Origin of the sequence: Ochrobactrum sp. A-1 (assembly GCF_022488005.1) — a bacterium.
Taxonomy (GTDB): Bacteria; Pseudomonadota; Alphaproteobacteria; order Rhizobiales; family Rhizobiaceae; genus Brucella.
In genome coordinates, this window is sequence record NZ_JAKVQC010000004.1 from 442,169 (window position 1) to 499,839 (window position 57,671).

The following is a 57,671-nucleotide window of genomic DNA, read 5'->3' on the forward strand; positions in this document are numbered from 1 at the left end:
GCTTGATTATGTCGGCGTGCTCGGACTTGAGTTCTTCGTCCTGAAGGACGGCACGCTTCTGGCAAACGAATTCGCCCCGCGCGTCCATAATTCGGGCCACTGGACGGAAGCGGCCTGCGCCATCTCGCAGTTCGAACAACATATCCGAGCCATAGCCGGATTACCCTTGGGCAACACGGATCGCCATTCCGATTGCATGATGGAAAACCTGATCGGCCACGATGTCGAGAAGGTGCCAGCGATTCTCTCCGAAAAGAATGCCGTGTTGCATCTTTACGGTAAAAAGGAAGCTCGTCCAGGCCGCAAGATGGGCCATGTGACGCGCATCCACCCCCGCGGGAAATAATGTTCATCGGGAATCCCGTCGATTCCCGATGAATCTTTTGCCGCCTGCCAAGAATTTCAGCTCCAGTGCCCTGAATCTGCGGCTCAGGAGTTGACATTTGCCCGAAACCTTGTGTATTTCGGCCAACCCTTCGGGCATCTAACAGTGCCTGTAATCGATTGGCGCCTTGAGCGCCTGTTTTTATGAAGCCCCGCGGCATCTGCACGTCAACGGGCCAACAAGACCGGTGATTGACATGAAGATCAAGAACTCGCTTAAAGCGCTCAAGGGCCGTCATCGCGACTGCCAGCTGGTCCGCCGCAAGGGCCGCGTTTACATCATCAATAAGACTGCCCCGCGCTACAAGGCTCGTCAGGGCTAATCTTATTTCTGATTTTGCATTTGACGTTTCGCTGCGCATGGTAAAATCTATGCGCATGCGGAACGTTTTTGCATATCTGATTTCTTTTTCTGTACTCGCGTCGCTTGGTACGACGGTGCCATTGGCGTATGCCGAAGTGGCGCCCGGCAAAGTACCGCTTACTGCACCTCTGACGCCCGTTCAGACTGGCCCCGACAGCGAGCAGAAACCTTCCCCGGAAAAGCCTGCATCGGATGCAGTCCAGACGCCTGAAGAGCGTCTCGACAAGCTCTTTGCCGATCTTCGCCGCACGACGGACGAAGCCAAGGCGCGGCGCATTGCTTCACAGATCAATACGCTGTGGTCGCAGTCAGGCAGCGCAACAGTCGACCTCCTGATGCAGTGGGCCAATGCGGCGATGCTCGAGCGACGCTATCCTTCGGCAATCGACTTCCTGAATGAGGCAATAGCACTCGACCCGGAATATGCGGAGGCCTGGAACCGCCGCGCTACGGTCTATTTCCTGCAAAAAGACTATGCCCATGCCATGTACGACATCAATCGTACGCTGGAGCTGGAACCGCGTCACTATGGCGCTCTGACCGGTATGGCGGCCATCTTGCGCCTGCGCGGCCTCAAGGAACAGGCGCTGAAAGCCTATGAGCAGGCTCTCATCGTCTACCCGATGATGCGCGACGCACAGAAGAACTTCAGCGATCTTGCGGACGAACTGACGGATACGCGGACTTAGAACCTGTTCCAGCAAACGTGGAGCCGCTGAAGCCGCTTCGTATCTGCGGCGTCCCTAGTTCATCACCATTCACGACAAAAAACGCGCTCCTTCGGAGCGCGTTTTTTGGATACCGTCTGCCATGACTGGATGAGATTCCGGGTGTGGCGTGTCGAAAATGGTGGGGGTTGAGAACCGGCGGAATGTACTTCCGTGCATAGTCTCGAAAAGTTGCAGACTTTTCGGATTAGACTATGCACCAAACAAAGATACATGAGCCGCAGCAAGCGCAAACAACGCCATTTGCAGGCCCGTCGCACCCGGAATATCGCCAGATAACCTGATCTGATTTACTCGGATCAGGTTATGTCTTTTCTTACGCATTATCCGACGCAAAACCGCTTCGCACTTTTGCTGGAAATGCTTTAAATGCCCGACTTTCCGTCCGGACCTATATAGGCGATGCGCAGCATGTTGGTCGCGCCGGGCGTGCCAAATGGAACACCAGCGGTAATGATGACGCGGTCGCCTGCCTTACCAAACTCTTCGTGGAAAACGATTTCGCAGGCATGATTGACCATGTCTTCAAGATCGTGCGCATCGGCAGTCACCACGCAATGCAGGCCCCAGACGAGCGACAGCTTGCGTGCGGTATCGACGACCGGCGACAGAGCAATGATCGGCGTACGCGGACGCTCACGGGCGGCGCGCAGGCCGGTCGTGCCGGAAGCGGTATAAGTGACGATGGCCGAAAGCTTCAGCGTTTCTGCGATCTGGCGTGCAGCAAGTGAAATCGCGTCGGCACCCGTTGGTTCTGGTGCAGCACGCTGTGCATCGATGATAGTCGAATAGGTCGGTTCCTTTTCCACCTGCTCGGCGATGCGGTTCATGGTGGCGACAGCTTCAACCGGATACTGGCCCGAAGCAGATTCCGCTGAAAGCATGATCGCGTCGGCGCCTTCGAACACTGCAGTTGCAACGTCGGATACTTCAGCGCGGGTCGGAACCGGAGCTGTAATCATCGATTCCAGCATCTGCGTCGCGACAACGACCGGTTTGCCGGCACGGCGCGCCTTGCGGGTAATCTGCTTCTGAATGCCCGGAACATTTTCAAGCGGCACTTCAACGCCAAGATCGCCACGCGCGACCATCAATGCGTCGGAAAGCTCGATGATTTCATCGAGACGCGTCACAGCCTGCGGCTTCTCGATCTTCGACATCAGGCCGACCTTGCCGCGCGAAACCTTGCGTACTTCGGCCAAATCTTCCGGACGCTGGATGAAGGAAAGCGCAACCCAGTCGATTTCTTCCTTCAGGACGGCGTCGAGATCCTTGCGGTCCTTTTCCGTCAGCGCACCGACACCGAGCGTCGTATCCGGCAGGCTGACGCCCTTGCGATCTGAAATACGCGTTCCGGAAACCACTTTGCAGCGGATCGACTTGCCGTCGCTTGCTTCGGCAACCAGATGCAGCTTGCCGTCATCGATCAACAGACGATGACCCGGTTCAACAGCTTCAAGAATTTCTGGATGCGGAAGATAGACGCGATGCTCATCGCCGGGCGCTTCGTTGTTGTCGAGGGTGAAGGTTTGGCCGGGAACGAGATCGACCTTACCGTCCTTGAACTTGCCAACGCGCAGCTTCGGGCCCTGAAGATCGGCCAGAATGCCGATCGGACGGCCCAGTTCCTTTTCCACATTGCGGATGCGCTTGACGAGGGTGCGCATCAGGTCATGGTCGGCATGACTCATATTGATGCGGAACACATCCGCGCCTGCCTCAAACAGCTTGCGGATGACGGCTTCCTCACCCGACGCCGGACCTAGCGTGGCGAGAATCTTGACCTTGCGGTTGCGCTTCATTGACTATTCGTTCCTGTAACAGTGGGGTTTTCTGTCGGCGTTTCATCGGTGAGCTGAACCATCCAGCTCGATTGTTCCCCGGTGTCGTATTCCTGGAAGCCATTGCGCTGGAAACCCCGCGCAAAGCAATCCTGGACGCCAGTAATACGGAATTCTTTCTCGGCCACGCACATATTGACCTTGCCCTCCCAGCGTCCGCCGCCCTGAGCGTCTTCGGCGTAGAGGTAATAATAGCGCGAGGTCAGCGGCCCCTCGATGAGGGTCTTGCAGCTTGATCCGTCGATGTGCCACCAGCCTTCGGTCACCCAACCAGTCTTGGCTCTGTAGCCGATGGACACGCCAACAAGATTCTGGGTTGCATTGCATACGCGGAAATCCGCACGAGCCTCTATGGATGTCATGCCCAGCGCGGTCATCAGCACACCGGCAAACAAAACTAGAGATAGTGGAAGTCGCATACGCAGAACCCCTTCAGCCCGCTGTCGGTTTTATCGAACAATTTGTATTGCACAGGGAAATCCCATCTCGGGCAAATCCCATTTCGGGTCGCTCTCTTTTCGGCAGTTTCGCCTTTGATGTCAACGCAATCCCATTGAGAACAGGTCGTCTTCATTAAAGAATGATCGTTGCAATCCGGGCTTTCTCATGACAGACCTGAAACAGCTTCCCGCACAACACAGAAATAATCCCCTTATTTAGCCTCGGATTTCGCTCCATGCCGCTTCAATCCGGATCAACCGCTTCGTCGCCATTCTCGCCAGCGCATAGTGTCGACGGCGATTTCAGTCTCGGCTTGCTCCTGACCGCCGACCACGCACGGCGCGATGTTCCAGCCGAATATGGCACACTTGGTTTGCAGACAAGTGAATTCGACCGGCACATCGCCTATGATATCGGCGTCGAGAATCTGACCCGCAAACTTGCAAGCCGTCTGAACGCGCCTGCGGTCCTCGGCGGGTTTTCGCGGCTGCTGATCGATCCCAATCGCGGCGAAGACGACCCTACGCTCATCATGCAATTGTCCGATGGTGCGGTCATTTCCGGCAATTACCCAATGTCGGCAGGCGAACGCGAAGAACGGCTTGAACGCTTCTATCGCCCCTATCACAACACGGTAGCACGTGCGAGCGAGCGCACGGCGGCTGAAAGCAGGGCAGCGCCTTTCATTGTTTCGATTCATTCCTTCACGCCGCTCTGGAAGGAAAAGGCCCGCCCCTGGCAGATCGGTCTTCTCTGGGACAAGGACGACCGCGCCGTAAAGCCGCTTTTGTCGCTGCTGCGCGAAAACGCCGATCTAACGGTTGGCGATAACGAACCTTATGACGGCGCACTCAAGAACGATGCCATGTATCGCCATGCGACGGCAAAAGGCTTCGCCCATGTCCTGATCGAGGTGCGACAGGACCTGATTGCCGATGACAAGGGTGCAGATGAATGGGCCGACAGGCTGGCGCCGATGATCGCGCACATCAACACCTTGCCCGGCATTCATGTGGTCCAGCATTTCGGCTCGCGTGCTGATCGCGGTGAGTAACAGGCCTGTCAGGAGAGGCTTTACCCGCTATCCACAGGGCTTGACCCGCCAAATCGGGTCGTGCATCGAAAAAGGCTCTTAATTTTACCTGCGACTCGCGGGAAAAACGGTCCAGACTTTCGATAAGCGGTTTTCGCGCAATGCGTGTCCGCACCATCATAGACTTTGAATTGGAGAACTCCTCGTGAGCGACGACATTACCAGCGAAGCCCAAACCATTGCTGTCGGCCAGTTGCGCGCTTTCATCGAGCGCATCGAGCGCCTGGAAGAAGAAAAAAAGACCATCGCCGACGATATCAAGGAAGTTTACGCGGAATTGAAGGGTTCTGGGTTTGACAGCAAGGTCGTGAGGACCATTATTCGTCTGCGTAAAAAAGAAGACCATGAACGTCAGGAAGAAGAAGCCATGCTGCAGCTTTACATGGATGCACTTGGCATGGGCTGATTTCGGCTCTTCCCGAAGCCCTTCTTCTTCCCGAAATCGAAACCCGACGGATCGCCCGCGATTCGTATTCAGAGGAAGGGGATAGGGTCTATGGAGTTCAGGAAGCTCGGACGTACCGAACTCAATGTTTCGCCGCTTTGCTTCGGCGGCAATGTATTTGGATGGACGGTCGATGAAGCGACATCATTCTCGCTTCTCGACCGTTTCGTCGATGCTGGATTCAATTTCATCGACACGGCGGACGCCTATTCCGCCTGGGCGCCCGGAAATGTGGGCGGCGAATCCGAAACCATTATCGGCAATTGGCTGAAATCCCGTGGCCTGCGCGATAAAGTCGTTATTGCCACCAAGGTCGGCTCCGAGATGGGGCCCGACGAGAAAGGCCTTTCGCCGGCCTATATCCGCAAAGCGGTCGACGCCTCCCTCAAACGGCTGCAGACGGATTATATCGACCTCTATCAATCGCACTGGGACGATCCCGAAACACCGTTCGAAGATGTGCTCGGCACCTATAAGGAGCTCATCGATGCAGGCAAGGTGCGCGCCATCGGTGCGTCCAATCTCACACCTGAGCGGCTGACAGAGGCGCTTGACGTCGCCCGGACCAATAATCTGCCGCGCTATGAAAGCCTGCAACCGCTCTATAATCTTTATGATCGCGCTGATTTCGAAAATGGGCTGGAGAAAATCTGCCGTGAAAACGAACTCGGCGTTATTTCCTATTATTCGCTGGCAGCAGGGTTCTTGACCGGCAAGTATCGTTCCGCTGACGATCTTGGACAAAGCGCACGCGGCAAATCGGTCGAAAAATATCTGACGGATCGTGGTTCGCGGATCATTGCTGCACTCGATGACGTTGCACGCAATCTCGATGTCACGCCTGCGCAGGTTGCAATTGCATGGCTCATCGCACAGCCGTCGATCACAGCCCCGATCGCCAGCGCCACACGCTCGGCCCAGCTCGGCGACCTGATCGCCGCAGCCGAACTGAAACTCAGCGACGATGAAATCGCCTTGCTGAACAAGGCGAGCAGTTAAGTTCGAAGATTATGTCGAAGGGTAGCCTTACCCTTCGATTTCCTCTCGCAGCATTTCCAGCTCAAGCCATTCCTCTTCCATGGCCGCATTTTCGGAGCGTTTCTTCTCAAGAAGATCGGCCGTCTTGGCAAACAATGTCGGGTCCTTGGCATAAAGCTGCGGGTCGGCAAGCTTGCCTTCCAGCACTGCGATTTCCTTCGAGAGGGCATCCATCTTGCCCGGCAGGGTTTCGAGCGCAAATTTCTGCTTGTAGGAAAGCTTGCGCTTTTCCTCACGCTTCGGCTGCGAAGTGTCCTCTTCCGACTTCTCATCACTTCGGCTGCCTGACACCTTGACCGAGCGCCGGCTCAAAGCCTGCTCCTTGCGCTGCGCCATCATGTCGGCATAGCCGCCCGCATATTCGAGCCAGCGCCCGTCACCTTCCGGTGCAATCACCGATGTAACCGTGCGATCCAGAAAATCACGGTCGTGGCTGACCAGAATGACTGTGCCGGGAAAACCTGCGACAAGCTCCTGCAGCAGATCGAGCGTTTCCATATCGAGATCGTTGGTTGGTTCGTCGAGGATAAGCAGGTTTGCGGGCCGCGCCAGAACGCGGGCCAGCATTAAACGGGCACGTTCGCCACCGGAAAGTTCGCGAATGGGCGTGCGCGCCTGCTCAGGCTGGAACAGAAAGTCCTTCATATAAGACACGACATGCCGTTGCTCGCCGTTGACCACGAGGCTTTCGCCGCGCCCGTCCGTCAGGTAATGCGCCAGTGTCTCATCCAGATTGAGGCTTTCGCGCTTCTGGTCGAGTTCGGCCATTTCGAGATTGACGCCAAGCCGCAAGGTTCCAGAATCCGGCGCAAGCTTGCCAGTCAAAAGCGACAGAAGCGTCGTCTTTCCGGCACCGTTGGGTCCAACGAGACCGATACGGTCACCGCGCTGCACCCGGATCGAAAAATCCTTGACCAGCACGCGCTCGCCATAGGCCTTGCTCAGCCCCTTGGCTTCAATCACCAGCTTGCCGGATTCCTTTGCATCGCTTGCCGCCAGAACCGCCGTCCCTTGTGCCTTGCGATGATTGCGAAAATCGGCGCGCATGGAATGTAGTTCGCCGAGGCGGCGCATATTGCGCTTGCGCCGGGCGGTAACACCGTAGCGCAGCCAATGCTCCTCGCGCGCGATCTGGCGCCCAAGCTTGTGATGGTCGCGCTCTTCATCCTCCAGCACCTTGTCGCGCCATTCCTCGAAATGACCAAAACCCTGCTCCAGACGACGCGTGATGCCACGATCCAGCCAAACCGTCGCCCGGCTGACATTCTCCAGAAAGCGGCGGTCATGCGAGATCAAAACAATGGCGGAGCGAATCTGGCGCAGTTCACTTTCCAGCCATTCGATGGTGGTCAGATCCAGATGGTTGGTCGGCTCGTCCAGCAGCAAAACGTCGGGCTGTGGTGCAATCACCCGCGCCAGAGCGGCACGCCGCGCCTCGCCGCCGGACAGATGATCCGGCTTTTCTTCTCCCGTCAGGCCGAGATGTTCGAGAAGATAGGTCACACGATGCGGGTCGTCGGCAGGCCCCAGCCCCGCTTCCACATAGGCACGCACATTGGCAAAGCCGTCCATATCCGGCACCTGTGGCAGATAGCGGATAGTTGCTCCCGGATGTTTGAAAACCTCGCCCGATGTCGCCTCCACCATGCCGGCTGCAATCTTGAGCAGGGTGGATTTACCCGAACCATTGCGTCCTACGAGCGCGATGCGGTCGCCTTCGCTCACCGAGAGGCCGGCACCCTCCAGAAGCGGCGTGCCTCCAAAGGTGAGCTTGATCTGGTCGAGGCGAAGGAGTGGTGGTGCCATGGTTCTTTTCGATAAACAGGGTTTAAAATTCCGCCCTGCTTGTCCGCGACAAAAGCCGTTCTGTCAAATGGTACGGCACGAAAAGACCCATGAAAAACAAACAGGCCGGGTTTCCCCGACCTGTCAGCAAACTTATTTATCCAGCTATTGCTGGCCTAGTCATTACTGGCCCAATGCTTACTGGCAAGGCGCTTCGTAGACGCGGCCATACGGATCGCGGTAGCGGCAGTACTGCGTGCCATTGCGCGTCTGGGCTGCACCAAGGAGCGTACCGGCAACGCCGCCGATAGCAGCGCCAGCAAGAGCGCCACGGCCATTGCCGCCGATTGCGCCACCGGCGAGAGCGCCGAGTGCTGCGCCACCGACACCGTAACCGGCCGTGCGCTGTTCATTCGTCGTGCATGCAGCCGTCGAGAACGCGAGCACGCCAGCAACAGCAATCATCGTAAGACGTGATTTCATTGAAACATCTCCTACAAGAGTTGAACTAATCACCGACTTTGCGTCCCCAATTTCGGCGTAAAGCAGATGACACCCGCTTGGCCCATTTACAATACGTTTCGCTCGCCAGCGTCAAGCTCTTTCGATTAATAAGGTTAGCGGCCTCAGCGCGGTGTTTCCTCCATCGCCAAGTTGGCGATAAGTATCGCCAATCCAGAATGCGCAGTAACACGAAGTGTTCCACGAACTACATTAGACACTGTCCATGAAGAGCCGAAGGGCAGTGTCACATTATCTAACGGCCACTCCGCATTTGTGATCGAAAGGCCTTCGACAGTGTTGAAATTAATCACACTGAACGGTGTTCCATCGGGAAAGTCATAGACATAATCTCCCGGCGGCAGGGGCCAGGCCTCCTCGGAGCCACTGGATAAAAGCACGTTCCGCCCTTTTGCCGCCTGCGCTGTCGCCATGGTCAGGTGCAGCAGCGTATGGTCGGTGCGCTGCCCGCCGAAAGCTCCACAGAGGATCACCCGATCCGCACCCCGCATATAGGCTTCCTCGAAGGCCAGTTCTCCATCCGTCATGTCCTTGGCGGCAGGGAACGTCTTTTGCGGCACGTGTCCATATTGCACTCGAAGCTCTGCGGAGGTCGAATCGAAATCGCCGAGCCACAGTTCCGGTTCGACACCAAGCGCCGCAGCATGCCTGATCCCGCTATCGGCAGCGAGAATACGCGCATCTGCAATTTGGCGCTTCAGGCGATCGGTCACGACCAGATCGCCGCCGAGGAGAATGACGAATGTGCTCATAAGCCGCTCATAACACGGGCTAATCCGCGCCGGAAGCCCGCATTCGCTGCCGGTGCGATACCCCGAAACATTATTGCCCTTCCCGTTGCGAAAGATTATTGTCGCAACCGCTCTAACGGGGTGCCGTCCGCTTCCGCGGATGGCTGAGAGGCCCAAAAGCATTTCCAGCAAAAGTGTAAAACGGTTTTGCGTCCAGAAATGCGGAAAAAAGGCCAACCCGCTGAACCTGATCCGGTTTGCACCGGCGGAGGGATTAGACGCTCCATAAACGGCGCTCAATCCTCTTGTAGTAAAAGAAAGGAAGTGCCGTGATGCGGCTTTTATCTTTGCTAGCTATTTCATTTTCCGCAGCTATGGCTTTCACGCCTTCAGCGCAGGCGAAAGACAAGCTCACCGTCTATACCTATGACAGTTTCGTTTCCGAATGGGGTCCGGGGCCAAAGGTCAAGGAAAACTTCGAGAAGGAATGCGGCTGCGAAGTTGACTGGATCGCCTCCGCCGATGGCGTTGCCCTGCTGAACCGTCTCAAGCTCGAAGGCAGCAATACCAAAGCCGATATCGTCCTCGGTCTCGATACCAATCTGACGACCGAAGCGCGCGCTACCGGCTTTTTTGCACCAAGCGGCATCGACCAGAGCAATGTGAGCGTTCCGGGCGGCTTTAAGGACGATATCTTCGTTCCCTACGACTACGGCTATTTCGCCGTGGTCTACGATTCGGAAAAGCTGCCCAATCCTCCAAAGAGCCTGAAAGAACTGGTCGAAGGCGATCCTTCGCAGAAGATCGTGCTGCAAGACCCGCGCACGTCAACGCCGGGGCTGGGCATGCTGCTCTGGATGAAATCCGTCTACGGCAATGAGGCGGAAGCGGCCTGGCAGAAACTGCAGAAGCGCATTCTCACCGTCACACCCGGCTGGTCGGAGGCTTATGGACTCTTCACCAAGGGCGAAGCCCCGATGGTACTGTCCTATACGACGTCTCCCGCCTATCACATGATCGCGGAAAAGACGGAGCGCTATAAGGCTCTGGCCTATCCGGAGGGTAATTATCTCCAGATCGAGTTAGCCGCTCAAACCACGACCGGCGCAAAAAATCCTCTGGCGCAAAAATTTCTGGCTTTCATGACCGGCCCCGGTTTCCAGGATGTCATTCCTGAAACCAACTGGATGTATCCAGCCGGCAAGACTTCCGCCCCACTTCCAGCCGCTTTCGACGCACTGCCGAAGCCCGAAAAGACGCTTCTCCTCCCTTCCGACGAAGTCGCCAAGAACAGGAAGTCATGGGTCGATGAATGGCTGGCCGCGACCAGTAAATGACGACATTTCCGGCACAGCACCGCACGAAGAACATATCCGCCGCGAAGCCCGCTGCGGGTGCACTGGCGCTTGTCTTTCTGGTCATGCTTGCCGGCGGCGCGCTTATCGCATTGGCATTTGAAGCGGGCAGCGGCGGCTTCGATGCCGCTGCCAATTTTGACACCTATCTATGGCGGGTTGCTCGTTTCACGATCCTGCAGGCAATCGCTTCAAGCCTGCTTTCCGTGCTGTTTGCGGTTCCTGTCGCCCGCGCACTCTATGCCGAAGCAAATTTTCCGGGGCGCGGGCTTATTCTGCGCCTGTTTGCCCTGCCGCTTGCCCTGCCTGCACTCGTCGCAGTGCTCGGCGTCACCAGCATCTATGGCCGCAACGGATTCATTGCGCATCTGTCCGAAGCGGCAGGCCACTCATTCCAACCGGATATTTACGGCATTACGGGCATCCTGATCGCCCATATCTTCTTCAATATGCCGCTTGCAGTCCGTCTCATTCTGGCAGGATACGAATCCATACCGACCGATTACTGGAAGCTTGCCGCGCAGCTCGGCATGGGTAATGGAGCGCGCTTCCGGCTCATCGAATGGCCCGTGATCCGGCGCAATCTGCCGGGCATGATTGGCCTCATTTTCATGCTCTGCGTGACCAGTTTCACGACCGTGCTGACGCTCGGCGGCGGGCCTCGTGCCACCACCCTGGAAGTTGCAATCTACCAGAGCCTGCATTTCGATTTTGATCCGGGCCGGGCGGTCGCCCTCACCTTCACGCAGCTTGTATTGACATTGCTTGTCCTTCTGGCCCTGCGCCTCACCGGAAGGCCATCGGAAGAAGCCTTCACCCATTCCGCGACACCACGACGCTATGGCAAGGTATCCACGGCTGAGCACATTTCAAACATCGTCGTTATCGGGACAGGCTTTCTCTATGTCGCGCTGCCGATTGCAGGTGTGGTCATCTCCGGTCTCGCTGCCGATCTTGTACGACTATTGACGGAGAGAACGGTCTGGCGCGCGATCGGCACCAGTCTGGTACTCGGTTTTTCCGCAGCACTCCTCTCGGTCTTTCTGTCGCTTGCGCTTGTGTCAGCACGTGAAGCAGTGAAAGAACTTAAGCTCGCCAACATCTTCGATACAGGTGCCAGCCTGATCCTTGTCATGCCGCCAATTGTGATCGGCGCCGGCTGGTTCATCCTGCTTCGCCACTTCACCGATCCGTTTGCGATGGCACCATTCATGGTCGTCACCGTCAATGCGGCGATGGCCATGCCCTTTGCCGTGCGTCTTCTGCGGCCCGCATGGGACACGGCGGCCAGCCGCCACAACCGGCTTTGCGCACAACTGGGCATTCGCGGCTTCAACCGTTTCCAGCTCATCGACTGGCCGTCGATCCGCAAACCTTTCGGCATGGCCTTTGCCTTTGCCATGGCGCTTTCTCTTGGCGACCTCGGCACGATTGCCCTGTTCGGCAGTGACGCGCTTTTGACGCTGCCCTATCTCCTCTTGCAGCGCATGGGTAGCTATCGCACATTCGACGCGGCGGGTCTGGCGCTTATTCTCGGGCTGCTTTGCCTCGTGTTGATGATGATCGCGGATCGCGCATCCCGAAAGGAAACGCCTTCTCTATGAATGCCACGATAAACGCCCTTGCCGAAATTCGCCTCGATGACCTTCGTTTCAGCTATGGCGAAACCGCCATGCATTTCGATGCGACGATAAAGGCCGGTGTCATTGCTGCGGTTGTCGGGCCAAGTGGTTCGGGCAAGTCGACACTTCTCAACCTGATTGCCGGTTTCGAACTCCCGCAATCCGGTCATATCTTCATTGGCGATAAAGACGTCAGTGAACTTTCGCCAGCCGACCGGCCTGTTTCGATGGTGTTTCAGGAAAACAACCTGTTTGCCCACCTGACCGTCGAACAGAATGTCGGTCTCGGACGCTCGCCGAACCTGAAGCTGACCGCAGAAGATCGCATCGATATCGCAGAAGCCCTGTTGCGTGTCGGTCTCGCAGGCAAAGAACAGCGCAAGCCTGAAGCGCTTTCCGGCGGCGAACGCCAGCGCGTAGCGATTGCCCGCGCCCTCATACGCCAGCGCCCGATTCTGCTCCTTGACGAAGCCTTCGCCTCACTTGGCCCGGCGCTACGACACCAGATGCTGGATCTGGTCAGGGAGCTTCAACTTGAAACCGGCATGACGGTGCTGATGGTAACGCACACGCCTGAAGATGCGCTCTATCTCGATGCAGTGTTGCTTTTTCTCGACAGTGGCCGGATTTCCGCGATGGGCCCCTCTGCCGAACTGCTTTCACCGACTGGACCGGAAGCATTGCGGCACTATATCGGCGAAAAGCGGAGTTCAGGTCTAAGCCTCAAATAGAGTTACAGTTGCGGACATATTTTGTTCGCAATCTGCCGGAAGAACCGGCTACAGCTTTCGTGTGCGCTTGTACGCTTTCTGGTCTGTGGCTAGATTTGGCCTCGGATCATGCAATCTGATTCAGAAGCGAGGATAAAATACTGTTCCGTCAATCGACCCGTTCCCGGGCCTTCCTGTGTCTACCCATCTCCCTGCCAGAATGGACGCAGCAAAATTGGCGGAAACCAGCCATCGGTCTTGGCTTGCTTGCGATCGCCCTGATTTCAGGTTGTCAGTCGATTAATTCCAGCAAGGATCTGGGACTGCAGCCTTCCGACAATCCGGTGACTGTCGACAATGTAACACGCAATGACCGGCTGGCACAGCTTGGTGCCCAGCAGCATCCGCGTATCCTCGCGACCTATGGCGGCGAGTACAAGGACCAGAAGCTTGAACGCATGGTGGCGAAGATCGTCGGCAAGCTGACGACCGTTACTGACAAACCGGACCAGACCTATCGCATCACCATTCTCGATAGTCCCAATATCAATGCCTTCGCATTGCCGGGCGGCTATCTCTACGTAACGCGCGGCCTGCTCGCGCTCGCCAACGACTCTTCGGAAGTCGCGGCTGTCATCGCCCATGAAATGGGCCATGTCATTGCCAATCATGGCATTTTGCGGCAGGAGAAGGAAGCTGAGACAGCCATAGCCGGGCGCGTTGCCAGCGAAGTGCTGCATAATGAATCTGCCAGCCGCGAAGAAGCGCTGCGCGGCAAGTTGCGGCTTGCCCAGTTCTCGCGTAATCAGGAATTGCAGGCGGATGCCATCGGCATCAAGATGATCGGCGAAGCTGGTTATGATCCGTTCGCTTCGGCCCGTTTCCTGCAATCGATGGAAGCCTATACGGGTTTCCGCTCGGTTTCGGGCGCGACAGACGCCAGCCTCGACTTCCTGGCAAGCCACCCGGCAACTCCGCAGCGTATCCAGCTTGCGCTCGGACATGCACGCCGCATCGGCGCACCAGGAGTCGGCACGACTGATCGCGATTCCTTCCTCAACGGTATTGACGGCCTTCTTTACGGCGACTCACCCAATGAAGGTTATGTCCGCGAACAGACCTTCATCCATCCGAAGCTCGGCGTCACCTTCCGGGCACCAGATGGCTTCACCATCGACAATTCAGCCAATGCGGTCATGGCAAGCGGCCCCGGCGAAGTTGCCATTCGTTTCGATGGCGCATCTCTTCCGGCCGGATCGAATCTTGCCGACTATATCCGGTCCGGCTGGGTGACCGGTCTCGACGACAGTTCGATCCAGACCACCACCATCAATAGATTGCCCGCTGCGACTGCGCGCGCCAGTGCCGACCGATGGCAATTCGACATTGTGGTTATTGGTGCAAACAACAAGGTCTATCGCTTCCTGACGGCGGCACCGAAAGGCAGTAGCGCACTTCTGCCTGCTTCACAGACGGTCACCCAGTCCTTCCGCCTGCTGTCGCCAGCCGAACAAAACGCCATCAAGCCGCTTCGCATCCGCGTCGTGACGGTGAAGCCGGGCGACACGCTGGCCAGCCTGTCGGCACGCATGCAGGGCACCACCCGCAAGCTGGAACTGTTCCGCCTTCTCAATGCCATGTCGGCGGGAGCGACGGTTTCGGTCGGCGACCGCGTGAAGCTGATCAGCGAGTAACTATGATAACGGAAACACTTATCCACTCTGTCCTTGCTGGAAAAGTCGCTCCTCTCGGGGCTCGCGGCGTTCCAAGCGGCATCGACAAGCAGCCGGTTTCCGGCAAGGCCCGCGTGACTTTCGAAGGGCTGGACTGCGACGCGCAGGGCGATCGGAAAGTGCATGGCGGCCCGGAAAAGGCGCTTCATCATTACCCGCACGATCATTATGCGGTCTGGCGCGAAGAGATTGGCGAAAACCCGCGTCTGAATCTGCGCGGTGCTTTCGGCGAAAACATCTCCACGTCGGGTCTCGATGAACACAATGTTGCCGTGGGCGACAGGTTCCGGCTCGGCAGTGCACTTGTCGAGGTTTCACAGGGCCGCCAGCCTTGCTGGAAACTGAACGAACGCTTTGCAACCGCCGACATGGCCGTGCGCGTCCAGAAGACGGGACGGACAGGCTGGTATTATCGTGTTCTGGAAGAAGGTCACGTGGAAACCGGCGATTCGATGACACTCTTCGACCGCCTTTCACCGGACTGGACATTGCATCGTGTCTGGCACCTACTTTATGTCGACACGCTAAACTATGACGAACTGTCCGCGATGGCAGAGCTTTCCCATCTCGCCGACAGCTGGAAGCGCTATGCAGTGCGCCGCCTCGAAAATCGTAAGGTCGAGGACTGGTCGTCACGCCTTGAAGGCAAGACTGCGGAACCGCAAAAGTAAGGAGCCGTTCGGCCCCTCTACTTGTGTTGCCCTGTTTGTAACAGCTTACGCTTGATAGGCCGCCAGTTCGTGCTGGCTCAAGAGGGCAATCTTCAGCTTCTCCATAGCACGACTTTCAATCTGCCGTACCCTCTCCTTGGAGATGCCAAGCTTTTCACCCAGCGCTTCGAGCGTCACGCCGTCATCATCGAGACGACGCTCACGGATGATGTGCAATTCGCGCTCGTTCAGCGTGTCCAGAGCCACGTTAAGCCACTGATTACGGCGTTCCATATCGATGGAACTTTCGGCGATCTCGTCCTGCAACGGATGATCGTCAACCAGAAAATCCATACGACGGGACGCGCCAGACTCGTCATTGTTCACAGGTGCCGATAGAGAACTGTCTGGTCCCGAAAGGCGGCTGTCCATGATCTCGACATCGTTTGTCGAAACACCCAACTGATCGGAAATTTCCCGATACATCTCGGCCTTGGTCATATTGTCATCGGACTGAGCCAGTTTCGAACGAAGCCGCCGCAGATTGAAAAACAGCGCCTTTTGCGCCGAACTCGTGCCACCGCGCACGATGGACCAGTTGCGCAGGATATAATCCTGCATAGACGCGCGAATCCACCACGACGCATAGGTCGAAAAACGCACTTCCCGTTCGGGATCGAAACGTGCGGCGGCTTCAAGAAGACCGACGTAACCTTCCTGAATGAGATCGTTCATCGGCAATTTGAACTTGCGGAAGCGCCCGGCCATGGAGATGACCAGTCTCATATGTGCGGATGTGATGCGATGTAGTGCTTCCTGATCTTTCAGTTCCTTCCAGCGAATGGCGAGGGCTCGCTCCTCTTCGCGCTCCAGATAGGGAGCCGACATTGCGCTGCGGATCATGGATTGAGAAGAGGCTGCTGTCGCTGGGAGGCTACGCGCAACCATAGGCATGCGATTGGCTGGAACTGCGGAAGAACTGCACATGGATGACTGCTTCATCTGGTTCTCCTGTTCTGAACTCACGCCCGACGGGCGTTCAGTGGAAGGATATGCCAGTCCCACAAAGACTCCTTGGACGAACGTGCGAATTCGCCCAAAACTCCCCGCCAGGCCTATTCTTTGGCCAATATGATTACGCCGCAAAACAAACCCGTTTACGAACTGGTGTCTGGGAGAACGCATCAGCTGCGATCAGGTTCCCTCTCTCCAAGAGATAATTCTCTGGCAACGCAGGAAGATGACCAGGGAGGTTAATGATTGATTGCGAAATTCAATAGAATTTTAACCAAACCATATTGCCCTCTATTTGCATGGAGGGCTGCGGACCCAATTCCTGCTGGTCAAGTAGCAAACAAAAAAAGCCCGGCTTTGGCCGGGCTTTTTTGAAAGAAAGCGAAGTAAAGCTTATGCGGCTTCGACTTCATCGTCCTCAATATCCGCTTCAGCGTCGGCTTTGCCACGCTTCGGTCCCTTGGCGAGATTTGCTTCGATCAGACGAACTGCTTCGGTTTCCGAAAGCTTGTTCACGGCAGCGATTTCGCGCGCCATGCGATCAAGGGCAGCTTCATAAAGCTGGCGTTCCGAATAAGACTGTTCCGGCTGGTTCTCAGCGCGGAAAAGATCGCGAACGACTTCCGAGATCGAGATCAGATCGCCGGAATTGATCTTCGCATCATATTCCTGGGCGCGGCGCGACCACATGGTACGCTTCACACGTGCGCGACCCTGTACGACCTTCAGTGCACGTTCAACATAGTCGGTCTCCGACAGCTTGCGCATACCGATGGAAGCGGCTTTGGCTACTGGCACCTTCAGGCGCATCTTGTCTTTTTCGAAATCGATCACGAAAAGCTCGAGCTTGTGGCCTGCCACTTCCTGCTCTTCGATGGTGACGATCTGGCCGACGCCATGAGCCGGATACACGATCGCCTCACCGGCCTTGAAACCGCCACGCGCTACTGGAGACTTTTTCTGCTGGGATGACATACGCTTCATTACTCCCTGTTGTGCCCGGCGCAACCCGCCGGTTGACACATGATTTTCGACCGCGCTCCGGAGATAATGAAGCACGGAAGTTGTTTGTCGGTTTGGAACTGAAAACGTATCTGACGGCAAATCTAGCCGACCGGGTGTACGGTGAGGGGGACGACGCCAAATCGCAATCATCTTCCCCGGTGCCATTCAGCCCGGTACTAAAGATCAGCCCTTTCAGAGATTAACGCATAGAGCCACGAATTGACGTCCAGTCACCGAAATTATTGGAGCAACCTAACACAATTTCGCGAAAGAATCAACAAATTGCCAAATATGTCGTATTTGGCAATGCAACACGCCTAAAAGATGGGCGTTTTCCCGTGATTTCATTCGTCTTTTGCCGATGCCTTGCAGAAAAAGCAAGTGATAATTGCTGTATTCGAGCATTGTCAGACAACCTGGCAGTCTTGACAGGCTGAACGTACGTATCTCGGAAGCGCAAGGTCTTCCGAAACAAAGACATACTTATGCAATACCGTCGTGCTTGCAGCAGCATGCAAGCAGCGCTTGCAACACCGGGCCGGTATTAGTCACCACTACCCGGCTCGGCAGAGAAATACTTCTCCAGCTTGCCAGCCACCCCGTCCATTTCCTTGGCTTCCGGCAGGGCATCCTTTTTCGCGGTAATATTGGGCCATTTTGCCGCATATTCCGTATTCAGCTCCAACCACTTGTCGAGGCCCGGCTCGGTGTCGGGGCTTATCGCCTCGGCAGGGCATTCCGGTTCACATACGCCACAGTCGATGCACTCGTCGGGATTGATGACGAGCATGTTTTCGCCTTCGTAGAAGCAATCGACCGGACAGACCTCGACGCAGTCCGTATATTTGCAGCGAATGCAATTATCGGTCACGACATACGTCATCGTCGAACTCCTGTTGCCGCCCGAATTCCAGAAGAGGCAGCTTATCTATCCTACAGCTTTGCGCCGATACTCCGGCAAGCCTACAATCGGCTCGGGGCTTTGGAATATCTCGCCACGAAGTCACTGTGCACGGAAATGGTTGCTAGTGGATTGAATTTGACGTTTGATACCTGCCCGACATCAATCTCATTTCAAACGTCAAATTCGAAAAATCCACTAGATCCATGGGTTTATTAGTGGTCTTTTAGATTCCGACATTTGCTCGAAGTCTGTATCAGACCACTAGCCTCAGCCCATGCCCTTTTATGACAATGCGTGAGGTAACGATTTTATCCTGCCATGACAAGGGTACAAACGCCGCAATGTCACGAAGTCACGCACATCTGAAACAGCATTTCGTTTGAGGGCTTTTGCGTGGAAAAGGCTTTCGCCGGGACGGTTCAACACGCAATTTCCATCACCGCCAAAAGATGCCTGCGGCAACGCGTCCGTCTCAGCTTCCGCGCAAACGATCCGTTTCACGGCGTTCTTTCTTGGTCGGGCGCCCTGCTCCGCTCTCACGTTGTGGCACTACCGCCTCCGCTGCCATCGCAGTAGCAGATGCCGGTGGCGGCGAAAGATCTTCATAAAGAAGCTGGGCTTCGGGCGCTGGACCGCGGCGCTCACCTGGAGCAACTATCTTGTAAATGAGGATACGACGATCAAGTGTGATGGTCAGCACATCGCCAACCTTCACCTGATGAGCGGCCTGCTCAATCTTGTCACGGTTGACCCGGACCTTGCCGCCGACGGCGAGTTTCGCCGCCAGCGATCTTGATTTGACCACGCGCGCAAAGAACAGCCACTTGTCGATTCGCTGTCTTGCGCCCGTTTCTGCAGTCATCTTACTTCTTCATCTGCTCTTTCAGAGCAAGAAGCTTGGCAAAAGGCGAATCGGGATCGATACGCGCAGGACGTTCCTGCTCCACCCGTTTGCCGCCCTGATGGCCATGATCGCGCTTCTGCTGACGCTGATTGCCACCACGGAAGTCACCCTTGGAACCTTCGCGCTTGCCTTCGCCGTCGTGACGCTTTTGCTTGTCGAAGCGCTTGCCGCCACGATCATTGCGTGCCTGCTGCTCTGCTCCGCCTTCCGACTTGCGTGCTTCGCCGCCCTGATCGCGGTTCTGATGACTACGATTCTGGTTGCCGCGATTTTGACGCTGACGGTTCTGATCCTGGTTGCGGTTGCGGCCTTCGAAACGACCCTGACGCCACAGAAGAACAGGCTTTGGCTCTTCAGCCACCGTTTCTGCGGTTTCACCGGCCGATGCGGCTTCTGCCGCTACAGGTGCAGCTTCTTCCGCTTTGGCTTCGGTTTCCGTTTCAGCGACAACAACAGGTGCGGGCACAGGTTCAGCCGCTGGCACAGCAGGCTTCTCAGCCTCTGCGACCGGCGAAACGCCAGTTTCCTTGGCTGCAGCTTCGGCCGCGAAAGCATCCAGCTCAGCAAGCTTCGCCGTGACGGCAGCAGCTTCCATGGCCTCGTGACGATAGCCGAGGCTCTTCAGGATTTCTTCCATATCGTCGGTCGTCGCACCGAGAATGGACATCATGGCAGGCGTGACGATGAAACGTCCGCCGTCATAAGCGCCATCCGGACGCGCACCGGAACCCGGACGCCAGGCAAGCGCCGGGCGAATGAGATCGGCAAGACGTTCGAGAATATCGATGCGCACGGCACGGCGGCCCAACACGCGATAGCCTGCCAGACGGTAGAACATCGGATCGAAGGCGGGATCGACCACGACCGACGTGCGGCCAGCGGCCAGCACATTCACGACATCGCCATAACCGGCCCGTTCGCGGCCATCGTTTTTCAGCGCCCAGAGCAGTGTAATGAGACCGGCAGGAGCAGGCTTCAGCAACATGGGCATGAAGACATGATAGGCACCGAAACGCACGCCGAGACGGCGAAGCGCCGCGCGCGAATCCTGATCGAGCCCACGCACTTCCTCTGCCACATCGCGGCGCGGAAGACTGCCAAGGTTCTCGACGATCTGGAAAGCAAGGCCGCGTGTCATGCCAGTCAGGGCATCAGCGGCAGCCAGATCGGTGAGCGGCTTCAGAACGGTTTCGATATGATGGGCGACGAACCGTTCGATACGCGCGGCAACCTTGTCGCGAGCCGCTCCGGTAAGCTGTTCGTCGGCCAGGATCACCGCACGCGGCTTCAACAGGTCATCACCTGCAACCAGCGTTGCGACCGTTGCGCCAACCCAGCGCATAACGCCATCCGAGCCGAGCGCGAAATCGCCGTTCGGCGCAGCAGCAAAGCGCTCAGCGCGACGTTCGAACTCGGCGGCCAGCGCCTTTTGTGCAGCCGACTTCACCGCCTTGGCGTCCGGCCCATCGGCCTGAACGTCAGCGGTAAAACGGAATCCTTCCAGTTGCCCGACATTGTGGCCTTCGACAATCACGTCTCCGGCAGGGCTGATTTCTGCTTCAAGCATGGCATTCTCTCTCAGGCGCCTCATAAGCACGCTTGTCCTGCGGTCTACAAAGCGTTTCGTCAACCTTTCATGCAGCGCGTCGGACAATCTGTCCTCAATTTCGCGCGTCTTTTCCTGCCAGTGTGTCGGATCGGCAAGCCATCCCGGCCTGTGCGACACAAAAGTCCAGGTTCGAATTTGCGCCACACGATGCGACAGGGTGTCGATTTCCCCCTCTGTGCTATCGGCGCGGCGCACCTGTTCGCTCATATAATCTTCATCGACGCTCCCTCGGCGGACAAGATCCTGATAGATGGTTGCAATGATATCGGCATGCTGCGCCGGCGCGATCTTGCGATAATCGGGCAGCGCGCAGGCGTCCCACAAAAGCTCGATGCGTGCCGGTGTCTTGGCGAGCCGCACAATCTCTTCGTCTTTCGACAAATTTTCAAGCGCTTGTTGATCGACGGCTGGCAAGGCCTTGGCCAATCCTTCGATCGGTGCGGGTGTTTCCAGAGAAAATCGCAGGGAATCGAGCGATGAAAAGTCGAACCGCGCCGTGCGCCACTGCAGAACTTTCACCGGATCGAAATTATGCGCTTCCACCCGCTCGACCAGTTCTTCGTCGAACGGATGCACCTGCCCTGTCACGCCGAAGGTGCCGTCACGCAGGTGTCGGCCCGCGCGCCCGGCGATCTGTCCTACTTCGGCAGGCGTCAGATCGCGGAATTGATAGCCGTCGAATTTGCGGTTCTGCGCAAAGGCGACATGATCGACATCAAGATTAAGACCCATGCCGATAGCATCGGTCGCTACCAGAAAATCGACATCGCCCGACTGGTAAAGTTCAACCTGTGCATTGCGTGTGCGCGGGCTGAGCGCGCCCATCACCACCGCAGCGCCTCCTCGCTGGCGACGGATCAGCTCGGCAATCGCGTAAACTTCATCCGCGGAAAAGGCAACAATGGCGGAACGGTTCGGCAGGCGCGTAATCTTCTTGGAACCGGCATAGGCCAGATGTGACAGGCGCGGACGCGTCACCACATTGATGCCACGCAGAAGCTTTTCCAGAATGCCGCGCATGGTCCCTGCACCAAGCAGGAGCGTCTCCTGCCGTCCGCGCAGATGCAGGATGCGGTCGGTGAATATATGGCCCCGCTCCAGATCACCGGCGAGCTGCACTTCATCGATGGCCACGAAAGCCACGTCGGTACGGCGCGGCATGGCCTCGACCGTGCAGACGGAATAGCGCGCGCCGGGCGGCACGATCTTTTCCTCACCCGTGACCAGCGCGACATTAGCCGCACCGACCCGTTCCACAACGCGGTTATAGACCTCACGCGCCAGAAGGCGCAGCGGCAGGCCGATCATCCCGCTTCCATGCGACAGCATGCGTTCGATGGCCAGATGGGTTTTGCCGGTATTGGTCGGCCCAAGCACCGCAGTCACATCGCGGCCACTCAGGGTCAGCGGCAAATCATGGGCAGGGAGTTGGTTCATGCCAATAATCGGATTCCCGGTACAAATGCCCGTCATGGGCTGGATGCTGGTTCTTGCGATAGCACTATACGACCCGCACCGAAAGCGCTCCTGTTAAGTTTCAGTATGGACGAGTTGCCAACCTTTCGGCGACCGATGTGCTGCCGGTCAATAACTTGTCGATTAACGATTGGAACGACTCTGGAACGAATCGGCGACGAATCGCTGACTCGGATAGCTTCGCCTTTTGTTCACGGCAATATATAGTAAGTCTAACACAAAACCCCACAATATGCTGAATCGGATGTTCCGCTTTTCTGGGTTCTCCTGACGCGAAACGACACCGCCGTTAACTTTTGGCAAAACCTGTCAACAGGCTGTTCCGGTAGCAATGCGATTCTTCAGAAAGTCTTAATGATTACTGATATTTCGTTAATGCCTGAAGAGTTGCAAACTCGATCTCCGTTAACCTTCAGGCCAAAGCCGGAACGAATCGGCGACGAATCGCTGATCTGTAAATATTCTTCATTTGTTCTCACCACATCTGGTGTTCAAAGTGCCCGATGCACCATAGAAAACCGAAACCGGACGAACCTTGATGAGCATTTCTTCGATTTCGCGTTAACTTTTCCGGCAATTCTGTCACGCCGACGCTGCGGATTTCAAACGTCTCGTTGCGGAAACAAAAAGGCGGACGGAGCTATTTCTCCACCCGCCTCTGTTCCAATGAAGGAGAAGGTCAGTCGCGCTCGACGCACAAGGCAACGCCCATACCGCCGCCGATGCAAAGCGTCGCCAGACCGCGCTTGGCATCACGGCGCTGCATTTCGTAAAGCAGCGTTGTCAGAACGCGCGCGCCGGAGGCACCGATCGGATGACCGATCGCGATTGCTCCGCCATTGACGTTGACGATATCCGGATTGAGCCCAAGATCACGCACAACAGCGCAGGACTGCGCTGCAAAGGCTTCATTGGCTTCGACCAGATCGAGATCGCCGACGCTCCAGCCTGCCCTTTCCAGAGCCTTTTTGGTCGCCGGAATAGGACCCGTTCCCATGATCGACGGGTCCACGCCAGCCGTTGCCCAGGAAACGATGCGCGCCAGCGGCTTCACACCACGTTTGACTGCTTCATCCGCATCCATCAGCACAACAGCCGCAGCGCCATCGTTAATCCCGGATGCATTGCCCGCAGTGACTGTTCCTTCCTTGTCGAAGGCCGGTTTCAGCTTGGTCAAAGCCTCCATCGTTGTACCGGGGCGGATATATTCGTCCGCCGAAACAACGATATCCCCCTTGCGACCCTTTACGGTAAAGGGAACGATTTCATCCTCGAACCTGCCGGTAGTCTGTGCCGCCTCAGCCTTCTGCTGGGAGGCCAGCGCAAACTCATCCTGATCACTACGGGTCAATTGCCACTGGCGGGCAATGTTTTCCGCCGTAATCCCCATGTGATAGCCATTAAAGGCATCGATCAGGCCGTCTTTCAGCATGGTGTCGGTCATCTTGAAGTCGCCCATCTTCACGCCTGACCGCAAATGCGCGCAATGCGGCGCCATCGACATGGATTCCTGACCACCCGCCACGATGATCTTGGCATCACCGGAAAGAATCTGTTGCATGCCGAGCGCGACCGCCCGCAAACCGGAACCACATAGCTGGTTGATCGAGAAGGCCGTTGTCTCCTTCGGGCAACCGGCGTCCATTGCCGCCTGCCGCGCCGGGTTCTGCCCTTCACCTGCCGTCAGCACCTGCCCGAGAATAACCTCGTCCACATCCGTCGCCGCCACACCGGCGCGTTCCAACGCGCCTTTGATGACCGTCGCACCCAGTTCATGCGCCGGGACATTGGCAAATGCACCGTTGAAAGCGCCGACTGCGGTGCGGGCCGCGCTGGCAATGACGATGGCTTTCTGGTCGGACATTCTTTCCTCCTTGCAATGTTGCGCAACACAAAGACCAAAATTCCGGCCTTGGCAAGCTTTGCCGTGCGCCAGCAACCGTCTTCATGAAAATCGATAAAGTGTTTTTCCTGTGACAAGAAGCATTCGAGTGTGCATCGCAAGCCATCATCGCTAAATTACACTGAGCTTTATATAGGAGATATCCATGCCTTCACTGACGTGAGCGCGACGAACATCCCACCTTTTCTTTTGTGAATGATGCCGCGAGATAAGCTCCTTCATTGATAGGAGCGGACCGGGATGATTGGAGATCGCGCTGATGCCATGCTTGAAGACATGGATGAAGCCAGGCATGAGGGAAAGTATCGTCGGATCGAGGTGATTACCGGCCGGCGGCAGCGGCGGAATTGGACTGACGAGGAGAAGGCGCGGATCCTTGCGGAAAGCGCGGAACCTGATGTTAACATCTCGGCCGTTGCCCGGCGCTGGGGCGTCAATCGCGGCTTGCTGAACGTCTGGCGCCGGGACGCTGGGCTGACCTCTCAACGATCTGCGAGGTCCAGTGCGCAGCAGGCGATGTTCGTGCCGGTGACGGTAGTTGGCGATCGAACGCCGGCTCCAGGCTCGCCGTCAGATGTCGCCCACTTTGCCGCGGGTCGAATTGAGATCGAGATTGCTGGCGCGCGCATGACGGTTATCGGCCCGGTAGCACCTGAACTGGCGCAAGCGATGGTGGCGGCCTTGCGAGGTCGCCGGTGATCGGAGTTTCGCCGAGTGGCGTGAAGATCATGGTGGCTACGCAACCGGTCGACTTCCGGCGCGGCATGAATGGCCTTGTGGCTTTGGTGGCGTCAGCGCTCGCGGCCGATCCCTATTGTGGCGACGTGTTCGTTTTCCGCGCCAAGCGTCTGGATCGACTTCGCTGCATTTACTGGGATGGGTCAGGCATGATCCTGGCGACAAAGTGGTTGGAGAGCGGAAAGTTTGTTTGGCCCCCGATCCGCGATGGTGCGATGCAGATGAGTGCCCAGGAGTTCTCGCTTTTGCTAGCTGGCATTGACTGGACGCGGGTCAAGCGAAACGCGGTGAGACGACCCTCAAAAGTAGGCTGATCCTATTGGTTTTGCTTGAAGATTCAGGCTAATATGATAGGGTCGGTCATGCTGCTTCGACCCGATCCCTTGCCCCAGGATGCTGCGCAATTGACCCGGATCATTCTCTTACTCGACGAAGAGAATGCCGATCTCAAAGCGCGTATTGCCTTCCTTGAGCGCCAGCTCTTCGGGACGAAATCGGAGAAGATGACGATCATCGATCCAGCCCAGGCAACGCTCGACCTGGGCGATCTAAGCGATATTCCCGTTGCAGCCAATGACGATGCCGCACCGGCCGGTGAAGACAAAACACAGGCACGGCGATCGTCTGCCCGCAATATCGGCCGCTTGCCCAAGCATCTTCCGCGCTATGAAGAGATCATTGAGCCGGAGAGCAAGATTTGCCCCTGCTGTTCGTTCGAACTGCATTGCATCGGCACGGACGTCAGCGAGGCGCTCGACATCGTACCTGCTGTTGTCCGGGTCAAACGGACGATCCGGCCGCGCTATGCATGCCGGGCCTGTGAGAGTGCCATCGTGCAAGCACCTGCACCGGCGCGCGTGATGGACGGTGGCATGGTGACCACGGCGTTTGCCGCGCATGTCGCTGTTTCGAAGTTTGCCTGGCATCTCCCGCTCAATCGACAGGCGCAAATGCTGGCCTCCTGCGGTGTCATCATCGATCGCGGTACGCTTGGCGCCTGGGTGATGCGGGTCGCCTGGTGGCTGGAGCTTCTCTATGACGCGCTTACCGCCTTTATCCGCTCGCAGCCGAGAGTGTTCTGTGACGAGACGCCGTTGCCGCGGCTCGAGCCGGGGCGCAAACGAACCAAGGTCTGCCAGTTATGGGCGCAGGCGGTTGACGACCGTCCCTGGAATGGTCCGGCACCGCCGGCCGTGGCCTATATCTTTGCCGAAAGCCGCAGCGCCCGCGAGATCGAGGGGCAATTGTCGTCGTTTACCGGCGTGCTTCAAGTCGATGGATACCAAGCCTATAAAACCATGGTCAAACGTCGGGGCAAGAGCAATGTCGCACCCATGCGGCTGGCCTTCTGCCTTGCTCATGCGCGGCGCAAGTTCGTCGATGTCGTCAAGCTGACGGGTTCTTCGGAGGCTTTGTCGATCCTTGCCAGGATTGCGGAAGTCTATCGGATCGAAGCAAAACTGCGCGGCGAAAGCGCCGATACCCGGCTCGTCGTGAGACGTCGCGAGGCTGCTCCAGTCATGAGAGAGCTGAAAGTCCACCTCACCGAACTGCGCGACGAGGTGTCGGCGAAATCGGCGCTTGGCAAGGCCGTCAGCTACACGCTCAACCATTGGAGCGGGTTGACAGCCTGCCTTGATGATGGCCGGGTCGAGATCGATTCCAATGTGGTCGAGCGTTCAATGAAATCCGTGGCCCTGACGAGGAAGAATTCGCTGTTCGTGGGCAACGAGCGGGGTGGAAAGACTTTCGCTGTCCTCGCATCGCTCGTCAACACCTGTAAACTGAATGGTGTGGACCCCGAGGTCTGGCTTGCCGATGTGCTGGAGCGCATCATCTCCGGCAAAGTGAAAGCCAACGAAATGGAAAGTCTCCTGCCGTGGGCCTGGAAGGCTGAGCGTGAAGCGATGACGCAGCAGGAGCGACGGGCGGCATGATGCACAACAGCCAGGGGACGACGGATCGACCGAAGCTTGATGACGCGGCGTTCGAAGCCTTTATCAGGGGACGCCGTCCGGCATCGCCAATCTGGTCAATGAGCGGTCTCGATGGTTATCTTACGGCTCTGATCATTGGCCCAAAGTTCATCGACCCACGCAAATGGATCCCGGAACTGACTGGCCCGGACGCCCTGAACCTGCCGATGGAAACAACCGAACATCGGGCCGTGCAGACGATCGTTGCGGAATATAACCGTATCTCGGGGAGCCTCTCTGAAACCCCGAAAGACTACCGGCCCAGGTTCACCAGGATCGATGATCAAACCTTTGATCCGTTCGATTGGGACCTCTGCTTTTTGCTGGCAACAGGATACGCGCCGAGACTTTGGCAGCCGGTTCTTCGCGGTCATGCCGTCACCGGCGATATCATTGCGCCAATTCGCAAGCTCGGCGAGACAAAACGCAAAGCCACCCGCCAGGATGCCGCTGACGTCGCTGAAGCACTCGTCAATATCCGAACCTATTTTATGCCGAAGCGGGCAAAGCAAAAGTTTTGACTGCCAGCCGGAAACCCATTCCGTCAATCACGAAAGACGTGGGCTATTCGTTGCGCTCACTCACTGACGCTCGAACGAGCCAATACGATCATTGCCGGTGCTTTTGCCAAAGCCGAAGAACTGAAACTGAAGCCGCTTGCTGTTTGCGTCCTCGATGCCGGCGGCCATGTGAAGGCTTTCCAGCGTCAGGACGGTGCGTCCATGCTCCGTTTCGAGATCGGTTCGGGCAAGGCCTATGGCGCCCTAGCGGTCGGTACCGGCTCGCGCTGGCTGAACAATCAGGCGAAGGATCGCCCACATTTCCTGGAAGGACTTTCGGGTGTATCGGGCGGCAAGATCGTGCCGGTGCCGGGCGGCGTTCTGATCAAGGATGCTGACGGCGAAATCATCGGTGCGGTCGGTATTTCCGGCGACACGTCGGATAATGACGAAATTGCAGCCATTGCCGGTATCGAAGGCGCTGGCTTTGCGTCCGACGCAGGCTGATCGCCTTCTGCTCAGTACTTCCACATAGCTGATAGATGGGGTTGGTGGACATCCAACAGCCCCATCTTGCAAGATAGAACAAAAAGGCAAGAGCTTTTTGCGATTACCGGCTTGTTCCGCCTTCTATTTCAGATTCTTACCTGCAAAAGAGGCCACAGCACCAGGGACCGCTCGTTCCGTGCTCCCGATGCGGCATGGCGTATCTGACAAGTTTAGGAATGAATCTTCATTATAGCGAGTATTTTCAAATATATTAAAGAAAGAAACAGCCGATGATACTGACAATCCGCCATTCGCAATTATTGTTTTAAGAATGTAGTCCATATCAATTACCAATCAAATTAAAATAAAACCACACACTATTCATCATAGCGCAATGCGGCTTAACTTTGTTTTTTTACCAAGTAATCAAAAAGTGATCAAATACAGATTATATTTATGAAATCATCTTACAATTATAAAATTATCGTAAAAAAACGCCGCTTCCGGAAACCGGAAACGGCGTTCTTGAAAACCATCCTTCGGCTGCAATGCAGCTTCAGACTTATTCCTTAGCTTCGAGGACCTGACGGCCGCGATACATACCGCTCTTGAGATCGATATGATGCGGACGACGAAGTTCGCCCGAGTTCTTATCCTCGACATAGGTCGGGGCCTTGAGAGCGTCAGCCGAACGGCGCATGCCGCGCTTCGACGGAGACGTTTTTCGTTTTGGTACTGCCATGGATCCAGCTCCACTGATCGGTCAATAAACGTCCGGCACGGCCCCGAAGAGCCTGTCACATCGGACAAAATTCCGGAAAGTCACGTGCCTATACACGCTCTAACGGCGTTTGACCAGCGGGAGTCTGATCTTTTTTTCGTATCGCGTATTTATTGCACGCAAACCACATAGGGTCCCGACCGTGCAGCGCGCCCGGCAACGATCCGGGCAATGCGCTGCATGTTCCGCGTCGGCTTGGCTGGATTGCGCAAAGCCGGGTTCGGCAACGTGACGGCAAGCAATGCGGATTGCTGCGCGTTGAGTTTTGCTGCCGGACGCTTGAAATAATGCTGGGCGGCGGCCTCGATCCCGTAAATGCCCGGTCCCCACTCGGCGATATTCAGATAGATTTCCATAATGCGCTTTTTGGACAGAATACCGTCAGCAGCCAGCGCTAGCGGAAATTCGAGCCCCTTGCGGACATAAGAGCGCCCATTCCAGAGGAAGAGGTTCTTCACGGTCTGCATCGTGATTGTGGAAGCGCCGCGGCTCGGGCCACCCTCGCCCGCATCGTCCAGAACCAGCCCAAGCTGATGCCAGTCCACCCCGCCATGGCTACAGAACTGACCATCCTCAGCCATCATCACCGAATTGACGAGAACTGGCGCGACGTCATCGATACTGACCCATCTGCGGTCCACCCCCTGAAACAGAACATAGTCCTTGACCATCAGGGTCGAAATCGGGCGGACGAAGGGCACGGAATACACAAGAAGCAGGAAAATCGGCAATACGGCCAGAATCACCAGGATCTTGAGCGCGAGAGCAATCCGGGCACCCCAAACGGGATCTGCCAGATAATTGCGTCCATCTTTGCTCTTGATGATGATTTTTGCCACTGCCACCGCCTGCTACCTTCCCCCAAGCGACATAAACCATTCCTTAATAAGTTTGAACCGGATTCCATAATCCAACCGGGGAAACAAGTCGAAACGCGCCGTTTCGTGACGTTCAAATGAAAAAGCCTGTGCTGATCGTTGTGGCCAGTTGACCAATTCAGCGCTTTCGTCCATCCCCTTTGCCATGGAAAAGCTGTCGACCGATTTCACCGCCGTTCTCAACCATCGCGCCATGGAAGTGGAAATGGTACTGACGGGCCTTCTGGACCAGCGCCTCAGGACGGGAGAAATCGCCCGCCCGGAACGGCTGCTCGCTGCCATGCGCCACGGTGTCCTGAATGGCGGCAAGCGCCTCCGGCCTTTTCTCCTTGTCGAAAGTGCCGCTTTGTTCGGCGAAGGTGGCGACGCTGTTCTGCGTGTTGCTGCCGCTCTCGAATGCATTCACTGCTATTCGCTTGTCCATGACGATCTGCCAGCCATGGACGACGATGATCTGCGGCGCGGTCAGCCGACAGTGCACAAGGCATTTGATGAAGCCGCCGCCATTCTGGCGGGTGACGGCCTTCTGACCTATGCTTTCGATATCATCTCGTCGGATGAAACCAATCTCGATGCAGCAATTCGCGTGCAACTGGTTTCAGCGCTTGCCCGCGCATCCGGCCTCGGAGGCATGGTGGGCGGACAGGCTCTCGACCTGATGGCCGAAACCAGCAAGCCCGACGAAGCCGGTATTATCACGCTGCAGGCCATGAAGACCGGCGCGCTGATCCGTTTCGCCTGCGAAGCCGGAGCCATCATCGCCAATGCATCCAGCGAAGACCGTGAGCGTATGGCCGAATTCGGCTCGGCCATCGGCCTTGCCTTCCAGTTGGCGGACGATCTTCTGGACGTCACTGCCGACGCAGAGGCGATGGGCAAGGCGACCGGCAAGGATGCCGCCGCCGGAAAAGCCACGCTGGTATCACTTCACGGCATCGACTGGACGCGCAAGCAACTGTCCGGACTGGTTGCCCAAGCGGAAAGCCTGCTGGCGCCTTTCGGCAAGGATGCGGACATCCTGAAGCAGGCCGCCCGCTTCATCGCCGAACGCCAGAGCTAAAATTTACAGATCGTCCTCGCGTACCTTAATGAGGACCACATCATCAGCTGAAAGCACGCGTCCGTCCTGAGCGCGAACATCGAGCGCCGCTACATCCTCGCCTGAAACGCCGTCGACGAGGCGTGAATGTGTCTCGCCCGGCGCAAAGAGGTGCTTTTCACCCCATTGCCGGAGCGACACAATAACAGGCAGCAGATCGCGCCCTTTTGCCGTCAGGCGATATTCCTGATGCGCCCCGCCATTGGGGTCCGGAACGGATTCCATGATCCCCTCGCCCGTCAGCTTGCGCAGGCGTTCCGAGAGAATATTGCGGGCGATCCCCAGATTCTTCTGAAAGGTGCTGAAGCGCGTCACGCCGTCAAAAGCCTCGCGCACGATCAGCAGCGACCACCAGTCTCCAATGACATCAAGCGCCCGCGCACTCGGGCAATAATCGCCTTTCATGCTTTTCTTCCGAACCATGTTCACTCCATCGACTGCAATCTGGTTGCAATATAAAACCTTTTACGCTATATGCAAAATGGTTTCATTTTGAAACCATTTTAGGAGTCCATCATGCAAACTTCAACCGACGCGGCAACAACGCTGTCCGCGAACCCTGATGCGCGCCCTTTGCTTTCTTCCACCACTCTTTTTCTGTTTGCGGCTGCAAGCGGACTGGCGGTAGCCAATGTCTATTTCGCTCACCCGCTACTTGATGTGATGGCCGATGACCTTGGCCTCAAGCGCTCAACAGCAGGCCTCATCGTCGCTGCCAGCCAGCTCGGTTATGCAATTGGTCTGATTTTCCTTGTTCCGCTCGGCGATCTGCTCAACCGGCGCAAACTCATCATCACGCATTTTCTTCTGTCGGTCCTGTCCCTGATTGCAATCGGTTTTGCGGCCAATGCCACCGTGCTTCTGGTCGCCATGGCCTTTATGGGATTACTCGCCGTCGTCACACAGGCACTTGTCGCCTACGCGGCCAACCTCGCAACACCGGCGCGACGCGGCCATGTGGTCGGCATCGTAACCAGTGGCATTGTGCTCGGTATATTGCTGGCGCGCGCGATAGCTGGCGTCCTCACCGACATTGGTGGCTGGCGCAGCGTCTATTTCGTTTCCGCCATTCTCACGCTTTTGATCGCGTTCATGCTCTGGCGCAACCTCCCAGACCAGAAACGACAGCAGACAAGCCTCAGCTATCCGGCACTCATTTTGTCGCTCGTGACGCTGTTTCGTTCCGAGCCTGTGCTGCGCATTCGCGCCATCATCGCGATGCTGATCTTCGCCAATATCACCACTTTGCTCGCCCCAATGGTTATGCCGCTTAGTGCACCACCCTTCGAACTGAGCCATGCTGAGATCGGTCTGTTCGGGCTCGCAGGTGCAGCCGGAGCGCTCGCCGCATCGCGTGCCGGGAGCGTGGCGGATCGCGGTCATGCCCAGCGCATGACAGGCTTCGCCTTGTTGTTGATGTTCTTCTCATGGGGACCGATAGCCCTGCTGGGGCATTCGCTGCTCTGGCTGATCGCAGGCGTGCTGATACTCGACTTTGGCCTTCAGGCCGTCCACGTCACCAATCAGGCGATGATCTACCGTGTGCGACCGGACGCACAAAACAGGCTCACCGCCGCCTACATGGTTTTCTATTCCATCGGCAGCGCAAGCGGTTCGGCAGTTTCAACCTGGATCTATGCTCATGCAGGCTGGAATGGCGTTTGCCTGCTCGGCGCAGGCATCAGCCTTGTCACGCTCATCTTCTGGGCAGCAACGCTAAAAACGACGCCAGAAGCCGCGACACGCGCGGTCATCTGTACAGCTTAGTTCTGACCAGATGCCACCTTCTGCTCAAGCCCGAAGCGGTTCTCGATGTAATCGGCAACCATCTTCTGGAAGTCCTCGGCAATGGCAGGACCACGCAGCGTCGTGACCTTCTTGCCATCGACAAAGACTGGTGCGGACGGCGTTTCGCCCGTACCGGGAAGGGAAATGCCGATATCCGCGTGCTTCGACTCGCCCGGACCGTTGACGATGCAGCCCATCACAGCAACCGAGAGCGCTTCCACGCCCGGATATTTCTCGCGCCAGACTGGCATATTGCGACGAATATCGTCCTGAATGGTCTGCGCCAGTTCCTGAAACACGGTCGACGTCGTGCGTCCGCAACCGGGACATGCCGCAACGATAGGGATGAACTGTCGGAAGCCCATAGTCTGGAGCAATTCCTGCGATACCTGCACTTCGCGGGTGCGGTCGCCGCCGGGTTCCGGGGTCAGCGAAATGCGGATCGTGTCGCCAATGCCCTGCTGCAGCAGAATGCCCATGGCCGCCGACGAAGCGACAATGCCCTTGGTGCCCATGCCAGCTTCGGTGAGGCCCAGATGCAGCGCATGATTGGAACGCTGCGCCAGCATCGTATAGACGGCGATCAAGTCCTGCACCTGGCTGACCTTGGCCGACAGAATGATCTTGTCGCGGCCAAGACCGATCTCTTCAGCAAGATTGGCGGAAATCAGAGCCGACTGCACAATGGCTTCGCGCATGACTTCCTGTGCGCTCAATGGCGCGCCAGCGTCCTGATTGCGATCCATCAGCGTGGTCAGCAATTCCTGATCGAGCGACCCCCAGTTCACGCCGATACGCACCGGTTTGTCATAGCGGATCGCCATTTCGACGATATCGGCGAACTGCTTGTCCTTCTTGTCCTTGAAACCGACATTGCCCGGATTGATACGATATTTTGCAAGCGCTTCCGCGCAGGCCGGATGATCGGCGAGCAGCTTATGACCGATATAATGGAAATCGCCGACCAGAGGCACATCATGGCCAAGTCGCTCCAGCCGTTCGCGAATTTTCGGAACAGCGGCCGCCGATTCATCACGATCCACCGTAATACGCACGATTTCCGAACCGGCTCGGTGAAGTGCAGCCACCTGCGCGACCGTGGAATCCACATCCGCCGTGTCCGTGTTGGTCATTGACTGCACGACGACGGGCGCACTGCCGCCGACGATAACGCCACCGACACTGACGCCAACCGATTGGCGGCGAGGAAATGGATGCGAAAAATAGCTGACGGTCTCGGAAGACATTTTGCTCTGTTCTTAACTGTACCTGTTTTCAGGTGACGCAGCGCGACGCGATTGTCAACGCCCGCATTTATCTGGGTCTGCGTATATCCGGCTTTCGCTTTATATAATCGCTTGCCGACGCAATGTCGCCCTCTCATTATGTCGTGACCACAAGGAGGATCCTGCCCATGACCGACGCAACTGCCCGCAAGACCGCAATCGTCACCGGATCAAATTCCGGGATCGGCCTCGGTATAGCCCATGCGCTGGCGGCGGCGGGACAAAACGTCGTGATCAACTCATTCACCGACCGTGACGAGGATCACGCGCTCGCGGCCAAGCTGGGCTCGGAACATGGTGTCAGCGTGGTCTATATAGCAGCCGATATGTCGAAGGCCGACCAATGCCGCAAGCTCATCGCAGAAACGGTGAAGCGGTTCGGCCACGCGGACATTCTCGTCAACAATGCCGGTATCCAGCATGTATCTCCGGTCGAAGAGTTTCCACCTGACCAATGGGACCGCATCATCGCAATCAACCTGACATCGGCCTTTCACACCTCTGCTGCCGCGATCCCGCATATGCGTAAGAGCGGCTGGGGCCGCATAATCAATATCGCTTCAGCGCATGGCCTCGTGGCATCGCCGTTCAAGTCGGCATATGTGGCCGCCAAGCACGGCATTGTCGGCTTCACCAAAACGCTGGCGCTGGAACTTGCAACCGCAAAGATCACCGCCAATTCCATCTGCCCCGGCTATGTCCTGACCCCGCTTGTCGAGGCGCAGATACCGGACCAGATGAAGGCCTATCACATGGACCGCGAAAGCGTGATCCGCGAAGTGATGCTGGACAAACAGCCAACGAAGGAATTTGTCACTACCGCACAGATTGGCGCCGTTGCCGCTTTCCTCGCAAGCGATGCGGCAGCGCAGATCAACGGCGCTGCCATTCCTGTCGATGGCGGCTGGACGGCAGAGTAGCGCATCCCGAAAAGTGGGAACCGGTTTTCGGGATGCGCGTCATAAGAAAGTTCAATGCTTATGGTCGGCGTATCGGGCCAGGCTTGAGAAGGCCAGCACGACCAGCAACAAGGCCGGAAGCGCCAGAAACACCACGCCGAAGCCGCTATGCTTTGCGACAAAACCAATCAGCGACGGCGCCACCAGCATACCCGAATAGCCGAGCGTCGTTGCGATGGACAGACCGACACTCGGATTGACACCCGGCATGTTGCCAGCCATCGAGAAGGCTATCGGCACCATGTTGGAAATACCGACCCCGCAGATCGCGAAGCCGATAATCGCGGTTGCCGAACTGTTTCCAAAACCGACGATCAGCATTCCGATGATGGCAATGACCGTGCAGGCACGCAGGGTTGTAACCGCACCGAACCGGTCGCGAACCAGATCGCCTGCAAAACGCATGATCGCCATTGAACCCGAAAAGGCCGCAAAGCCGAAGCCCGCCACCGTAACGGAAGCGCCCAAATCCTGGCGCATATGATAGGCACCCCAATCGAGAATCGCCCCTTCCGGTACCATGGAAAACAGCGCCATGACACCGACAAGCCAGGGCAGAGGATTGCGTGGCAAGGTAAGCTTCTGCTTTTCGCCGCTGGGATGATGATGCTCCGTGTCCGGGATGATCGAGGGCCAGGCGATGGCGATCAGGATAGCGGCGACAATCGTCGTGACCAGCGCATGAACAGTCGATCCGAATTGCGCGATGAGAAAGCCGCCCGTGGCAGCGCCGATGAGGCCGCCAAGGCTCCAGAAAGCGTGACAGGATGACATGATTGCCCGGCGCATCTTTTTCTCGACAGCCACCGCATTGGCATTCATGGAGACATCCATCGCAGCCATGGTCCCGCCGAAATAAAACATAACGATCACAGCCGTGACCACATTCGGCACCAGTGCGACGATGAGCAGCGCCGGGATAAAGGCAAGTGCAAAAATGCGCACCACCATACCAGAACCGCGATGCGCAGAAAGCGCACCTGCGACCGGCATCATGGCCAGAGAACCAAGGCCAAAGACGAGGATCATCAGTCCCATTCCGGCACTATCAAGTCCGAGGCGCTCGGCAAACTCCGGGATTTTCGGGGCCCAGCCACCAAAAATATAGCCATTCATCAGAAAGAGAAGTGCAACGGCAATCCGCTCTCTGGTTATAATCGGCGCGCGTGCAGGCGCCGCATCTTCTCGTCCGGAAACCTGTTCCATCTATCCCTCAGTTGCGGTCCGCTGCCGCACGTAAAATCTTCATACCTGAAGCCGCATAGGGCGCAAGCGCTGCTTCATCCGCATCATATTCGACAGCCATGACACCGACATCGTCCAAGGGAACGACGTCATGGGCGGCAACCGTACCAAGCTTGTCGCTTGTAATAGCAAGCGCCACTATCCGGCTGCGTCCGGCAATCACCCGTTTGAATTCCGCATCGTCCAGATGCAGTGCCGTCACGCCGATTTCGGCAGCAATACCGCATGCACCCAAAACGCAAAGATCAGGACGCAACAGCTCGGCGTCGCGCAACGCGCGTGCGCCCACTGCGGCGCTGACCCGCCGGTCGATTGGGCCGCCGATCATGATCAGCTCAATCTCCGGCGATCTCATGAGAATTGCAGCAATGGACGGCGTATTGGTGACGATGGTGATAGCTTCGCCGCGTTCGACCAAAAGCCGCGCCAGCGCCGTGTTCACCGAAGACGCATCGAGAAACACCGTCATGCCTGGCTTGACCAGTCCTACCAAGACGGCAGCCAGTGCGGCCTTCGCCAGTGGTCGCTCGGAATCCCGTTCTGCAAGCGGAGAAGGTTCAAGCACCGCGCGTAACGCACCACCATAGACACGCTTGCAGAGCCCTGCCGCCGCCAACTCGCGCAGATCGCGCCGGATCGTATCCTCGGACACACCGAAGCTTTCCGCCAGCTCGGTTGCCAGCACGCGACCCGACTGTTGCAGCAGTTCCTGAATGCGCGCCTGTCTTTCGTGAAGCAGAAGCTCTGTCACCGTCACCTCTTTCAACATGCACAATCATGCATAAATCGGCACAAACATGCATAGCAGATTTTGGAAGCCCTGCAAGCGCAAACAAAAGCCGTGCCTTTTGACAGGCACTGCATTAATATTTCTGATGCTTTTAACGACTGCGAAAGCGACAGTTACGGTCTGACGGGCCGCTACGCTTCCCCCTCATCCTGAGCCTGTCGAAGGACGAGGGCAGGCGTTGTGCATTTCCCTCGCCCTTCGAGACGCCGTTTTCAACGGCTCCTCAGGATGAGGGAAAAGGAGACCTGGAACGCGATCAGAAGATTGATCCGCTTCGGCTGAAGCCCATAACTATTCCGAATAGACGACGAGCAAATCCTTCGCATCGATCTGTTCGCCGGGGCGCACCAGCACTTCCGCGATCTTGCCATCGCGCTCGGCATGAATAGCAGTTTCCATCTTCATCGCCTCGATAGAAAGCAGCACGTCGCCCTGCGTAACCGTCTGGCCAGTCGCAACAGCAACCGTGGAGACGACACCCGGCATCGGCGCGCCGACCTGTTTGTCGTTTCCGGCTTCCACCTTGCGGCGGACACCGCCGGAAGCGCCTTTGGCACGGTTCGGCACCTTGATGCGGCGTGGCTGGCCATTCAGCTCGAAGAACACCGTCACCGTGCCCTTCTCGTCGGTCTCGCTCATCGCCTGATTAACGATCACCAGCGTCTTGCCGCGTTCCAGATCGACGAAGACTTCTTCTTCCGGCTTCAGGCCATAGAAATAGACCGGTGTCGGCAGAACGCTTGTTGGACCATAGGTTTCCTGCGCGGAAGCATAATCGGTGAACACCTTCGGATACATCAGCGCCGACGCGAATTCCTGATCGGAAATCTTGCGATCGACCGTTTCCTCGAACCCTTCACGCTCGGCATTCAGATCGGCGGGCTCCAGCAGGGCGCCGGGACGCACGGTGAACGGCTCTTCGCCCTTCAGAATTTTCTTCTGCAACGCCTTCGGCCATCCCGATGGCGGCTGACCGAGATCACCACGCATCATCGACACCACGGAATCCGGGAAAGCAATGTCCTTTGCCGGATTTTCGACGTCGGCAACCGTGAGGTCCTGACTGACCATCATGAGCGCCATGTCGCCCACGACCTTGGAGGATGGCGTGACCTTGACGATATCGCCGAACATGCGGTTCACATCGGCATAGGCTTGCGCCACCTCGTGCCAGCGGGTTTCCAGTCCCAGAGAGCGGGCCTGCTCCTTCAAGTTGGTGAACTGGCCGCCCGGCATTTCATGCAAGTAAACTTCCGAAGCAGGTCCCTTGAGGTCGCTTTCGAAGGCCGCATACTGGTTGCGCACAGCCTCCCAATAAAAGGAGATGCGGCGGATCGAATCCGGATCGAGCCCCGGATCGCGTTCTGAACCGTGCAGCGCCTCGACGATCGAACCAAGGCAAGGCTGCGATGTGTTGCCGGAGAGCGCGTCCATCGCCGCATCGACCACATCCACGCCCGCATCAATCGCGGCAAGCACAGTTGCCGCCGAAATGCCCGACGTGTCATGCGTATGGAAATGGATCGGCAGATCGGTTTCCTCGCGCAGCGCCTTGAACAGGGCACGGGCTGCGGCAGGCTTCAAAAGCCCCGCCATATCCTTCACCGCAATGATATGCGCGCCGGCTTTTTCAACTTCCTTCGCCAGATTGACGTAATATTTGAGATCATATTTGGCGCGTTCAGGATTGAGGATATCGCCCGTGTAGCAGATAGCCGCTTCGCAGAGCTTGTTTTCCTCCAGCACCGCGTCCATCGACACGCGCATATTCTCTACCCAGTTGAGACTATCGAAAACGCGGAACAGATCAATGCCGCCCCGTGCCGCCTCGTGCACGAAATATTTTACGACATTGTCGGGATAGGATTTATAACCGACGCCGTTTGCACCGCGCAAAAGCATCTGCAGAAGAAGGTTTGGCGCAGCTTCACGCACCAGTGCCAGACGCTCCCACGGATCTTCGGTGAGGAAGCGCATCGAAACGTCGAAGGTCGCACCGCCCCAGCATTCCAGCGAAAACAGATTCGGCAGCGCCTGCGCATAGGAATTGGCAATGCGGGCAATGTCGTAAGTGCGCATACGCGTCGCCAGAAGCGACTGATGGCCGTCTCGCATGGTCGTATCGGTAATCAGCGCACGCTTTTCGTTGCGCACCCATTCCGCGAACTTCTTCGGCCCAAGCTGATCCAGACGCTGCTTGGTGCCATCAACAACCGGCTTATCGCCGAACCACGGCACACGCGGCTTGGCCGCATCCTTAGCCGGCTTTGCACGCCCCTTGGTTTCGGGATGGCCGTTGACCGTCACGTCGGCAATATAGGTCAGAAGCTTGGTGGCGCGATCCTGCCGCTTCACCTGCTCGAACAGCTCCGGCGTTGTGTCGATGAAGCGCGTTGTATAGTCGTTTGCCTGAAACTTCGGGTGATTGATGATCGCTTCGAGGAAGGTGAGGTTCGTCGCAACACCACGGATACGGAACTCGCGCAGGGCGCGATCCATACGGCGGATGGCCTCCAGAGGAGTTGCGCCTGAAGCGGTCACCTTGACAAGCAGTGGATCGTAATAGCGGGTGATGAACGCACCCGAATAGGCCGTACCGCCGTCCAGACGGATGCCGAAGCCCGATGCCGAGCGATAGGCCTGAATGCGTCCGTAATCAGGAATGAAGTTCTGTTCCGGGTCTTCCGTGGTGATACGGCACTGAAGCGCATGGCCGTTAAGGCGAATATCTTCCTGGCGCGGCACGCCTGATTCCGGCGTGCCGATTGCAAAACCTTCCAGAATATGGATCTGCGCCTTGACGATATCGATGCCAGTCACCTGCTCGGTGACGGTATGCTCAACCTGAATGCGCGGATTGACCTCAATGAAATAGAACTTGCCGCTATCGGCATCCATCAGGAACTCGACAGTACCCGCACCGATATAATCGGTGGCATGGGCGATCTTTAAACCATAGCCAGCCAGCTCCTGCCGCTGCGCGCCATCCAGATAAGGTGCCGGCGCCCGTTCCACGACCTTCTGGTTGCGGCGCTGGATCGAGCAGTCACGCTCGAAAAGATGAACCGCATTGCCATGCGTATCACCCAATATCTGCACTTCGACATGGCGCGCGCGTTCAATGAGCTTTTCGAGATAAACTTCATCCTTGCCGAATGCAGCCTTGGCCTCGCGCTTGGCTTCCGTCACTTCGCGGGCAAGATCGGCTTCCGCGCGGATGGCGCGCATACCGCGACCGCCACCGCCCCAGCTCGCCTTCAACATCAGCGGATAGCCGATTTCTGCCGCAAGCTTCTTCACTTCCTCCATATCGTCAGGAAGCGGGTCAGTGGCCGGAACCACCGGTACGCCGATTTCAATGGCAAGATTGCGTGCCGCAACCTTGTTGCCAAGGCGGCGCATAGTCTCCGGCTTCGGGCCGATGAAAATAATGCCGTTTTCTGCACAGGCCTCGGCAAATTCCGGGCTCTCCGACAAAAGGCCGTAGCCGGGATGGATCGCATCGGCACCTGAAAGCTTGGCGACGCGGATAATCTCATCAATGGAAAGATAGCTTTCAATCGGACCGAGATCGCGATCCAGATGTGGGCCGCGACCAACCTGATAGCTTTCATCGGCTTTGAAGCGATGCAGGGAAAGTTTGTCTTCCTCAGCCCATATGGCCACCGTTTTGAGCCCTAGCTCATTGGCGGCGCGGAATACGCGAATTGCGATTTCAGATCGGTTGGCGACCAGAATTTTCCGGATAGGCTTTTGGGCGAAAGACAAGGCAGATCTCCCTAACTGCAATGACAAAGGCGCCATTGCTTAACCTGCAATAGACACAAGCGCAAACAAACTGTGCAACCGGGAGATAAAAACAAAATGCCCGACTAAACGCCGGGCAGATTGATGAATTTTGTAGCACTTTATGCTAATATATCAGGCACAAGAGCGGTTCCTATTATGAAGCAATCATCAGAACCGCTCTAAGCATCTGTGTTCTCGCATTATCCAACACAAAACCGCTTCGCGCTTTTGCTGGAAATTCTCCATTACTTCTGGAAGTAATTATACTTGCCGTCTTCACCCTTGCGCCATTCGAACATGACGTAAGGCGAAAGGCTTGGATCGCCCTTGGCATCAAAGGAGATGTCGCCAAGCACTGTCTTGAACGGACCCTTTTCCTTCATCGCAGTCGCAACTTCCTGCGGGTCGTTGCTTCCGGCAGCATTGGCGGCGTTGACCAGCGACTGCACACCGGCATAGGCATAGAAAGTATAGGCTTCAGGCTCAAAGCCCTTGTCGCGGAAAGCCTTGATGAGTTCCGCATTCGACTTGTCGTCGCGCGGATCGGGACCGAAGGTGTTCATGACGCCACCCACAGCATCGCCGGCGATCGAGGCGAGTTCGTTGGACACGATACCATCGCCGGAAATGAACTGTGCCTTGAGGCCCTGATCATCCATCTGACGGATGAGCAGACCCGCTTCCGGATGCATGCCGCCCCAGTAAACAGCGGTGATGCCAGCAGCCTTCATCTTGGAGATGAGTGCGGAGAAATCCTTGTCGCCCTGGTTCACACCTTCGTAGAGCGTTTCCTTCATGCCATTGTCGTTGAGCGACTTCTTGGTTTCGTCGGCAAGGCCCTGACCGTAAGGGGTCTTGTCGTGAAGGATGGCGACCTTACCGTCCTTGTAATTGTCGGCCATATATTTGCCGGCAACGATGCCCTGCTGGTCATCGCGACGGCAGGTGCGGAAGGTGTTCCACAGTTCGCGCTCGGTGAAGGTCGGATTCGTGGTGCCGGGCGCGATCATCAGCACGCCGTTTTCTGCGTAGATGTCGGAAGTCGGAATGCTGACGCCAGAATTGAAGTGACCGATGACGAACTGAACGCCGTCGCCTACGAACTTGTTCGCAACAGAAATGCCCTGCTTCGGATCGGCAGCGTCATCGCCATAGACGATGGTGATTTGCTCGCCATTCATGCCACCCTTGGCATTGGCTTCTGCGACTGCCGCTTCGACACCGCGCTTGATCTGCTCGCCGAAAGCCGCCTGGCTGCCGGTCAGAGGTGCGCCAACGCCGAGCTGGATGTCAGCGAAGGATACGCCGCCCATCGCAACCAGTGCCGAAAGGCAGACGCCGCAGAATAAGGATTTCTTCATTTCAGTTGCTCCCACTAAACGCAGCCCGAAAGCCTGAAAAGGTTTCGGAATACGCATCAAAACACTCATTCAGAGCGGCAATCCGACCGGATCAGATCGCCGCAAATTTTGTAGGTTCAACAGCGACGGCAGAGCCATCACGCGCAAACCCTAATCTTCGAATGGGAGATTGCGTCAGCCCCATGAACGCAATTCGGGCTTGAAACCGCCCGCGTTGAAACTGGTCCTCCCACCAGAAAACGACACTAAGCATAGAGAATCGCTCTACGTCTAATCATCAAGATAGATACAATCACGCCCGATGGGGAAGTAAAGTAATGATTTCGTCTATATCCTGCTTTTTCCGCATGACTTTATGCGGAACAGAAGCGTGAAAACGAAAATGCCCGGCGCAAAGCCGGGCATCTCAACTCATCGGGAAAGAATATAAGGAAAACTTACTGCTGAATGTAAGTATATTTCCCGTCAGCACCCTTTTCCCACTTGTACATGACGTAGCCCGGCAGCTTCGGATCGCCCTTATCGTCATAGGACAGGTCGCCAAGCACAGTCTTGAACGGACCCTTTTCCTTGAGCGCCTTGGCGATTTCCTGCGGATCGTTGCTGCCGGCAGCCTTTGCGGCCTGCGCCAGCGACTGAACAGCCGCATAGGAATAGAGCGTGTAGGCTTCCGGTTCGAAACCGGCGTCTCGGAACTTCTTCACCAGATCGGCATTGTTCGGATTGTTGCGCGGATCGGGACCGAAGGTGTTCAGCGTACCTTCGACAGCGGGACCTGCGATCGAGGCCAGTTCGTTCGACACGATGCCGTCACCAGAGATGAACTGGGCCTTCACGCCCTGGTCAGCCATCTGACGGATGATGAGACCGGCTTCCGGATGCAGGCCGCCCCAGTAAACCACCGTCACGCCAGCCTGCTTGAGCTTGGCGATCAGAGCGGAGAAGTCCTTTTCACCAACGTTCACGCCTTCATAAAGGGCTTCCTTGGTGCCAAGTTCATTGAGCTTCTTCTTGGTTTCGTCGGCAAGGCCCTGACCGTAAGGGGTCTTGTCGTGAATGACGGCGATCTTCGCATCCTTGAAATGGTCGAAGATGTACTGGCCGGCCACGATGCCCTGCTGGTCGTCACGGCCGCATGTGCGGAACGTGTTCCAGAGCTGGCGCTCGGTATAGACCGGGTTGGTCGCGGCGGGCGAGATTTCGAGAATGCCGTTTTCGGCATAGACTTCCGAAGCCGGAATCGAAACGCCCGAGTTGAAGTGACCGATGACATATTTCACGCCGTCGGCTGCGAACTTGTTGGCAACGGAAATGCCCTGCTTCGGATCCGAAACGTCATCGCCGAGCGAGATCGAGATTTTCTCGCCATTGATGCCACCCGCATCGTTGACTTCCTTGATTGCGGCTTCCGCGCCCTTCTGGATCTGCGCGCCATAAACGGCGTTCGGACCGGTCAGAGGTGCACCGATACCCAGAACAACGTCAGCCCAAGCCGAGCCCCCGAAAGCCATAACTGCTGCAAGAGCAACGCCTGCGAAAAGCGATTTCTTCATTGTTGGAACTCCCATCATTGTATTTACCCCGAAACGATGTTTTGCATCGCCTTATTTTCTTGCTGATTACTCAGCAATATCTACGCTGAATCTTATTACTGTCAACGTGATCTTACAAAAAAGCTTCGCCGCATGACGGCGAAGCTTTAAAATTATTTTGCCTTCCAGCTGAGAGGTGAGGCTTTTTCATAAAGCCAGCTATATTGCCGCACCATTTGCTTGGTACGGGTGTAGCGGAAGCCAACCGTACCGATAATCATCAGTACGATTACATCAACCAGATAGTAGTGGAACGAAAGAAGCGTTCCCTCAAACAGCGCGAAGTGGATGAAGCGCACCGCAGCTCCCAGCGGGATCAGATAGAGCAGAAGCTGCGGATAGGTGCGCCACGTCGAAGCACAGGCACGCCCCGTCATCCAGGCGGCCCAGCCGCCCAGCAGACAGGTGATGAGGAAAAACAACCAGAACGACGATTCTTCGTAGAGAATACCCTGCATGATTTCCTCCTAGTGCCTTCCGCCTTCGAGATAGGCAGCGCGGACTTCCGGATCGGCCAGCAATTCGCGGCCAGCGCCGCTCATGGTGATCGAGCCGTTGACCATCACATAGCCGCGGTCTGCGAGCTTCAACGCACCGAATGCGTTCTGCTCGACGAGAAACACCGTCAGTCCCTGTGTACGGTTCAGTTCCTTGATCGCCTCGAAAATCTGCTTCACGATCAGCGGCGCAAGACCCAGCGACGGTTCGTCGAGAAGCAAAAGCTTCGGACGCGCCATCAGCGCGCGGGCGATTGCCAGCATCTGCTGTTCGCCGCCCGAAAGCGTACCGCCACGCTGGTTGATGCGTTCCTTCAGACGCGGGAACAGGTCGAACATCAGCTTTACGTCTTCTTCGAAATATTGCTGATTATCGAGGCTTGCGCCCATCTGGAGATTTTCCAGAACCGTCATGCGCGGAAAGATGCGACGGCCTTCCGGCGACTGCGCAATGCGCAGCTTGGCAATCTCGTGCGGCGGCATGGATGTGATATCCTTGCCGTTGAAGAGAATACGGCCGGTACGTGCCTTCGGTGAACCGAAGATCGTCATCATAAGCGTCGATTTACCGGCGCCGTTGGCGCCGATCAGCGCCACGATCTCGCCCTCGTCGACGGTGAGGTCGATGCCCTTGAGGGCGCAAATATTGCCGTAATAGGTCTCGACCTTCTCGACGGCCAGAAGCGGTTGCTTTTTCTGCATGGTTTCAGCCTGCATCATTCGCCTCCCTTCTTCGGCTTGGCAGAAGCTTTTGTCGGGGCTTTGGCGCGTTTTGCGCCGCTGCTTTTCGCAGCCCCACTCTTGCCAGCTTTCACGGGAGCAGTCTTATGGCTCGTCGGAACATCGCCTGATTCAACGCGTTCGGAGAACTCGGTCGCCTGACCGGCGGCGAGCTGCCTGGCCTGTCCGACCCAGTCTTCGCGCGCGATACGTCCGTCGAATTCCAGATAGGTTTCAGCTTCCACAATATCCGCTTCGGTCCAAGCGGCGATCTGATCGAAATGATAGATGCCGTGTTCGTTAAGCTTCTTCTCGTTGACCGCGCCGATGCCCTTGATGAGGGTCAGATTGTCGGCCTTGCCGCCGCGTGCTGTGGCCAGGCCACCGGCGAGAGAAGCGCGTCCTGACGGTGCTTCGCCCGTCTCTTCGGCAATTTCTTCCTCGATGGCTTCCTCGGCAAGCTGAGCGGCGACCAGATGTGCCGGATCGGCAACACCCGGCTTATCCGCCTCTTCAATAAGCTCGGCAATCTCTTCGTCGTCGACGCCGAGATAAGCGGCAATAACGCGTGGATCGTTTTTGACTTCTTCCGGCGCACCGTCGGAAATCTTGGTGCCGTATTCCAGCACGATCACATGGTCGGAGATTTCCATGACCACCGACATGTCGTGTTCGATCAGCAGGATCGACGTGCCGGTTTCCTTGCGGATATCGAGCAGGAGCTTATTAAGCTCAGCCGATTCACGCGGATTGAGACCAGCGGCCGGTTCATCGAGGCAAAGGATTTCCGGCTCGGTACACATGGCGCGGGCGATTTCCAGACGGCGCTGATCGCCATAGGGCAGATCGCCCGCCGGATCGTCCGCACGACCGATCAGGTTGATTTTCTCCAGCCAGTAACGCGCCTTTTCAACCGCGTCCTTCGCCGCCGACTTGTAGCCGGGCAGACCGAGAAGGCCGAGGATCGTATAGCCCGACGAGCGCATGAGCGTGTTGTGCTGCGCGACCAGCAGGTTTTCCAGAACGGTAAGGCCTGAAAACAGGCGAATGTTCTGGAAAGTACGCGCCACCTTGGCCTGCTTGGTGATTTGGAAGTCAGGCAGGCGCTCCAGCAGGAACTTGTCGCCCGTTTTCCGGTTCATCGTCAGCATGCCGCCCGTCGGCTTGTAGAAGCCGGTGATACAATTGAAGACCGTGGTCTTGCCTGCACCGTTCGGGCCGATGATTGCCGTGATATCCCCGCGCTTCACATTGAAGCTCAGATCGTTGATGGCCACGAGACCACCAAAGCGCATCGAGAGATGCTCGACCTGAAGGATGGTGTCTTTTTCAGTGTTGCCGGACGCCGTGCCAGACATAGTGCTTATCTCCGCCATCAGCCGTGCCCTTCCTTGGTAAAGGCACCCGACACCATCTTCTTCTCATGCAGGAAGGCACTCGGTTCTCGACTTCCGACGAAACCACGCGGCTTCCAGACCATGACCACGACCATGGCGATGCCGAAGATGAGCATACGGTAGAGTTCCGGTGTGAAATCAGGCCCGAAAATGGCTTTCAGGAAGCTCATTTCACGCAGGATTTCCGTGCCGCCGATCATGACGATCGCGGCAATGGCGATACCCACCAGCGAGCCCATGCCACCCAGAACGACGATGGCGAGAATGACTGCGGATTCGAGGAACACGAAGGATTCCGGACTGACGAAGCCCTGACGCGCGGCAAAGAAAGAACCGGCAAAACCACCGAACATCGCGCCCGTGGCAAAAGCCGTGAGCTTGGTCGTGGTGGTGTTGATGCCGAGCGAACGGCAGGCGATTTCATCTTCACGCAGTGCTTCCCATGCGCGGCCAACCGGCATGCGGCGCAGACGGATGGTGACCCAGGCAGTCAGGAGCGCCAGCAGAAGGATGACGTAATAGAGGAAGAACTTGTAGTGCGCCGCCGAGAAGGTGAGGCCGAAATGAGCGGCAAAGCCATCCTTGCTGGCATTGAAAGGCAGGCCGAAGAAGGTTGCCTTGGCAATGCCGGAAACGCCGAATGTGCCGCGGGTGAGATCGGTCCAGTTGATAAGAACCAGTCGGATGATTTCGCCGAAGGCAAGCGTCACGATGGCGAGATAGTCACCACGCAGACGCAGGACCGGGAAGCCCAGAATAACACCCCAGGTCGCGGCGAGAATACCGGCAATTGGCAGCAGCATCCAGAAGGACAGGCCGAAATAGGCCGACAGCAGCGCATAGGAATAAGCGCCCACTGCATAGAAGGCGACGTAACCCAGATCGAGAAGACCAGCGAGACCCACGACGATGTTGAGGCCCCAGGCCAGCATCACATAAATGAGGATCTGGACGCCGAAATTATCGACCCATTTGAGCGATCCCTGCCAGCCGAGGAAGGCGACGATCAGGATCGGGTAGACAAAGAGGAAGGCAACGCCGAGGCGCGAGAAGTTGCGGCGCACGAAAGACGGGCTTTCGACCGCAGCGGTCGGCTGCTTGCTCTTGGCAAGCTTGCGCGCTTCCAGGGTTGGCTGGAGGAAGGCGACGAACAGGAAGCGACCAACCGCAGCCAGTGCGACCATAACGGCCAGCGTGCCCCAGCGCTGAACGAGCACCAGTTCGTTGTTGATGTTCTGATCGGTCTTGAAACCGATGATGAGGCAGAAGAGGCCCAGAGCCAGAAGACCGGCGAAGAACCCTTCACGAATGGCCCGGCCAAAAAGGGAATCCGGGCGTGAACTCGACTGTGCAGCCATGATTAAACCTTTTCGACTTCAGGACGGCCAAGAATGCCGGACGGCATGAAGATCAGCACGATGGCGAGGATCGAAAACGCAGCAACGTCCTTGTAGTCGATCGAGAAATACGCCGACCACAATGCCTCGATGAGACCGATGAGCAAGCCACCGACCACAGCGCCCGGAAGCGAGCCGATGCCGCCCAGAACAGCCGCCGTGAACGCCTTGACGCCGGGGATGAAGCCGTCGGCAAAGGAAATCACGCCATAGAAGGAAAGGTAGAGCGTACCGGCCACCGCCGCGAGCATCGCACCCATCACGAAGGTGAGCGAAATGACGCGATCGACATTGATGCCAAGAAGCGCCGCCATCTTGCGATCCTGCTCACAGGCACGCTGCGCACGACCGAGCGAGGTGCGATTGACGATATACCAGAAGATCGTCAGCAGCACCGCTGTTACCACGATGACCACAACCTGCTTCAGCGAGATCGTCACATTGGTCCCCAGGATATTGTAGGAACCGTTCAGAAGCTGAGGCACCGGCTTGTTACGTGGCCCCTGCGTCACCTGGACGAAGTTGGACAAGGCAATCGACATGCCGATAGCCGTGATCAACGGTGCGAGGCGGAACGAACCACGCAGCGGCCGGTAGGCCACGCGCTCGATCGTCCAACTCCACAACCCCGTCAGCAACATGGCGACGACCATCATCAGAAGAAGCATCAGCGCAATAGGCAATGCTCCAATGAAGGTTGTGATGATTAGAAAAACAATCAGCGCCATGAAGGCACCGAGCATGAAGACATCGCCATGAGCAAAGTTGATCATGCCGATAATGCCGTAGACCATCGTGTAGCCGATGGCGATCAGGCCATAGATCGAGCCGAGCGCGAGCCCGTTGATCACCTGCTGGAAGAAATATTCCATCGAGAAGCCACCCATTTTACCGCCCGGGATTTTTTGACGCATCTTTATTTCGTGCGCCTTCATTTTATTCCCGGCTATTTACACCTAACGGCTGTATAGAGGAATGCAACCCCCTTTTGTCTCAGACAAAAGACTAAGGGCATCATCCTTCCACAAACTAGTTATGTCCCCTACTAAACGTCCTGTATATGTTTTTTTCTCCTACCCAGGACGCCTTATTCCACATTTTCTACACGGCTCGAAAGCCAAAAAATTGGGAGCCAGTATGAAATTTACCAGCCGTACCCACTTTACGCGACCGTAAACCCATGTGCAAAGGGATCGCGATCATCGATAAAGATCGTATTATATCCCGTCATGCGTGCCCAGCCAGCAATTGAAGGGATAATTGCCGGCAATGTACGGTCCTGACCTACCACTTCCGTAGCACGCTCGACACGGCCGTGGAAAAGCGACCCGATAATGGATTCGTGCACGAACTCATCGCCAGGCTTCAATTTGCCCTTGGCGGCCAGTTGCGCCATACGCGCAGACGTACCGGTGCCACATGGCGAACGGTCGATTGCCTTGTCACCGTAGAAGACTGCGTTACGGGCATGCGCTTCCGGATGTTTCGCCTTGCCGGTCCACAGAATATGGCTCAGACGGTTGATATCGGGCAGCAGAGGATGCTGGAACTTGTACTTCTCGTTCAGCCGCTGGCGCAGGATCGGGCTCCATGCAATCAGCTGCAAAGCGGAATAATCTTCCATATCCGTGTAATTTTCTTGCGGCTCGACGATAGCGTAGAAATTACCGCCATAAGCCACATCGACCTTGATGTTTCCGAGGTCGGGGCATTCAACTTCCAGCCCTTCGGCATAAAGGAAAGCCGGAACATTGGTGAGACGAACCCGCTCGACATACTGGCCGTTTTGCTCATATTCGATCGCCACCAGACCGGCAGGCGTATCGAGATTGAGCTTGCCCGGCGTCTTCGGCGTCACCAGACCCTGCTCTATCGCCATCGTCACGGTTCCGATGGTGCCATGACCGCACATCGGCAGACAGCCGGACGTTTCGATGAACAGCACAGCGACATCGCAATCGGGGCGCGTCGGCGGATAAAGGATGGAACCGGACATCATATCGTGGCCGCGCGGCTCGAACATGAGACCGGTACGGATCCAGTCATACTCGCGGAGAAAATGCGCCCGCTTTTCCATCATGGTCGAACCTTCGAGGTTCGGCCCGCCGCCTGCCACCAGACGCACGGGGTTGCCGCATGTATGTCCGTCGACGCAGAAGAAGGAATGTCTTGCCATGATGGTCAGTTCCGAAAACGTTGTGGCTTGAAAGGTTCAATGTCGATTGCAGGCACGGCACCCGTGATGAGATCGCGGATAAGCCGCCCGGTCGCAGCCGATTGCGTGAGGCCGAGATGGCCGTGGCCGAAGCCATAATAGATATTGCCGCCAGCCGAAGCCCTGCCGATAACCGGCACTGAATCCGGCATGGACGGCCGATAGCCCATCCATTGCCGCCCGCCCTCGGTGCGAAGACCCGGCAGGAACATGGAAGCTTTCTTCAGCATGGCTTCGGATCGTGCGAAATTAGGCGGCAGGTCGAGACCGCCGAATTCCACCGCACCACCGACACGCAAGCCGGTTTCCATCGGCGTGACAACGAAACCGTGGCCGGGGAAGGTCAACTGTCGCTTCACATCGAAACTGCCGACCGGCAATGTCGTATTATAGCCGCGCTCGGTGTCGAGCGGCACCGCATCGCCAAATCCTTTGGCAAGGTCGCGCGACCATGCACCGGCCATCAGGACAAGATGCGCCGCCTTGATTTCGGTTCCATCCTCGAGGCGAATGCTCGCCCCACCATTACCTGGTCTTGCACTCGTGACTTTCGCCTGAAGAAAGTGCGCGCCCTTGCTTTCGGCATAGGCCCAGATGGCCTTGCCGAACAGTTTGGGATCGCTGACATTCTTCCAGCCAGGAACGAAAGTTCCAGCAACGAAACGCGGGCTCAAGCCCGGCTGCAATTCAGCAAGCCGGTTGCCGCGCACATGTTCATAGGCGATGCCCGCCTTCTCGCGGACATCCCAGCCCGGCTGAGAGACCGCAAGCTCGGCTTCACTTTCATAAAGCTCCAGATTGCCATTTTCGCGCAGCCTGTCGCGCAGCCCTGCCCTGTCGATCAGCGCCATCATCTCGCTGCCGGCAAGACGCATGATATCGGCCTGTGCAATCGCTGTTTTTGCCAGCGCATCCGCACTGCTCGCGCGCCAGAACCGATAAAGCCACGGCACCATTTTTGGAAAATAGGAGGGACGGATCGAAAAAGGCCCGAGCGGGTCCATCAGCCAGCCCGGCACTTTGCGCATCACGCCTTTGGAAGCCAGCGGCAGAATATCGGAGAAAGCAAGCGCCGCCGCATTACCTGAACTGGTTTCCTCGCAAATACCGCTTCTGTCGATGACCAGAACCTGACGTCCCGCCTCGGCAAGCAAGGCAGCTGTCGCGACGCCGACAATGCCGCCACCAACAATGAGAATATCCCGCTGACCCTGCGGATCAGATTTCATCTTAGACGGCTCCCCACCGGTTTATTTTACGCATATTCCAGAATATTGACCAACGAACCGAACAGTGTCGACGCTTCGGGCAATTGACATGCAGTATGTTCAATGCCAGCCATCCGGCTCTGTCCATCGATTTTTTGGAATGACGCTGTGCTGAAAACTCGCCATCGCTTGAAAAAGCCACAAAGGCTGATTTAGGGAACGACCAGTTCAAATCAGATCATATTGATATATCATAGATATATCTGTAAGATTGAACTATGTCAATCGTCGTAACCACAAGGCATGGACAGGCATGGAAGAAACGAACGTTCGAGACACGCTGGCACGGAGTCCGGCAAACATGCCGCAGGCGACCATGGACAGCTGGGGCAGCGAAAGCCTTGCCGAGCAGGCCTATCGTATTCTGGAACGTTCCATCGTCACGCTGGAACTGGAACCCGGCACTGTCGTCAACGAGCGCACGCTGATCGAACTCACCGGCATGGGCCGCACCCCCATGCGCGAGGCCATTCAACGGCTCGCCTGGGAAGGTCTTGTGGAAGTGCGTCCGCGCTCCGGCATTGCCATTGCGGCCATCGACCCGAAGGATTTCATCAAGGTGCTGGACGCCCGCGAAGGGGTTGAGCGCGTGCTGGCGCGTGACGCCGCACGCTTCGGCAGCCCTCGCGATTATGAACGGCTTGAAGCCGCTGCTGCTGCCATGCGGCAGGCGATCCCGAACGAGGATGTGGCGCTGTTTCTCGATGCCGACAAGGCATTCGACATTGTTCTGGGAGCGGCAGCAAGCAATCCCTATGCCGCACGCATCGCAGCCCCCCTGCAAACCCACAGCCGTCGTTTCTGGTTCCGCCTTCGCCCGTCGACCGGCATAGCCGGCTCGGCCAATGCACATGCGACACTGATCGAGGCGATCATCTCCCGTCAACCGGAGCAGGCGAGCGATACGGCAAGCAAATTGATGGCGTATCTTCGTACCCTTGCACCCTGATTTTCGACGCCGGGCATCCAAGAACCATCAACGTTGTCGCAAGGACCGTCGCAACCGCTCATTATCTCGGACATCCATCGCGGCAGCCGAACTGGTATCGAAAATCAGGCCGTCATCAGTGTTCACGCCATTTAAAGCGCGCGCATAAGCATGGCGCGTCCCATGCTTCATATCCTGTGCCTGCACCGAAACGATGGACAGAACAGCACATAAACCGATAACAGCCTGAGACGAATAACGCATATCAAACGCTCCCCGCCCGAGTTTTCTAGTATTGATGACTATGCCAGGAGATCGCCAGGCTGCGACCGAAAGAAGGCGGGAGACGTCTGCTTTCGAGACTTCGCTTCACGAAGCGGTGATTTCCAAAACTAAAAAGCCGAAGTTTGAACTTCGGCTTTGGGTATCGCAGGGACCGTCGAGCCCGATTAATGGGTCTTGTTCATCGAGTCCGACATTTTGCGAAGCACGTTGAGCGCAATGCTCAGTTCCTCATCACTCACGCCTTCCAGAAGGTCCTCGCGAACGTCACCGGCAAGCTTCACGACCTGCTCAGCCAGAATCTTGCCTTCCGCCGTCATCACCACCCGCTTCGCGCGACGGTCGCCCTGAACAGTCTGACGTTCAATGAACGACTGCCGCTCCAGACCATCAAGCAGGCGCACCATGGTCGCATTCTCTATTTCCAACGCTTCCGCCAGTTCCTTCTGATAAAGACCTTCCTGTTCCATCAGGGCTAGCAGGGTGCGCGCCCGGGCCAGCGTCAGACCGCGTTCCTTCACGCGCGCATCGAAAACAGTGCGAAGCCGGCGATTAACTTTCGCCATGGCATCAATCATTTCAGCCTTGAGATCTGCCGTATCCATGCCAATCGCCTTATATATTAGTAAACTAATGATTATGAATTTGGATAAATCGCTGGCGAACTATTTTCAAGCGAACTTCATGAACTCACGCAAGCGTGATGGGATTTGGCGCCCATATGACAGTTCTGCGAACAAATTCACTGCGGAGCGGGTGATCTAGAGCATTTCCCGTTTCGATTGAAACATTGGGAATGCTCTATCTTTTTGTTTTTACGTGCATCTTGTTCCGAAAACCGTTTCACACTACTCGGGATGCGCTCAAAAAAGAAAAAGCGGGCAAAGCCCGCTTTCCCAAAAAACGATAGGTGGTGCCGATTAGGCTGGCATGATCGTTCCCTGCAGCGTCATCAGCTGATGCAGGAAGATTTCTGCCTTGGTGCGGTGTTCGTTCGACGAAGCATCGTCCAAAGCCTTGCGGGCATGATCGATACGGCGCTGAATATCTGCCGGATCGATATCGTCCACATGGGTCGCCGATTCGGCCAGAACGGTGCAGCCCTGCGGAGTGATATCGGCGAAACCACCAAAGACTACGTAGGAGTCGGACTTGCCGTCGGCAAGCTTCACCGAAACGACACCCGGCACGATCGTCGTCATCAGCGGCGAATGACCGGCGAGAGCCGTCAGATAGCCTTCGCTACCCGGAATGACGACTTCCGTCACCTGCGCGGAAAGCAGGAGCCGTTCAGGCGACACGAGTTCGAATTGGAAAGCTTGAGCCATGGTTCTCACTTGAATTCAAAAGCATGAGCCCGAAAACTGCTTCCGGAAAAGATCATGCTTAAACAAAATGATTGGCTTTCACGGCGGGCCTTGCGGCCCACCGGGAAATTCATTTCATCACGCAGCTTCAGCTGCCAGCTTCTTCGCCTTTTCGATCGCTTCTTCAATCGAGCCGACCATGTAGAAAGCCGGTTCTGGAAGATGATCGTACTCACCTGCGCAAAGGCCCTTGAAGCCCTTGATGGTGTCGGCGAGGTCAACCAGCTTGCCTGGCGAACCGGTGAAGACTTCAGCAACGAAGAACGGCTGCGACAGGAAGCGTTCGATCTTACGAGCGCGCGCAACGGTCAGCTTGTCGTCTTCCGACAGTTCGTCCATGCCGAGGATGGCGATGATGTCCTGAAGCGACTTGTAGCGCTGAAGGATCGACTGAACCTGACGGGCTACAGCGTAGTGTTCTTCACCAACGATCATAGGATCGAGCATACGCGACGTGGATTCGAGAGGATCCACAGCCGGGTAAATACCCTTTTCAGCGATCGAACGGTTCAGCGTGGTGGTCGCGTCCAAGTGAGCGAACGACGTTGCTGGTGCAGGGTCGGTCAAGTCGTCGGCAGGAACGTAAATTGCCTGAACCGAGGTGATCGAGCCCTTGGTCGTCGTGGTGATGCGTTCCTGCATCGCACCCATGTCGGTTGCCAGCGTCGGCTGATAACCCACAGCGGAAGGAATACGGCCGAGAAGAGCCGAAAGTTCCGAACCAGCCTGCGTGAAGCGGAAGATGTTGTCCACGAAGAACAGAACGTCCTGGCCCTGGTCACGGAAGTTTTCAGCAACCGTCAGACCTGACAGGGCAACGCGAGCGCGCGCACCCGGAGGCTCGTTCATCTGACCGTAAACGAGTGCAGCCTTGGAACCTTCACCGCCACCGAGCTTGTTAACGCCCGATTCGATCATTTCGTGGTAAAGGTCGTTACCTTCACGGGTACGTTCACCAACGCCTGCGAATACCGAGTAACCGCCGTGCGCCTTGGCGACGTTGTTGATCAGTTCCATGATGAGAACGGTCTTGCCAACGCCTGCACCGCCGAACAGACCAATCTTGCCGCCCTTTGCGTAAGGAGCGAGAAGGTCAACAACCTTGATGCCCGTTACGAGGATTTCAGCTTCGGTCGACTGTTCGATGTACTCAGGAGCTTCCTGGTGAATCGCGCGACGTGCAGTGGTCTTGATCGGACCTGCTTCGTCAACTGGCTCACCAATAACGTTCATAATACGGCCAAGCGTTTCTTCGCCAACAGGAACCATGATCGGGTTGCCCGTGTCGCGTACTTCGTGACCACGGACGAGACCTTCGGTCGAGTCCATAGCAATCGTGCGAACGGTGTTTTCGCCCAGGTGCTGTGCAACTTCAAGAACCAGACGGCTGCCGAGATTGTCGGTTTCCAGAGCGTTGAGGATCAGCGGAAGCTGACCGTCTTCGAACTGTACGTCGACAACAGCGCCGATGACCTGAGTGATCTTGCCTACTGCGCCGGTCGTTGCAGCCTTGGGAGCTGCACCAGACTTGGCGGCTGCCGCCTTCGCTGGAGCCTTTTTGGCTGGAGCTTTCGCCGCTGCTGGCTTCGCTTCGGCCGCGGCGGTAGTTTTCGGGGTCGCTGCTTTTGCCATCGATCCTTTTACCTTCCGATTAGAGCGCTTCCGCGCCCGAAATGATTTCGATCAGTTCCTTGGTGATCTGGGCCTGACGCTGACGGTTATACGTGATCGACAACTTGTTGATCATGTCACCGGCGTTACGCGTCGCATTGTCCATCGCGCTCATCTTCGCGCCCATTTCGCCCGCCACATTTTCCAGCAGAGCGCGGAAAATCTGGACCGAAATATTGCGTGGGATCAGCGTCGACAGGATCGCCGCAGGATCAGGTTCGTACTCATAAATCGCATCGCCTGCAGTGTCCGCCTGCGCAACATCGCCAGCCGAAGCCGGAATGATCTGCTGCGCAGTTGGAATCTGTGCAATCACCGACTTGAATTCGGAATAGAACAGGGTGCAGACATCAAATTCGCCTTGTTCGAACAGCTCGATCACCTTGTGGCCGATCTGGTCGGCATGCACAAAAGCGAGCTGCTTGACTTCACGCAAATTGACGTGGTCGATAATCAGAGAGGCAAACTCGCGACGCAGAATATCTGCGCCCTTCTTGCCGACCGTGATGATCTTGACCGTCTTGCCTTCAGCAAGGAGCTTGCGGGCATGATCGCGCGCCAGACGCGCGATCTGCGAGTTGAAACCGCCGCAAAGGCCACGTTCTGCGGTGCAGACGACGAGCAGATGCACGTCGTCCTTGCCCGTACCGGCCATCAGGGCCGGCGCATCTTCGCCGGTTACGTTCTGCGCGATATTTGCGAGAACGGCACCCATGCGCTGCGAATAGGGCCTTGCGGCTTCCGCAGCTTCCTGGGCACGGCGCAGCTTCGCCGCGGCGACCATCTGCATCGCCTTGGTGATTTTCTGCGTCGCCTTGACCGAGGCGATACGGTTTCTCAGATCCTTTAGTGAAGGCATCCGTTCATCCCGTCACAAAATTCAAGCGAAAGACTTGGCGAACGCGTCGACCGCTGCCTTGAGCTTTGCTTTGATGTTGTCGGTGAGCGCCTTTTCGTCGCGAATCGCATCCAGCACATCCTTGTGCTCGGTGCGCAGCGAAGAAAGAAGACCTGCTTCGAACTTGCCGACCTGGTTGACGGCGATCTTGTCGAGATAGCCATTCACGCCAGCGTAAATCACGGCAACCTGTTCTTCCGTCTTGAGCGGCGAGAACTGCGGCTGCTTGAGAAGCTCGGTCAGACGTGCGCCACGGTTCAGCAAACGCTGGGTCGAGGCATCGAGATCCGAGCCGAACTGTGCGAAGGCGGCCATTTCACGATACTGGGCGAGCTCGCCCTTGATCGAACCGGCAACCTGCTTCATGGCCTTGACCTGCGCCGAAGAACCAACGCGCGAAACCGACAGACCGACGTTAACAGCCGGACGGATACCCTGATAGAACAGGTTGGTTTCGAGGAAGATCTGGCCGTCGGTGATCGAGATCACGTTGGTCGGAATGAAGGCAGAAACGTCGTTGCCCTGCGTTTCGATGACCGGCAGAGCCGTCAGCGAGCCAGCGCCGTTTTCGTCGTTGAGCTTTGCAGCGCGTTCGAGAAGACGGGAATGCAGATAGAAAACGTCGCCCGGATAAGCTTCGCGGCCCGGAGGACGACGGAGCAGAAGCGACATCTGACGGTAAGCGACAGCCTGCTTGGACAGATCGTCGTAGCCGATCAGTGCGTGCATCGAGTTGTCGCGGAAATATTCGCCCATGGCGCAGCCCGCAAACGGAGCGAGATACTGCATCGGAGCCGGATCGGAAGCGGTAGCCGCAATAACGATCGAATATTCCAGAGCGCCGCGTTCTTCGAGAACCTTGACGAACTGGGCAACGGTCGAACGCTTCTGGCCGATAGCAACGTAAACGCAATAAAGCTTTTCGCTGTCCGGGCCGTTGTCGTGGATCGGCTTCTGGTTCAGGAAGGTGTCGAGAATGATGGCAGTCTTGCCGGTCTGACGATCACCGATGACCAGCTCGCGCTGGCCGCGGCCAACCGGGATCAGAGCGTCAACAGCCTTGAGGCCGGTCGACATTGGCTCATGAACCGACTTGCGCGGAATGATGCCCGGTGCCTTCACGTCGACGCGGCGACGCTCGGTAGCAACGATTGGGCCCTTGCCGTCGATCGGGTTGCCGAGAGCGTCGACAACGCGGCCCAGCAGGCCGGGACCGACTGGAACGTCAACGATTGCGCCGGTACGCTTGACGATGTCGCCTTCCTTGATGTCACGGTCGGCACCGAAGATAACGACGCCGACATTGTCGCTTTCAAGGTTCAGCGCCATGCCGCGAATGCCACCAGGGAATTCGACCATTTCACCGGCCTGGACATTGTCCAGACCATAGACGCGGGCGATACCGTCGCCAACGGAAAGAACCTGACCGACCTCGGAGACCTCAGCCTCCTTGCCGAAGTTCTTGATTTGCTCTTTCAGGATAGCGGAAATTTCCGCGGCGCG

At 56.9% G+C, this 57,671-nt stretch carries 53 protein-coding genes and 1 riboswitch (2 of these 54 running past the window's edge); of the genes, 20 read left to right on the top strand and 33 right to left on the bottom strand.

Annotation, left to right across the window (positions count from 1 at the left end; translation table 11 throughout):
* From MKS82_RS11735 to MKS82_RS11745, 3 genes are all read left to right on the top strand, one after another.
* Positions 1-346: the 3' end of a 5-(carboxyamino)imidazole ribonucleotide synthase gene (locus tag MKS82_RS11735; protein WP_109988998.1), read on the top strand. Its footprint begins 743 nt before the window's first position; only the last 346 of its 1,089 coding nucleotides appear in the window; the start codon falls outside the window, past its left edge; its stop codon occupies positions 344-346.
* Between the two features lie 235 nt (positions 347-581).
* Positions 582-707 carry a type B 50S ribosomal protein L36 gene (gene ykgO, locus MKS82_RS11740; protein WP_010661422.1) on the top strand — a complete coding sequence of 42 codons (126 nt, stop codon included), beginning with the start codon at positions 582-584 and terminating at the stop codon, positions 705-707.
* A gap of 37 nt (positions 708-744) precedes the next feature.
* Complete coding sequence (locus MKS82_RS11745; RefSeq protein WP_109988999.1) at positions 745-1,437, top strand: tetratricopeptide repeat protein; 693 nt, start codon at positions 745-747, stop codon at positions 1,435-1,437.
* A gap of 404 nt (positions 1,438-1,841) precedes the next feature.
* On the opposite strand, the gene pyk is transcribed toward MKS82_RS11745, so the two are convergent.
* Positions 1,842-3,278: a pyruvate kinase gene (pyk, locus tag MKS82_RS11750; RefSeq protein ID WP_109989000.1), complete on the bottom strand. Its 1,437-nt coding sequence runs from the start codon at positions 3,276-3,278 to the stop codon at positions 1,842-1,844.
* Positions 3,275-3,736 carry a DUF1036 domain-containing protein gene (locus tag MKS82_RS11755; RefSeq protein WP_061348002.1) on the bottom strand — a complete coding sequence of 154 codons (462 nt, stop codon included), beginning with the start codon at positions 3,734-3,736 and terminating at the stop codon, positions 3,275-3,277. The genes pyk and MKS82_RS11755 overlap by 4 nt, the downstream gene beginning before the upstream one ends.
* 257 nt (positions 3,737-3,993) lie before the next feature.
* Here MKS82_RS11755 and MKS82_RS11760 point away from each other — a divergent pair, with 257 nt between their 5' ends.
* The 3 genes from MKS82_RS11760 (at position 3,994) to MKS82_RS11770 (ending at position 6,295) form a co-directional block, all read left to right on the top strand.
* A complete protein-coding gene (locus MKS82_RS11760) occupies positions 3,994-4,812 on the top strand; it encodes an N-formylglutamate amidohydrolase (protein WP_109989001.1) in 819 nt (272 codons plus the stop codon).
* A 184-nt stretch (positions 4,813-4,996) separates the two neighbouring features.
* On the top strand, positions 4,997-5,257 hold the full coding sequence (locus MKS82_RS11765) for a DUF2312 domain-containing protein (protein WP_061348000.1): 261 nt from the start codon (positions 4,997-4,999) through the stop codon (positions 5,255-5,257).
* A gap of 90 nt (positions 5,258-5,347) precedes the next feature.
* The gene (locus MKS82_RS11770) at positions 5,348-6,295 is read left to right on the top strand and encodes an aldo/keto reductase (protein ID WP_109989002.1); all 948 of its coding nucleotides are present in this window, start codon (positions 5,348-5,350) and stop codon (positions 6,293-6,295) included.
* Positions 6,296-6,322: 27 nt separating this feature from the next.
* On the opposite strand, the gene MKS82_RS11775 is transcribed toward MKS82_RS11770, so the two are convergent.
* The 3 genes from MKS82_RS11775 to MKS82_RS11785 all read right to left on the bottom strand — a co-directional run bounded on the left by MKS82_RS11775 (position 6,323) and on the right by MKS82_RS11785 (position 9,393).
* A complete protein-coding gene (locus MKS82_RS11775) occupies positions 6,323-8,140 on the bottom strand; it encodes an ABC-F family ATP-binding cassette domain-containing protein (RefSeq protein WP_109989003.1) in 1,818 nt (605 codons plus the stop codon).
* A gap of 177 nt (positions 8,141-8,317) precedes the next feature.
* Positions 8,318-8,602 (bottom strand): hypothetical protein, encoded by a 285-nt coding sequence (locus MKS82_RS11780; RefSeq protein WP_010661429.1) that lies wholly within the window; start codon positions 8,600-8,602, stop codon positions 8,318-8,320.
* A gap of 143 nt (positions 8,603-8,745) precedes the next feature.
* Positions 8,746-9,393 (bottom strand): thiamine diphosphokinase, encoded by a 648-nt coding sequence (locus tag MKS82_RS11785; protein ID WP_109989004.1) that lies wholly within the window; start codon positions 9,391-9,393, stop codon positions 8,746-8,748.
* Positions 9,394-9,499: 106 nt separating this feature from the next.
* Positions 9,500-9,663, top strand: a riboswitch (TPP riboswitch).
* Between the two features lie 41 nt (positions 9,664-9,704).
* Here MKS82_RS11785 and thiB point away from each other — a divergent pair.
* The 5 genes from thiB to MKS82_RS11810 all read left to right on the top strand — a co-directional run bounded on the left by thiB (position 9,705) and on the right by MKS82_RS11810 (position 15,463).
* Positions 9,705-10,709 carry a thiamine ABC transporter substrate binding subunit gene (gene thiB / locus MKS82_RS11790; RefSeq protein WP_109989005.1) on the top strand — a complete coding sequence of 335 codons (1,005 nt, stop codon included), beginning with the start codon at positions 9,705-9,707 and terminating at the stop codon, positions 10,707-10,709.
* A complete protein-coding gene (gene thiP, locus MKS82_RS11795; RefSeq protein WP_109989006.1) occupies positions 10,706-12,331 on the top strand; it encodes a thiamine/thiamine pyrophosphate ABC transporter permease ThiP in 1,626 nt (541 codons plus the stop codon). Before thiB ends, thiP begins: the two co-directional genes overlap by 4 nt.
* Before the next feature lie 8 nt (positions 12,332-12,339).
* A complete protein-coding gene (thiQ, locus tag MKS82_RS11800; protein WP_109989043.1) occupies positions 12,340-13,080 on the top strand; it encodes a thiamine ABC transporter ATP-binding protein in 741 nt (246 codons plus the stop codon).
* Between the two features lie 191 nt (positions 13,081-13,271).
* On the top strand, positions 13,272-14,753 hold the full coding sequence (gene cdlP, locus MKS82_RS11805; RefSeq protein WP_109989007.1) for a cell division protease CdlP: 1,482 nt from the start codon (positions 13,272-13,274) through the stop codon (positions 14,751-14,753).
* Between the two features lie 2 nt (positions 14,754-14,755).
* Positions 14,756-15,463: an MOSC domain-containing protein gene (locus tag MKS82_RS11810; RefSeq protein ID WP_181394321.1), complete on the top strand. Its 708-nt coding sequence runs from the start codon at positions 14,756-14,758 to the stop codon at positions 15,461-15,463.
* A gap of 45 nt (positions 15,464-15,508) precedes the next feature.
* Here MKS82_RS11810 and MKS82_RS11815 read toward each other — a convergent pair whose 3' ends face one another.
* The 6 genes from MKS82_RS11815 to MKS82_RS11840 all read right to left on the bottom strand — a co-directional run bounded on the left by MKS82_RS11815 (position 15,509) and on the right by MKS82_RS11840 (position 24,218).
* Complete coding sequence (locus MKS82_RS11815; RefSeq protein ID WP_109989008.1) at positions 15,509-16,444, bottom strand: RNA polymerase factor sigma-32; 936 nt, start codon at positions 16,442-16,444, stop codon at positions 15,509-15,511.
* Between the two features lie 405 nt (positions 16,445-16,849).
* Positions 16,850-17,431, bottom strand: coding sequence for a CarD family transcriptional regulator (locus tag MKS82_RS11820; RefSeq protein WP_109989009.1), 582 nt, complete (start codon positions 17,429-17,431; stop codon positions 16,850-16,852).
* A 574-nt stretch (positions 17,432-18,005) separates the two neighbouring features.
* Complete coding sequence (gene fdxA, locus MKS82_RS11825; protein WP_006467781.1) at positions 18,006-18,344, bottom strand: ferredoxin FdxA; 339 nt, start codon at positions 18,342-18,344, stop codon at positions 18,006-18,008.
* A gap of 493 nt (positions 18,345-18,837) precedes the next feature.
* Positions 18,838-19,227: an RNA-binding S4 domain-containing protein gene (locus MKS82_RS11830; RefSeq protein WP_109989011.1), complete on the bottom strand. Its 390-nt coding sequence runs from the start codon at positions 19,225-19,227 to the stop codon at positions 18,838-18,840.
* 1 nt (position 19,228) lies between these two features.
* Entirely contained in the window at positions 19,229-22,315 is a 3,087-nt protein-coding gene (locus MKS82_RS11835) for a helicase-related protein (protein ID WP_109989012.1), read from the bottom strand.
* A gap of 718 nt (positions 22,316-23,033) precedes the next feature.
* A complete protein-coding gene (locus tag MKS82_RS11840) occupies positions 23,034-24,218 on the bottom strand; it encodes an acetyl-CoA C-acetyltransferase (RefSeq protein WP_240578881.1) in 1,185 nt (394 codons plus the stop codon).
* 279 nt (positions 24,219-24,497) lie between these two features.
* Here MKS82_RS11840 and tnpA point away from each other — a divergent pair, with 279 nt between their 5' ends.
* From tnpA to MKS82_RS11865, 5 genes are read left to right on the top strand one after another with little or no spacing between them, the layout of a single operon-like run.
* Positions 24,498-24,956, top strand: a complete 459-nt coding sequence (gene tnpA, locus MKS82_RS11845) for an IS66-like element accessory protein TnpA (protein ID WP_168436537.1) — start codon at positions 24,498-24,500, stop codon at positions 24,954-24,956.
* The gene (gene tnpB / locus MKS82_RS11850; RefSeq protein ID WP_105528926.1) at positions 24,953-25,309 is read left to right on the top strand and encodes an IS66 family insertion sequence element accessory protein TnpB; all 357 of its coding nucleotides are present in this window, start codon (positions 24,953-24,955) and stop codon (positions 25,307-25,309) included. The genes tnpA and tnpB overlap by 4 nt, the downstream gene beginning before the upstream one ends.
* Positions 25,310-25,357: 48 nt before the next feature.
* On the top strand, positions 25,358-26,932 hold the full coding sequence (gene tnpC / locus MKS82_RS11855) for an IS66 family transposase (protein ID WP_151607717.1): 1,575 nt from the start codon (positions 25,358-25,360) through the stop codon (positions 26,930-26,932).
* Complete coding sequence (locus MKS82_RS11860; protein WP_105528924.1) at positions 26,929-27,492, top strand: UPF0149 family protein; 564 nt, start codon at positions 26,929-26,931, stop codon at positions 27,490-27,492. The genes tnpC and MKS82_RS11860 overlap by 4 nt, the downstream gene beginning before the upstream one ends.
* Before the next feature lie 45 nt (positions 27,493-27,537).
* Positions 27,538-27,978 (top strand): GlcG/HbpS family heme-binding protein, encoded by a 441-nt coding sequence (locus MKS82_RS11865; RefSeq protein ID WP_240579028.1) that lies wholly within the window; start codon positions 27,538-27,540, stop codon positions 27,976-27,978.
* 544 nt (positions 27,979-28,522) lie between these two features.
* On the opposite strand, the gene rpmF is transcribed toward MKS82_RS11865, so the two are convergent.
* Complete coding sequence (rpmF, locus tag MKS82_RS11870; RefSeq protein ID WP_006467787.1) at positions 28,523-28,702, bottom strand: 50S ribosomal protein L32; 180 nt, start codon at positions 28,700-28,702, stop codon at positions 28,523-28,525.
* Between the two features lie 149 nt (positions 28,703-28,851).
* Positions 28,852-29,580 carry a monofunctional biosynthetic peptidoglycan transglycosylase gene (gene mtgA, locus MKS82_RS11875; protein ID WP_176038049.1) on the bottom strand — a complete coding sequence of 243 codons (729 nt, stop codon included), beginning with the start codon at positions 29,578-29,580 and terminating at the stop codon, positions 28,852-28,854.
* A 184-nt stretch (positions 29,581-29,764) separates the two neighbouring features.
* Between mtgA and MKS82_RS11880 the strand changes: the two genes are divergently transcribed.
* Positions 29,765-30,679 (top strand): polyprenyl synthetase family protein, encoded by a 915-nt coding sequence (locus MKS82_RS11880; protein ID WP_109989045.1) that lies wholly within the window; start codon positions 29,765-29,767, stop codon positions 30,677-30,679.
* Positions 30,680-30,682: 3 nt separating this feature from the next.
* Here MKS82_RS11880 and MKS82_RS11885 read toward each other — a convergent pair whose 3' ends face one another.
* On the bottom strand, positions 30,683-31,141 hold the full coding sequence (locus MKS82_RS11885) for a winged helix-turn-helix transcriptional regulator (RefSeq protein ID WP_109989016.1): 459 nt from the start codon (positions 31,139-31,141) through the stop codon (positions 30,683-30,685).
* Between the two features lie 93 nt (positions 31,142-31,234).
* Between MKS82_RS11885 and MKS82_RS11890 the strand changes: the two genes are divergently transcribed.
* On the top strand, positions 31,235-32,485 hold the full coding sequence (locus tag MKS82_RS11890) for an MFS transporter (RefSeq protein WP_240578882.1): 1,251 nt from the start codon (positions 31,235-31,237) through the stop codon (positions 32,483-32,485).
* On the opposite strand, the gene ispG is transcribed toward MKS82_RS11890, so the two are convergent.
* Positions 32,482-33,753 carry a flavodoxin-dependent (E)-4-hydroxy-3-methylbut-2-enyl-diphosphate synthase gene (ispG, locus tag MKS82_RS11895; protein WP_109989018.1) on the bottom strand — a complete coding sequence of 424 codons (1,272 nt, stop codon included), beginning with the start codon at positions 33,751-33,753 and terminating at the stop codon, positions 32,482-32,484. The genes MKS82_RS11890 and ispG overlap by 4 nt on opposite strands.
* Positions 33,754-33,920: 167 nt before the next feature.
* Here ispG and MKS82_RS11900 point away from each other — a divergent pair, with 167 nt between their 5' ends.
* Positions 33,921-34,712 carry a 3-hydroxybutyrate dehydrogenase gene (locus tag MKS82_RS11900; RefSeq protein ID WP_109989019.1) on the top strand — a complete coding sequence of 264 codons (792 nt, stop codon included), beginning with the start codon at positions 33,921-33,923 and terminating at the stop codon, positions 34,710-34,712.
* 51 nt (positions 34,713-34,763) lie between these two features.
* On the opposite strand, the gene MKS82_RS11905 is transcribed toward MKS82_RS11900, so the two are convergent.
* The 12 genes from MKS82_RS11905 to MKS82_RS11960 all read right to left on the bottom strand — a co-directional run bounded on the left by MKS82_RS11905 (position 34,764) and on the right by MKS82_RS11960 (position 50,983).
* A complete protein-coding gene (locus MKS82_RS11905; protein ID WP_109989020.1) occupies positions 34,764-35,957 on the bottom strand; it encodes an MFS transporter in 1,194 nt (397 codons plus the stop codon).
* 7 nt (positions 35,958-35,964) lie between these two features.
* Positions 35,965-36,765, bottom strand: coding sequence for a DeoR/GlpR family DNA-binding transcription regulator (locus tag MKS82_RS11910; protein ID WP_109989021.1), 801 nt, complete (start codon positions 36,763-36,765; stop codon positions 35,965-35,967).
* Between the two features lie 312 nt (positions 36,766-37,077).
* Entirely contained in the window at positions 37,078-40,554 is a 3,477-nt protein-coding gene (gene pyc / locus MKS82_RS11915; RefSeq protein WP_109989022.1) for a pyruvate carboxylase, read from the bottom strand.
* A gap of 266 nt (positions 40,555-40,820) precedes the next feature.
* Positions 40,821-41,936 carry a branched-chain amino acid ABC transporter substrate-binding protein gene (locus MKS82_RS11920; protein WP_109989023.1) on the bottom strand — a complete coding sequence of 372 codons (1,116 nt, stop codon included), beginning with the start codon at positions 41,934-41,936 and terminating at the stop codon, positions 40,821-40,823.
* Positions 41,937-42,373: 437 nt separating this feature from the next.
* Entirely contained in the window at positions 42,374-43,489 is a 1,116-nt protein-coding gene (locus tag MKS82_RS11925) for a branched-chain amino acid ABC transporter substrate-binding protein (protein WP_109989024.1), read from the bottom strand.
* Positions 43,490-43,641: 152 nt separating this feature from the next.
* Positions 43,642-43,986 (bottom strand): DUF6867 family protein, encoded by a 345-nt coding sequence (locus MKS82_RS11930; RefSeq protein WP_109989025.1) that lies wholly within the window; start codon positions 43,984-43,986, stop codon positions 43,642-43,644.
* A gap of 9 nt (positions 43,987-43,995) precedes the next feature.
* A complete protein-coding gene (locus tag MKS82_RS11935; protein WP_061347978.1) occupies positions 43,996-44,742 on the bottom strand; it encodes an ABC transporter ATP-binding protein in 747 nt (248 codons plus the stop codon).
* Positions 44,742-46,121: an ATP-binding cassette domain-containing protein gene (locus MKS82_RS11940; protein WP_109989026.1), complete on the bottom strand. Its 1,380-nt coding sequence runs from the start codon at positions 46,119-46,121 to the stop codon at positions 44,742-44,744. The genes MKS82_RS11935 and MKS82_RS11940 overlap by 1 nt, the downstream gene beginning before the upstream one ends.
* A complete protein-coding gene (gene livM, locus MKS82_RS11945; RefSeq protein WP_109989027.1) occupies positions 46,121-47,500 on the bottom strand; it encodes a high-affinity branched-chain amino acid ABC transporter permease LivM in 1,380 nt (459 codons plus the stop codon). The genes MKS82_RS11940 and livM overlap by 1 nt, the downstream gene beginning before the upstream one ends.
* 2 nt (positions 47,501-47,502) lie before the next feature.
* Positions 47,503-48,411, bottom strand: coding sequence for a branched-chain amino acid ABC transporter permease (locus tag MKS82_RS11950; RefSeq protein ID WP_109989046.1), 909 nt, complete (start codon positions 48,409-48,411; stop codon positions 47,503-47,505).
* Positions 48,412-48,701: 290 nt separating this feature from the next.
* Positions 48,702-49,715, bottom strand: coding sequence for a 4-hydroxyproline epimerase (locus tag MKS82_RS11955; RefSeq protein ID WP_109989028.1), 1,014 nt, complete (start codon positions 49,713-49,715; stop codon positions 48,702-48,704).
* A gap of 5 nt (positions 49,716-49,720) precedes the next feature.
* Positions 49,721-50,983, bottom strand: a complete 1,263-nt coding sequence (locus MKS82_RS11960) for an NAD(P)/FAD-dependent oxidoreductase (protein WP_109989029.1) — start codon at positions 50,981-50,983, stop codon at positions 49,721-49,723.
* A gap of 340 nt (positions 50,984-51,323) precedes the next feature.
* Between MKS82_RS11960 and MKS82_RS11965 the strand changes: the two genes are divergently transcribed.
* The gene (locus MKS82_RS11965) at positions 51,324-51,971 is read left to right on the top strand and encodes a GntR family transcriptional regulator (protein WP_240579029.1); all 648 of its coding nucleotides are present in this window, start codon (positions 51,324-51,326) and stop codon (positions 51,969-51,971) included.
* A gap of 27 nt (positions 51,972-51,998) precedes the next feature.
* Here the strand turns inward: MKS82_RS11965 and MKS82_RS11970 are convergent, their stop codons facing one another.
* From MKS82_RS11970 to atpA, 6 genes are all read right to left on the bottom strand, one after another.
* Entirely contained in the window at positions 51,999-52,214 is a 216-nt protein-coding gene (locus MKS82_RS11970) for a hypothetical protein (protein ID WP_109989031.1), read from the bottom strand.
* A gap of 185 nt (positions 52,215-52,399) precedes the next feature.
* Positions 52,400-52,837, bottom strand: coding sequence for a MarR family winged helix-turn-helix transcriptional regulator (locus tag MKS82_RS11975; RefSeq protein WP_061347972.1), 438 nt, complete (start codon positions 52,835-52,837; stop codon positions 52,400-52,402).
* Positions 52,838-53,152: 315 nt separating this feature from the next.
* A complete protein-coding gene (locus MKS82_RS11980; RefSeq protein ID WP_240578883.1) occupies positions 53,153-53,560 on the bottom strand; it encodes a F0F1 ATP synthase subunit epsilon in 408 nt (135 codons plus the stop codon).
* 117 nt (positions 53,561-53,677) lie between these two features.
* A complete protein-coding gene (gene atpD / locus MKS82_RS11985; RefSeq protein ID WP_109989033.1) occupies positions 53,678-55,231 on the bottom strand; it encodes a F0F1 ATP synthase subunit beta in 1,554 nt (517 codons plus the stop codon).
* A 19-nt stretch (positions 55,232-55,250) separates the two neighbouring features.
* The gene (locus MKS82_RS11990; RefSeq protein WP_061347969.1) at positions 55,251-56,129 is read right to left on the bottom strand and encodes a F0F1 ATP synthase subunit gamma; all 879 of its coding nucleotides are present in this window, start codon (positions 56,127-56,129) and stop codon (positions 55,251-55,253) included.
* A 21-nt stretch (positions 56,130-56,150) separates the two neighbouring features.
* Positions 56,151-57,671 carry the 3' portion of a F0F1 ATP synthase subunit alpha gene (gene atpA, locus MKS82_RS11995; protein WP_109989035.1) on the bottom strand. It continues 9 nt past the right edge of the window, so 1,521 of the gene's 1,530 nt are visible here — the last part of the coding sequence; the start codon falls outside the window, past its right edge; it ends in the stop codon at positions 56,151-56,153.

Bases quoted from the DNA above. Each gene is read 5' to 3' on its own strand.
- ykgO (WP_010661422.1), top strand. From the start codon at position 582: ATGAAGATCAAGAACTCGCTTAAAGCGCTCAAGGGCCGTCATCGCGAC.
- MKS82_RS11745 (WP_109988999.1), top strand. From the start codon at position 745: ATGGTAAAATCTATGCGCATGCGGAACGTTTTTGCATATCTGATTTCT.
- pyk (WP_109989000.1), bottom strand. From the start codon at position 3,278: ATGAAGCGCAACCGCAAGGTCAAGATTCTCGCCACGCTAGGTCCGGCG.
- MKS82_RS11755 (WP_061348002.1), bottom strand. From the start codon at position 3,736: ATGCGACTTCCACTATCTCTAGTTTTGTTTGCCGGTGTGCTGATGACC.
- MKS82_RS11760 (WP_109989001.1), top strand. From the start codon at position 3,994: ATGCCGCTTCAATCCGGATCAACCGCTTCGTCGCCATTCTCGCCAGCG.
- MKS82_RS11770 (WP_109989002.1), top strand. From the start codon at position 5,348: ATGGAGTTCAGGAAGCTCGGACGTACCGAACTCAATGTTTCGCCGCTT.
- MKS82_RS11775 (WP_109989003.1), bottom strand. From the start codon at position 8,140: ATGGCACCACCACTCCTTCGCCTCGACCAGATCAAGCTCACCTTTGGA.
- MKS82_RS11780 (WP_010661429.1), bottom strand. From the start codon at position 8,602: ATGAAATCACGTCTTACGATGATTGCTGTTGCTGGCGTGCTCGCGTTC.
- MKS82_RS11785 (WP_109989004.1), bottom strand. From the start codon at position 9,393: ATGAGCACATTCGTCATTCTCCTCGGCGGCGATCTGGTCGTGACCGAT.
- thiB (WP_109989005.1), top strand. From the start codon at position 9,705: ATGCGGCTTTTATCTTTGCTAGCTATTTCATTTTCCGCAGCTATGGCT.
- thiP (WP_109989006.1), top strand. From the start codon at position 10,706: ATGACGACATTTCCGGCACAGCACCGCACGAAGAACATATCCGCCGCG.
- MKS82_RS11810 (WP_181394321.1), top strand. From the start codon at position 14,756: ATGATAACGGAAACACTTATCCACTCTGTCCTTGCTGGAAAAGTCGCT.
- MKS82_RS11815 (WP_109989008.1), bottom strand. From the start codon at position 16,444: ATGAAGCAGTCATCCATGTGCAGTTCTTCCGCAGTTCCAGCCAATCGC.
- MKS82_RS11820 (WP_109989009.1), bottom strand. From the start codon at position 17,431: ATGTCATCCCAGCAGAAAAAGTCTCCAGTAGCGCGTGGCGGTTTCAAG.
- fdxA (WP_006467781.1), bottom strand. From the start codon at position 18,344: ATGACGTATGTCGTGACCGATAATTGCATTCGCTGCAAATATACGGAC.
- MKS82_RS11830 (WP_109989011.1), bottom strand. From the start codon at position 19,227: ATGACTGCAGAAACGGGCGCAAGACAGCGAATCGACAAGTGGCTGTTC.
- MKS82_RS11835 (WP_109989012.1), bottom strand. From the start codon at position 22,315: ATGAACCAACTCCCTGCCCATGATTTGCCGCTGACCCTGAGTGGCCGC.
- MKS82_RS11840 (WP_240578881.1), bottom strand. From the start codon at position 24,218: ATGTCCGACCAGAAAGCCATCGTCATTGCCAGCGCGGCCCGCACCGCA.
- tnpA (WP_168436537.1), top strand. From the start codon at position 24,498: ATGATTGGAGATCGCGCTGATGCCATGCTTGAAGACATGGATGAAGCC.
- tnpC (WP_151607717.1), top strand. From the start codon at position 25,358: ATGCTGCTTCGACCCGATCCCTTGCCCCAGGATGCTGCGCAATTGACC.
- MKS82_RS11860 (WP_105528924.1), top strand. From the start codon at position 26,929: ATGATGCACAACAGCCAGGGGACGACGGATCGACCGAAGCTTGATGAC.
- rpmF (WP_006467787.1), bottom strand. From the start codon at position 28,702: ATGGCAGTACCAAAACGAAAAACGTCTCCGTCGAAGCGCGGCATGCGC.
- MKS82_RS11880 (WP_109989045.1), top strand. From the start codon at position 29,765: ATGGAAAAGCTGTCGACCGATTTCACCGCCGTTCTCAACCATCGCGCC.
- MKS82_RS11885 (WP_109989016.1), bottom strand. From the start codon at position 31,141: ATGGTTCGGAAGAAAAGCATGAAAGGCGATTATTGCCCGAGTGCGCGG.
- MKS82_RS11890 (WP_240578882.1), top strand. From the start codon at position 31,235: ATGCAAACTTCAACCGACGCGGCAACAACGCTGTCCGCGAACCCTGAT.
- ispG (WP_109989018.1), bottom strand. From the start codon at position 33,753: ATGTCTTCCGAGACCGTCAGCTATTTTTCGCATCCATTTCCTCGCCGC.
- MKS82_RS11900 (WP_109989019.1), top strand. From the start codon at position 33,921: ATGACCGACGCAACTGCCCGCAAGACCGCAATCGTCACCGGATCAAAT.
- MKS82_RS11905 (WP_109989020.1), bottom strand. From the start codon at position 35,957: ATGGAACAGGTTTCCGGACGAGAAGATGCGGCGCCTGCACGCGCGCCG.
- MKS82_RS11910 (WP_109989021.1), bottom strand. From the start codon at position 36,765: ATGTTGAAAGAGGTGACGGTGACAGAGCTTCTGCTTCACGAAAGACAG.
- MKS82_RS11920 (WP_109989023.1), bottom strand. From the start codon at position 41,936: ATGAAGAAATCCTTATTCTGCGGCGTCTGCCTTTCGGCACTGGTTGCG.
- MKS82_RS11925 (WP_109989024.1), bottom strand. From the start codon at position 43,489: ATGAAGAAATCGCTTTTCGCAGGCGTTGCTCTTGCAGCAGTTATGGCT.
- MKS82_RS11930 (WP_109989025.1), bottom strand. From the start codon at position 43,986: ATGCAGGGTATTCTCTACGAAGAATCGTCGTTCTGGTTGTTTTTCCTC.
- MKS82_RS11935 (WP_061347978.1), bottom strand. From the start codon at position 44,742: ATGCAGGCTGAAACCATGCAGAAAAAGCAACCGCTTCTGGCCGTCGAG.
- MKS82_RS11940 (WP_109989026.1), bottom strand. From the start codon at position 46,121: ATGGCGGAGATAAGCACTATGTCTGGCACGGCGTCCGGCAACACTGAA.
- livM (WP_109989027.1), bottom strand. From the start codon at position 47,500: ATGGCTGCACAGTCGAGTTCACGCCCGGATTCCCTTTTTGGCCGGGCC.
- MKS82_RS11950 (WP_109989046.1), bottom strand. From the start codon at position 48,411: ATGGAATATTTCTTCCAGCAGGTGATCAACGGGCTCGCGCTCGGCTCG.
- MKS82_RS11955 (WP_109989028.1), bottom strand. From the start codon at position 49,715: ATGGCAAGACATTCCTTCTTCTGCGTCGACGGACATACATGCGGCAAC.
- MKS82_RS11960 (WP_109989029.1), bottom strand. From the start codon at position 50,983: ATGAAATCTGATCCGCAGGGTCAGCGGGATATTCTCATTGTTGGTGGC.
- MKS82_RS11965 (WP_240579029.1), top strand. From the start codon at position 51,324: ATGCCGCAGGCGACCATGGACAGCTGGGGCAGCGAAAGCCTTGCCGAG.
- MKS82_RS11970 (WP_109989031.1), bottom strand. From the start codon at position 52,214: ATGCGTTATTCGTCTCAGGCTGTTATCGGTTTATGTGCTGTTCTGTCC.
- MKS82_RS11975 (WP_061347972.1), bottom strand. From the start codon at position 52,837: ATGGATACGGCAGATCTCAAGGCTGAAATGATTGATGCCATGGCGAAA.
- MKS82_RS11980 (WP_240578883.1), bottom strand. From the start codon at position 53,560: ATGGCTCAAGCTTTCCAATTCGAACTCGTGTCGCCTGAACGGCTCCTG.
- atpD (WP_109989033.1), bottom strand. From the start codon at position 55,231: ATGGCAAAAGCAGCGACCCCGAAAACTACCGCCGCGGCCGAAGCGAAG.
- MKS82_RS11990 (WP_061347969.1), bottom strand. From the start codon at position 56,129: ATGCCTTCACTAAAGGATCTGAGAAACCGTATCGCCTCGGTCAAGGCG.